Origin of the sequence: Ruminococcus sp. RTP21484sp1_RTP21281st1_A8_RTP21281_210402 (assembly GCF_040914025.1) — a bacterium.
Classification (GTDB): domain Bacteria; phylum Bacillota; class Clostridia; order Lachnospirales; family Lachnospiraceae; genus Blautia_A; species Blautia_A faecis.
This window is the reverse complement of the sequence record NZ_JBCPGE010000013.1, coordinates 1-57671: the sequence shown is the minus strand read 5'-3', so window position 1 is coordinate 57671 and position 57671 is coordinate 1. Positions and strand designations below refer to the sequence as shown.

Genomic DNA, 57671 nt, shown 5'->3' with positions numbered 1-57671 from the left:
ATGCTGGAAACGCTGTCTATTATAGCCTATAAGCAGCCTGTGACAAAAGCTGAGATTGAAAAGATCCGGGGAGTAAAAAGCGATCATGCAGTAAATAAGCTGGTTGAGTATAATCTGGTAAAGGAGCTTGGACGTCTTGATGCACCTGGACGGCCGATCCTTTTCGGCACTACAGAAGAATTTCTTCGCACATTTGGTGTGCAGGGTCTGGAAGAGCTGCCGGCTGTGGATCCGGTAAAAATGGCGGATTTTAAGGCTGAGGCAGAAGAGGAAGTACAGCTGAAGCTGGATATATAAGACAGGACAAGTAAGCTACGGATAAACTGCAGACGATATGACAGGACAAGTAAGCTGCGGATAAACTGCAGACAATGAAACAGGACAAGTAAGCCGCAGATAAACTGCAGGCGATAAGACAGGAGAGAAAAAATGCCCACAACATATGCACATGATTTGTTTGGTCAGAAAGTATACAGGCAATTGCCCGATCAAGTGAAAGAAATTATTCGGAAAAACGGTGAACTGTATCGGATCGGTCTTCACGGACCGGATATTTTCTTCTATTATTTTATTTTTAAGAATCACGTAAGCAGTGTAGGATACCGTATGCACAAAGAAAAAGCCCGGGCATTTTTCGCCCAGGGAATGGCGCAGGTCAGAGAGACTGGTGATGAGGCGCTTCTTGCCTATCTTCTTGGCTTTGGCTGTCATTATCTTCTGGACTCTTCCTGTCATCCTTTTGTCAATGAAATGAATGATAAGGGCAGAATTTCCCACAGCCTTCTGGAAATTGAATTTGACCGCTTCCTTATGGGAGAAAATGGGAAAAATCCATATGCCTTTTATCCTTCTGATTGTATCAAAGCAAAACGCAAAAATGCGGAGGAAATCCACAAGGTTTTTCCTCTTGTAAAAACAGGAGATATTCTTCTGAGCCTTAAACTGATGAAATTTATGACAAATCTGCTGGTATGTGACGATGGCGGGACGAGACGGGCGCGTCTGGCGAAGCTTTCCAGCCTTGGAGGAAGAAGAGCACAGTCTGCTTTGATCGATCACTATATGATGGCTCAGCCGGCAGGTGGCAGCAGGGAACCTGTGGAACAGCTGAATACATTGTTTGAAAAAGAGGTGAAAGAGGCACCGGCAGAATTGCTGGAGCTGTATCAGCTTTCCCAGGAGGACATGCTGTTGTCTGAGCGATGGAATCTGACTTACAATGGTTAGCTGTGATATACAAACTGAAAATTGAACCAATTTCAGGAACAGGTATTTCTGTAAGATACCTGTTCTTTTTATCAGGCAAAACTTGTAGAGTGAGCTTTGCATAGTTTGGGACAGGTCCGCGTAAAATACTATAAACGGAATGTGGGGTGGACTATGAAAAGCAGATACAGATTCTTTTGTTTTACACTGACTTTTGTACTTGTTTTATGCACTGCTGCCCAGGTGTCAGGAAGCACTGGCACAGATGAAAAAAAGGCTGTCAGCTCCATTGTGCAGATGATACCGGCAGCTGTTGATATGAAAGAAACAGACGGACCTGGAAATCTCTATGCCTTATCCGCCGTTCTTATGGATGGGGATTCTGGCCGGGTACTGTACGAAAAAGAGGGCTATACAGCTCGCCCAAATGCCAGTACCACAAAGGTAATGACCTGTATCCTTGCACTGGAAAAGGGCTCCGGTGATGATTATGTAATGGTGTCAGAAAATGCGGCCTCTCAACCAGAAGTAAAGCTGAATTTAAAGGAAGGGGAGCAGTATTACCTGGAAGATCTTCTTTATTCTTTAATGTTGAAAAGCCATAATGATACGGCTGTGGCAATTGCTGAACACATTGGCGGTTCTGTGGAAGGGTTTGCAAAAATGATGAATGCAAAAGCAAAGGAGATTGGCTGCACGAACACTCATTTTGTTACGCCGAACGGTCTTGACAGTGCAGATGCAGGAGGCATTCATCAGACTACCGCAAGAGATCTGGCTTTGATCATGAGCTATGCTGTGAAAAATAAAGCATTTCTTCATATCACACAGACCAGGGATTATTCTTTTTCTGATATTACAGGAAAACGTCAGTTTTCCGTCCATAATGCAAATGCATTTCTTGATATGACTCCGGATGCCATTTCAGGAAAAACCGGTTTTACAGGAAATGCGGGTTATTGTTATGTGGCAGCCTGTGAAAATGAGGAAAGAAAATTTATTATTTCCCTTCTTGGCTGCGGCTGGCCGAATAATAAGACATATAAATGGAAAGATGCCATGAAACTGCTGGAATATGGCAAAGCAAATTTTCACAAGGAAACCTATTGGCAGGAGCCGGAGATTCCGGCTATACCAGTAAAGGATGGGACTGACGAAAGCAGCGGGAAAGAATCTGGTAAGGAAAATCAGGAAAATTCCGGGAGAATTTTCACAGAAACTGGGACAGGTTTCGCAGATGTATATATAAATGGCCGGATTCAGGCATCTGATTCTGACAAAAAGAAACAGATCCTTCTGAAAGAAGGGGAAAAGATTACCTGCCATCTGCGTATTGAGAAAAATTTGACAGCACCTGTGAAAAAGGGGCAGAAAATTGGTCAGGTCACTTTTTGTCTTGGAGAACTTGTCCTGGATAACTATTTTGTGACAGCAGATCGCAATATTGTCAAAATCACCTATTTATGGTGCGCAAACAAGGTGTTTCATGACTTTTTTCACTAAAAAGCCTGACGGAATATGTATGATATATAAAAAAATCCCCCGAAAATCGAGGGATTTTTTTGCATAAAAACACGGAAAACTATTGAAAAATTGTGTGAAAAAATGTACAATTAGAATCGGCAGAATTTTTGGTTATACTTTTAAATTATTATAAAATGGAGGGCAAGAAAGAATGAGTAACGCAACACAAAGTTTAGCGGGCACAAGAATCACTTCTTTGCTTGACGCGAACAGTTTTGTTGAGATCGGCCAAAGTGTAACAGCCAGAAATACAGATTTCAACATGACTGAGAAAAAAGCACCTTCAGACGGTGTTATTACCGGATATGGTGTAATCGATGGAAATCTGGTGTATGTGTACAGCCAGGATGTTTCCGTACTGAACGGAACCGTTGGTGAAATGCATGCCAAGAAGATTACCAGACTTTATGATATGGCTATGAAGACCGGTGCTCCGGTGATCGGCCTGATCGATTGTGCAGGTCTCCGTCTTCAGGAGGCAACTGACGCATTGGAAGCATTCGGTGAAATTTATATGAAACAGACTCTGGCATCCGGACTGATCCCACAGATCACAGGTATCTTCGGTACCTGCGGTGGTGGTATGGCACTTGTACCGGCACTGACAGACTTCACATTTGTTGAAGAGAAGAAAGGCAAACTGTTTGTAAACACCCCGAACGCCCTTGAAGGCAATCACGTTTCCAAATGTGACACATCCTCTGCCAGATTCCAGAGCGAAGAGACAGGTCTTGTAGACGGAATCGGCACTGAGGACGAGATCCTTGGAAAAATCCGTGAACTCGTAACATATCTGCCATCTAACTGCGAAGACACTGATTCTTACATGGAGTGCACAGACGACCTGAACCGTGTATGCGAGGATATTGAGAACTGCACAGGCGACACAGCCATTGCACTTTCCAGAATCGCTGATAACGGCCAGTTCTTCGAGGTAAAAGCTGACTACGGCAAGAGTGTTGCTGTTGGATTTATCAGACTGAACGGCGCTACCGTTGGTGCTGTTGCAAACAGAAGCGAGAGCTATGATGCAGAAGGCAAAAAGGTATGGGAGTCTGATGGTACCCTTAGTGCACGCGGTGCAAGAAAAGCAGCAGAGTTCGTAAAATTCTGTGACGCTTTCGAGATCCCGGTACTTACTCTTACAAATGTAAACGGCTTTAAGGCTACTGTATGTGGCGAGAAGATGATGGCGAAATCTGTCGGAGCACTGGTTCATGCATTTGCAGACGCTACTGTTCCGAAGGTTAACGTTGTGATCGGCAAAGCATTTGGAACCGCTTACACAGCTATGAACAGCAAAGCAATCGGTGCAGACATGGTATACGCATGGGAGAACGCAGAGATCGGTATGATGGATGCTGACCTTGCAGCCAAGATCATGTATGCAGGCGATGACGCAGCAGCTCTTACTGAGAAAGCAGCTGAGTACAGAGAACTTCAGAACTCTGTTTCCTCTGCAGCAGCAAGAGGATATGTTGACACCATTATCAGCCCGGCTGATACAAGAAAATATGTGATCGGTGCATTTGAAATGCTGTTCACAAAAAGGGAAGAACGTCCGTCCAAGAAACACGGCACGGTCTAAGCGAGGTGGAGCATATGAAACAGATTTTTAAGAAAGTATCCTCCCTTTGCACAGTACTTCTCATGATGGCAGTTCTCACTCTTACCGGAGCTTCCTCCGTATGGGCAGCTGATGAGGTAGATGACTCGGTAAAGCAGACTTTGGTCACTACTGCTGAGGGACTTACCGATACCATCATTGCTCTCAGTGATGAAGATATTGAGAATTATACCAAGTCATCTGATGAGTTTACTGTTGGTGCAATGACTGCATGGGCAGGCTCCAAGGATGAAGTTGGGGCTTTAAAGGAGAGAACCGGAGAGACAGAGGTGAAGGCTTCTGACGACGGATATACTGTTACTGTACCGGTCTCCTTTGAGAAAGCAGATGCAAATTTCGTTTATATTTTCGATGCTTCTACAGGAGCACCTACATCCCTTACTGTTGATGTACAGTACTCCATGGCTGAGACCTTAAGAAGAGCTGTTATGAATACTATCATGGGTATTGCAATCGTATTCATCGTTCTTATTTTCCTGAGCTTCCTGATCTATCTGTTCAGATTCATCCCGAATCCGGAAGCAAAGAAAAAAGCTCAGGCTGCAGCAGCCCCTGCCCCTGCACCGGTGGCAGCACCAGTGGAAGCAGCAGAAGCAGACGATACAGAACTGATCGCGGTTATCGCAGCAGCAATTGCAGCAGCTGAGGGAACCACTACAGATGGATTCGTTGTTCGTTCCATCCGCAAAATCAATCGTAAAAAGAGATAAATACAGGAGGATCCTAAAATGAAAAGTTATACAATTACCGTTAACGGAACAGCATATGAAGTAACTGTTGAAGAGACAGGAAGCGTTTCCGCACCAGCAGCTGCAGCTCCTGCAGCAGCTCCGAAAGCAGCACCGGCACCGAAGGCAGCTCCTAAAGCAGCAGCCGGAGCAGGCGCAGTTAAGGTTGCAGCTTCCGTACCTGGAAAGGTTCTGAAAATCGCAGCAAGCGTTGGACAGGCTGTAAAAGCCGGTGACAACATTGTAATCCTGGAATCCATGAAGATGGAGATCCCGGTTGTAGCTCCTCAGGACGGAACCGTTGCAAGCATTGACGTTGCAGAAGGTGCCTCTGTAGAAAATGGAGATACCCTGGCAACAATGAACTAAGTCGGGAGGTAATAGGATGTCTTACGTAGCAGACACTTTGTCCAACCTGATCCATCAGACCGCATTTTTTAATCTGACATGGGGTAACTACCTGATGATCGTGGTTGCTTGTGTATTCTTATATCTTGCCATTGCAAAGGGATTTGAGCCTCTGCTGCTTGTTCCCATTGCATTTGGTATGCTCCTTGTTAATATTTATCCGGACATTATGGCAAATCCGGAAGACATGTCCAACGGTGTTGGTGGTCTTCTTCATTACTTCTACATCCTTGATGAGTGGAGTATTCTTCCTTCCCTTATCTTTATGGGTGTAGGTGCCATGACAGACTTTGGTCCGCTGATCGCGAATCCGAAAAGCTTCCTGATGGGTGCTGCAGCGCAGCTCGGTATCTATATAGCTTACTTCCTTGCAATCTTCCTTGGATTCAATGGAAAAGCAGCAGCAGCAATCTCCATCATCGGTGGTGCAGATGGTCCGACCTCCATTTTCCTTGCTGGTAAGCTTGGTCAGACTGCTCTTATGGGACCGATCGCCGTGGCGGCATATTCCTATATGTCACTGGTTCCGATCATCCAGCCTCCGATCATGAAACTGTTTACTACTGAGAAAGAGCGTAAAATCAAGATGGAGCAGCTTCGTCCTGTATCCAAGCTTGAGAAGATCCTCTTCCCAATCGTAATCACAATCGTTGTCTGCATGATTCTTCCGACAACAGCTCCTCTGGTTGGTATGCTTATGCTTGGTAACCTGTTCAGAGAGTGCGGCGTTGTAAAACAGCTTACAGAGACAGCTTCCAATGCACTTATGTACATCGTAGTTATCCTTCTTGGTACATCTGTTGGTGCTTCCACAAGTGCAGAGGCATTCCTGAATGTGGATACTTTGAAGATCGTTGTATTAGGTCTTGTGGCATTTGCATGTGGTACTTTCGGCGGTGTTATGCTCGGAAAGATTATGTGCAAGCTTACAGGCGGCAAGATCAATCCGCTTATTGGTTCCGCCGGTGTATCTGCGGTACCTATGGCAGCCCGTGTTTCCCAGAAGGTTGGTGCTGAGGCAGATCCTACCAACTTCCTTCTGATGCATGCAATGGGACCAAACGTTGCCGGTGTTATCGGTACAGCCGTTGCTGCCGGAGCATTTATGGCTATTTACGGAATCTAATAATGATACCAGAAATTCGGATTTTTCCCGGCTTTCTATAGTGAAACCGGGAAGTCCGGATGAACTAAATAAATAAGGAGAACAATTATGGCAGAAATTGAAAAAAAACCTGTTAAAATTGTGGAAACCATTCTGCGTGATGCACATCAGTCCCTGATTGCAACCCGTATGACAACAGAGCAGATGCTTCCAATCGTTGATAAACTTGATAAAGTAGGCTACCATGCAGTTGAGTGCTGGGGTGGTGCTACTTTCGATGCAAGCCTTCGTTTCCTTCATGAGGATCCGTGGGAAAGACTTCGTAAATTACGTGCAGGATTCAAGAACACAAAGCTGCAGATGCTTTTCCGTGGCCAGAACATTCTTGGATACCGTCCATACGCTGATGATGTTGTAGAGTATTTTGTTCAGAAATCTCTGGCAAATGGTATCGATATCATCCGTATTTTCGACTGTATGAACGACCTTCGCAACCTTCAGACTGCTGTACATGCTGCAAACAAAGAGCATGGCCATGCACAGGTTGCTCTTTCCTATACACTTGGTGATGCGTATACTCTTGAGTACTGGACAAGCATTGCGAAACGTATCGAGGAAATGGGTGCAGACTCTATCTGTATCAAAGATATGGCCGGTCTTCTTCTTCCATATAAGGCAACTGAGCTTGTTACAGCCCTGAAAGAGACTGTTAAGATCCCGATCGATCTTCATACACATTACACCTCTGGTGTAGCTTCCATGACTTACTTAAAAGCTGTTGAAGCTGGTGTTGATATCATCGATACTGCAATGTCTCCATTTGCACTGGGTACTTCCCAGCCTGCAACTGAGGTTATGGTTGAGACCTTCAAAGGCACTCCATATGATACCGGATTTGATCAGCAGCTTCTTGCTGAGATCGCAGACTACTTCCGTCCAATGCGTGACGAGGCTCTTGAGAGCGGCCTTCTGAATCCGAAGAACCTTGGCGTAAACATCAAGACTCTTCTGTATCAGGTACCGGGTGGTATGTTATCCAATCTTACTTCCCAGCTGAAAGAGCAGCATGCAGAAGACAAGTTCTATGATGTTCTTGAGGAAGTTCCGCGTGTGCGTAAAGACCTTGGTGAGCCGCCGCTTGTTACTCCGTCTTCCCAGATCGTTGGTACACAGGCTGTATTTAACGTTCTCATGGGCGAGAGATACAAGATGGTTACCAAAGAGACAAAAGATGTTCTCAGCGGAAAATATGGTGCTACAGCAAAACCATTCAATCCAGAAGTTCAGAAGAAATGTATCGGTGACACACAGCCGATCACATGCCGTCCGGCAGATCTTCTTGAGAATGAGCTGGGCAAACTTGAAGGCGAGATGGCACAGTATAAAGAGCAGGATGAGGACGTTCTGTCCTATGCACTGTTCCCACAGGTTGCTACTGACTTCTTCAAGTATCGTCAGGCTCAGGAGAAAAAGGTGGATGAGACTGTTGCTGATACCAAAAACGGAGCATATCCGGTTTAATCAGTGAGGAATAAGGATTTCTATGGGACAGGTTATATGCTGATCCTATAGAAATTACGACGAAAGACACGTGCAGAGAAGGTTTTTGCACGTGTCTTTTTAAAAAATATACACAAAACTGTTTGAATCCGGTATGAAAAAAATATTCTACAGTGGGCAAATATCGCCAGGGGCGGCTGGTCACAACCTGGGAATTCCGCAGAAAAAGGTTTTCGAACAGATTTATGAAAGGTATCTAAATGAGTAAAATATTGATCGTAGGCGGCGGAGCTGCTGGAATGATGGCCGGTGTTTATCTGGCAAGGGCAGGACATGAGGTCCACATTCTGGAGAAAAATGAGAAACTTGGAAAGAAAGTGTATATTACAGGAAAAGGCAGATGCAATGTTACAAATAACTGTGACACGGAAGAACTGTTCCGGGCAGTTATGTCTAACCCGAAATTCCTGTACAGTGCTTTCTATTCTTTCACGCCCCAGGATGTAATGGAATTCTTTGAAGAAGCGGGAGTTCCACTGAAGACAGAGAGAGGCAACCGGGTTTTCCCTGTGTCTGACCATTCTTCAGATATTATCCGCGGTCTGGAACGGGAACTTAAGAAAGCTGGTGCCCATATCCATCTTCGCACAGAGGTGAAAACGGTGAAGGTCAGTCCCTATGAGGAACCGGACGTGGATGAGAAAAAGGCACATCACAGCCGGGTAACAGGTGTAGAACTGGCAGATGGAAGTTTTATGGAGGGCGATCATGTTCTGGTTGCCACTGGAGGGCTTTCCTATCAGTCAACAGGCTCTACAGGTGATGGCTATCGCTTTGCAGAGGAAACCGGCCATAAAGTAAAGGAGCTTTCTCCGTCACTGGTTCCTCTTAAGACAAAAGAGGATTATATCCCAAGACTTCAGGGACTTTCCTTAAAAAACACCGAACTTACGATTAAGTCAGGCAAAAAGGTGCTCTTCCGGGATTTTGGTGAGATGATGTTCACCCACTTTGGCGTGACAGGCCCCATGATTTTATCTGCAAGCGCACATATTGGCAAACAACTGCAGAAATCCGGAGAACTGAATGCTTATCTGGATCTGAAGCCTGCCCTTACCATGGAACAGCTGGATGCCAGGATTCTGCGGGAATTTGAGGCAGGACAGAATAAACAGTTTAAGAATGTGATCGGCGTACTTTTTCCATCATCCCTTACACCTGTCATGCTGGAACTGGGTGGTATTTCTCCGGAAAAAAAGATACACGATATTTCCAGGGAAGAAAGAATTCACTTTGAAGAACTGGTGAAAGCTTTCCCATTTACCATCAATGGAATGGGAGAATATAAAGAAGCAGTTATTACAAGAGGCGGTGTTTCTGTGAAGGACATTCAGCCGGGAACTATGGAATCCCGAAAGGTAAAAAATCTCTATTTTATTGGAGAAGTGCTTGACCTGGATGCGGTAACCGGTGGCTATAATCTTCAGATTGCCTGGTCAACTGCGTATCTGGCAGCCATGGCATTGAAAAATGGATGAAAATCTGTTATAAATGTAAGAAGTGAAAAAACTGCGATTTAAGAGGAGGTAACAGAGAAAATGGGATGTAACATTGCCATTGACGGGCCGGCAGGAGCAGGCAAAAGCACAATTGCAAAGAGAGTGGCAAAGGAGCTGTCTTTTATCTATGTAGATACAGGCGCTATGTACCGCGCCGTAGCACTTTATCTGCTGAGAAATGAAATTGACGGAACAGATGCGGAAGCAGTTGCAGATAACTGTCAGAGCGCTGAGGTTTCCATTCGATATGAAAATGGAGAGCAGGTTGTAATTCTTAACGGTGAGAATGTAAATCAATATATCCGTACGGAAGAGGTTGGAAACATGGCATCCAAAACATCTGCAAACCCGGCGGTAAGGGCACATCTTCTCAATCTTCAGAGAAATCTGGCAGCAAAGAACGATGTTGTAATGGATGGCAGGGATATTGGAACTGTAGTTCTTCCGGACGCACAGGTGAAGATTTATCTTACTGCCAGCGTGGAGACCAGAGCTAAGAGGCGTTATGATGAATATCTTGCCAAGGGCGAGAGTGCTGATCTTGAAGAAATCAAGAAAGACATTGAAAACCGGGATCATCAGGATATGACAAGAGAAATTTCTCCTCTTCGCCAGGCTGAGGATGCAGTGCTTGTGGATTCTTCTCTTATGAACATTGATGAAGTGGTAGCTGCGATCCTTGGAATTTACAAAGATAAGGTGGAATAAACCATGGAAGTAAAAGTTGCAAAAACAGCAGGCTTTTGCTTTGGCGTGCAGCGTGCAGTAGATAAGGTATATGAACTGATCGACAGCTGTCCGGACAGGCTTTTTACCCTGGGCCCCATCATCCACAATGAAGAAGTGGTAAATGATCTGGAAAAGAAAGGTGTCCGTGTTGCTTCAGAAGAAGAACTGAAAACTCTTCCAGAGGGCAGCACCGTAGTGATCCGCTCACACGGTGTTGGAAAAAAAGTCTACGATCAGCTGGAAGAGTGCGGCCTTTCCTATGTGGACGTGACCTGTCCTTTTGTCCTGAAGATCCACCGGATTGTGGAAAAGGAGAGCAAAGCCGGTTCCCATATTGTGATCATTGGAGATCCGGATCATCCTGAGGTTGTGGGAATCTGCGGCTGGTGTATAGGACCATATACTGTGATCCGCACCAAACAGGACGCACTGGATTTCGTGCCTCCGGAAGGCAAAAATGTGTGCATTGTGTCGCAGACCACATTTAATTATAATAAATTTAAAGATTTAGTTGAAATTCTCCGCAAAAAGAGGTATGATAATACTGTTTTAAATATTCTTAATATTTTAAACACTATTTGTAATGCTACCGAAGAACGGCAGAGAGAAGCAAAGAGCATAGCCGGAGAGGTAGACACTATGTTAGTCGTAGGAGGCCGACATAGTTCCAATACTCAAAAGCTGTTTGAAATATGTAAAAAGGAATGTGAAAATACTTACTATATACAAACACCTGTAGACTTGGATTCAGATATGTTCCAATGCAGTAGTTATGTAGGTATTACAGCAGGGGCTTCAACCCCAAAGAAAATTATTGAGGAGGTTCAAGAACATGTCAGAATTAAGTTTTGAACAGATGCTGGAAGATTCCGTAAAAACAATCAGAAATGGAGAAATCGTACAGGGAAAGGTCATCGATGTGAAAGAAGATGAAATTATCCTGAATATTGGCTATAAAGCTGATGGTATTATCACCAAGAGTGAATATAGCAATGATCCTTCCGTAGTACTCACAGACGCTGTACATGTAGGTGACTCCATGGAAGCCAAAGTGCTTAAGGTAAACGATGGCGAAGGCCAGGTTATCTTAACCTACAAGAGACTTGCTGCAGAGAAAGGCAATAAACGCCTTGAGGAAGCATTCGAGAACCAGGAAGTATTAAAGGCTCCTGTAACTCAGGTACTTGACGGTGGATTATGTGTTAACGTTGAGGAGACACGTGTATTCATTCCTGCAAGCCTTGTTTCCGACACATATGAGAAAGATCTCAGCAAATATGCTGATCAGGAGATTGAGTTCGTTATCACAGAGTTCAATCCAAGAAGACGCCGCATCATTGGTAACCGCAAACAGCTTCTTGTTGCTGAGAAAGCTAAGAAACAGCAGGAGCTTATGGAGCGTATCCATGTTGGCGATACAGTAGAGGGTGTTGTTAAGAACGTCACAGATTTTGGTGCATTCATCGATCTGGGCGGCGCTGACGGACTGCTTCACATCTCTGAGATGTCCTGGGGCAGAGTAGAGAACCCGAAGAAAGTCTTCACAGTTGGTGAGACTGTAAAGGTTATGATCAAAGATATCAAGGGCGAGAAGATTGCTCTTACAATGAAATTCCCAGAGGAGAATCCATGGCTTACAGCTGCTGAGGATTTCGCTGTTGGAAACGTAGTAACTGGTAAAGTTGCACGTATGACAGACTTCGGTGCATTTGTTGAGCTTGCACCTGGCGTAGATGCACTTCTTCATGTATCTCAGATTTCCAGAGAGCACGTTGCAAAACCATCTGATGTGCTTACAATCGGACAGGAAATCCAGGCTAAAGTTGTTGATTTCAATGGCGAAGACAAGAAGATCAGCCTTAGCATGAAAGCTCTTGAGGCTCCGGCTGAGGAAGAGTCTGTAGAGGAATAATTTAACCAAGAGGGAAGTGTTGTGCATTTCTCTTATCCCATGTAACTAACCGCCATTCACAGGATTTGTGAATGGCGGTTAGTTTTGATATCATGAATATGATGTTGATAAAAAGACATTGTCTGTTAGAGCGTGTCTGGAAAAGGCTTTCTGCAAGATGTGCGTCACAATTTGCGGGAGATTTTGTCCGGATGAAGGCGCCGTAGCGAGCTACGACAACCGAATTCGGGTGAATCTCCCGCAAGTGGGGTGTTCAGATTGCGGGAATGATTTTTCAGATACGCTCTGGGGATGATGTCTTTTTTACGTGAGATTTTATATGCTTTGGAAGTTAGAGTATGTTTGAAAAAGGTTTTGGGAATTTTGAAATATAGGTTGAAAGTTTATTTTAATTTCCAAAATAAATATTCCAGGGTATGTATTAAATATTGCTTTTGCTTTTCTTCATTTTCCAGAAATTCCTCTGTGCATGGAAACCAGGTATAACAGGTCTCTCTTGTAGCAGATTTTTTCAGTCCTTTTTCCATAAATTTGCTAATAGATTTAGGGACTGCCATGTCCTCTCCGGGCAGATAATCATAACTTTTGTAATCACTGTAATATTGGCGGATACGGCCATTTAAAGGCTTTACAAGGAGGCTTACCAGGTTGTCCTGACCTGTAATATAGAATTCTTCTGTGCCGTTAGAAAAGGAAGCGGGCAGGCTGTAATGGGGGTTTATCTGCAAAATCAGATTGTCCCCGTCAAAATCAGTTCCGCGAACAGTAAATGCACCATCCCTGAGCGCAAGATACCCCATCATCTTAAACACATCTCCAAGTCCGAGAAGATCTTCCATATTGTGTCCCATAACCGTATCCAGGTCTGTCTGCTCCTGGTGTGCCATATATTTTTTATAGATTTTAATGCATTCCCCGCCATTACAGTAAATGCGCTTCTGTTCTCCTAGAAAGGCTTCCATCTGTTCCTGCTTTAACCCTGGGAGCTTTAAAAATCCCTTCAGAGGGCGAAGCACTTTATACAGGTCAAAAGAAGAAATCCCCTCAAAAGGATCTGGTAGCTCATAGAATTTATAACGAGCCTGAAGGTAAGGCTGATCAAAAGAATCTCCATTGTATTGGATGGTACAGCTGAAATTTTTTATAAATTCTGAAAAAAACTCCAATAATGCTTTTTCTTCCCGGAAATCGGGTGCAAGCCACTGATATAGCTGCCAGGAACCAGATTCATAGCAAACTGCACCAATTAAATATAAAAAAGATGAATTTCGTCCCAATCCAGTGGTTTCAATATCATAAAATAATGGTGAAAAATTGACATCCTCAGCAGCATTTCCAGATAAATTTTTAACAGTCTCAAAGTCCGGAAAACCTTGTAAAATCGGCATTTTTTTAACAATCAGCATGTTTATACTCCTTTCATGGATTGTATTTAATTATACACAATTTTTTTATTTTTAGGTAGTGAATTTTTTCATAAAATGCGGTATAGTAGAATGTATAGAATAGTCAGAATATATAAAGAAAAGGAGAAACCTATGTGGGATTTAGCAATTAATGGAGTGGATTTCTATCACATTGCCAATTGGTTTTACATATACAGTTTTCTTGGCTGGCTTTGGGAAACCTGCTACGTGTCTGTGCGAAAGGGCAAATTGATAAACAGAGGATTTATAAATGGTCCCCTGTGTACCATATATGGCTGTGGAGCTCTTGCTGTATACTTGATTCTTCTTCCCATCAGTGATAATCTGCTTCTTTTATTTGTGGGTGGAGTTGTAGTCGCCACTGTACTGGAATATGTGACAGCAGTGTTGATGGAGAATATTTTCCACACATCCTGGTGGGATTACAGTGATAACAAGTTTAATTTCCAGGGACGTATCTGTCTGGGCTGTTCCCTTGGATGGGGGGTGTTTACCGTTGGGCTTTTCAGAGTGCTTCATCCGGTAGTTCAGGAATTTACAGAATTGTATACCAGAAGAACTGGAGAGGTGGCTGTCTGTGTAATTACAGTCGTTTACATTGTGGATTTTGCTTTTTCTGCAGCTGCCGCTTTCCATTTGCACGAGCGTATTCCTGCATGGGAGCAGGCACTGGATCAGATGCGTGCAGAACTGCTTGTACAGGCGCGTGAGAAGATGGAGAATCTGGAGGAGAGCAGCGGACTTTCCAGAGATAGAATCAAGAAACAGCTGGAGAATAAGCTGGGACGCCTTGATGATGTTGCACTGATCAAGGAACTGGAAGAGAAGAGAACTGCTATGATGTCAGATATCTCTGAAGAGCTTCAGAAGCGTAAAGAGGCTATGGCTGGAAAGGTCAGCCACAACATGCAGCGTTTTGTAAAGGCATATCCAAATCTGAACCGTGGATATAAGCTCCATAAGAAATATGGATTTGGCAGGAAAAATAAAGACGCTGAATAAATACTCAGACAAAAGTGATATTAATAATATAAATCAAACAGACAATAAATCAGGTTGCTGCAGACAAAAGAGTCAGTGATCAATAATATAAAGGCGGTGAATATTAGTGCGATTAACTTTTAAAGGAGGCGTACACCCCTTCGAGGGGAAAGAAATGTCAAAGGACTGCCCGGTGGAGAAATATCTCCCTAAGGCAGATCTGGCGTATCCATTGTCCCAGCACATTGGTGCTCCGGCGAAGCCTGTGGTTGCAAAGGGGGACCACGTGCTTGCAGGCCAGATGATCGCAGAAGCAGGCGGATTTGTATCTGCCCCTGTTCATGCTTCTGTATCCGGTACGGTGAAAGGCATCGAGAAACGTCTGACAGCTACCGGAAGTATGGTAGATTCCATTATAGTGGAGAATGACGGACTGTATGAAGAGGTGGAATTCCACCCGGCAGATCCGGCTTCGCTTACCCGTGAGGAGATTATCGGAAGGATTCGCGATGGCGGTGTAGTAGGTCTTGGTGGTGCAGGCTTCCCCACACATGTGAAGCTTTCCCCCAAGGAGCCTGACAAGATTGAATACATATTGGTGAATGGTGCAGAATGTGAGCCCTATCTTACAAGTGATTACAGGCGCATGATGGATCAGCCGGAGAAGGTTGTGGAAGGACTGAAAATCGTAGTCGGACTTTTTCCAAATGCAAAGGGTTGTATCTGCATTGAGGACAATAAGCCGGATTGTATTGCCAGAATGAAAGAACTGGCTGCCGGAGTCCCGAATATCGAAGTAAAAGAACTGATGACCAAATATCCCCAGGGTGGTGAGCGTACCCTGATCTATGCAGTGACAGGAAGAGAAATCAACTCATCCATGCTTCCAGCAGATGCCGGATGTATTGTAGATAATGTTGAAACAATATGCAGTATTTATGACGCAGTGGCACTTGGAAGACCGATCATGAAGCGGATTTTCACAGTAACTGGTAAGGGCATCAACCGTCCGGCACATTTTGAAGTCTGTACAGGAACGGATATGGCCGAACTGATCGACGTAGCCGGTGGCCTGAAGGAGCATGCCGGTAAGGTGATTTCCGGCGGTCCTATGATGGGATTTGCTATGTATGATCTTCATGTACCATGTGTGAAGACCTCTTCTTCCCTTCTGTGTATGCAGAGTGACCCGGTATCAGATGCGAAAGAGGAAGAGACAGCCTGCATTAACTGCGGACGCTGTGTAAGTGTCTGTCCCGGACATGTGATTCCGGCAAGACTTGCGACCTTTGCACAGCGCGGCGATATGGAGAGCTTCCAGAAGTTTGATGGAATGGAATGCTGTGAATGCGGCTGCTGCAGTTACATCTGTCCGGCCAAACGTCCGCTGACCCAGAGCATTAAGTCCATGCGTAAAATGGTTCTGGCAAGCAGGAAGAAGAAATAATAAGGGGGAAGAAACGAATGGAACAAATGTTTAATGTATCATCTAATCCCCATGTCCGGGCAAGGATGACCACTGCAAAAATCATGCAGCTGGTTGTCATAGCGCTTTTGCCTGCTGCCCTTATGGGAATTTATAATCATGGATTAAAGGCTCTTGCCGTTCTGGTGGTATCCACCGGTTCAGCAGCGCTTGCAGAGTGGTTATATGATCATTTTATGCACAAAAAGAACACTGTGAAGGATTTCAGTGCAGTGGTAACCGGACTTCTTATCGGCCTGAATATGCCGGCAGGAATTCCGCTCTGGATCCCGGTGCTCGGCAGTATTTTTGCAATTATTGTGGTAAAACAGCTTTTTGGCGGTCTTGGACAGAACTTTATAAATCCGGCCCTGGCAGCCCGCTGTTTCCTTATGATTTCCTTTGCCGGCAAGATGACAGATTTTTCTGTATCAGACAGCTTTAAAGGTGCAGTTGACGGTGTGACAGGCGCCACTCCTCTGGCCGCTCTTCGTGACCATGGCTTTGTGGCAGGCTCCTCCGTTCCGGTTAAGAATCTGATTTTTGGTAATATCCAGGGAACCATCGGAGAGACTTCTGTAATTGCCATCCTGATCGGTGCAGCAATCCTGCTTTGCTACAAAGTGATCAGCGCCAGAATTCCGCTGACCTATATCGGCAGCTTTGCAGTATTTGTGATCATCTACATGCTCGCTTCCGGCAAAGGCTTTGATGTAAATTATCTGCTCACCCATCTCTGTGGTGGTGGTCTTATGCTTGGTGCATGGTTTATGGCGACGGACTACGTTACAAGCCCCATTACACCAAAGGGGCAGTATGTATATGGCGTCTGTCTTGGTGTTCTTACCGGAATTTTCCGTATTTTCGGAGCTTCCGCAGAGGGCGTTTCCTATGCGATTATTTTCTGCAACCTGCTGGTACCTCAGATTGAGCGTTTCACCCGTCCGGTTGCTTTTGGAAAAGGAGGCGCGAAGAAATGAAAAATAAGATCGTAAAAGATACTCTTGCGCTGACCGTGATCACACTGGTTTCCGGGCTGCTTCTTGGTCTTGTAAACGATATTACAGCAGGTCCGATTGCAAGCCAGCAGGCGAAAGAGAAAGAAGAGGCATATAAGGCAGTATTTGCTGATGCAGCCAGCTTCGAGACAGTTACAAGCGGTGAGGATACGGATCTGGAAAGCTATCTGGATGAAAACGGTTTCAAAGCTCAGAATATTGATGAAGTCATGCTGGCAAAGGATGACCAGGGAAATGAACTTGGCTATGCCTTTACCGTAACAACCTCAGAAGGCTATGGCGGGGACATTCAGTTTGCCATGGGCGTTCAGGATGATGGAACTCTGAACGGAATTTCCATTTTATCCATCAGTGAGACCGCTGGTCTTGGTATGCGTGCAACTACAGATGATTTTAAAAATCAGTTCAAGGATAAGAACGTAGAGAAATTTACCTATACAAAAACTGGTGCCACCTCTGATGATGAGATCGATGCTTTAAGTGGTGCGACAATTACCACAAATGCCATGACAAATGGCGTCAATGCAGGACTTGCCGCATTCCGTTATGAGAAAGGGGGCAGCCAGAAATGAAAAAGAATACACCATCTGAACGACTGATAAATGGTATTATCAAAGAAAATCCTACTTTTGTGCTGATGCTTGGTATGTGTCCAACACTGGCCATCACCACATCTGCAATCAATGGTATCGGAATGGGACTTACCACAACGGTGATTCTGGCAGCATCCAACCTGATGATCTCCCTGCTCCGTAATTTTATTCCGGACAGTGTGCGTATGCCTGCTTACATTGTTGTTGTAGCATCCTTTGTAACAATTGTGCAGATGCTTCTCCAGGGCTTTATCCCGTTTTTGTATTCTTCCCTTGGAATTTACATTCCGCTGATCGTTGTAAACTGTATCATCCTGGGAAGAGCAGAGGCTTATGCATCCAAGAACAAACCAATTCCCTCACTTTTTGATGGTATTGGAATGGGACTTGGATTTACTTTAAGCATCACCTGCATCGGAGCAGTACGTGAGCTGATCGGTGCCGGCAGTATTTTCGGCAAACAGATCCTTCCTCTTGCAGACGCTGCAGCAGGAAAAATGGGCTATGAGCCGGTAACCATCTTTATTCTTGCACCTGGCGCATTTTTTGTCCTTGCATTTTTATCTGCGCTTCAGAACAAATTCAAGATTGGTGCTGCAAAACGGGGCATCGATCCAAGCAATCCGGATTGCAAGGGTGGCTGTGCTTCCTGCGGAAATTCCATGTGTTCGGGAAAAAGGGGGTAAGAGAAGATGAAAGAATTATTACTGATCATTGTAAGCTCTGCGCTGGTAAATAACGTAGTCCTGAGCCAGTTCATGGGACTTTGCCCTTTCCTTGGAGTCTCCAAGACTACAGATACGGCAGCTGGTATGGGCGGTGCGGTTATTTTTGTAATCACCTTGTCCTCCTTTGTAACAAGTGTGATCTACAAGCTGATCCTTCAGCCGCTTGATCTGACTTACCTTCAGACTATCGTGTTCATTCTGATCATTGCAGCACTGGTGCAGTTCGTAGAAATGTTCCTGAAGAAAAGTATGCCTTCTCTTTACAAAGCACTTGGCGTGTATCTGCCTCTGATCACCACAAACTGCGCAGTTCTTGGTGTGGCTCTTACAAACGTGCAGAAGGATTACAATATTCTGGAAGGCACTGTAAACGGTTTCGCAACAGCATTTGGTTTCTCCATTTCTATTGTGCTGATGGCAGGAATCCGTGAGAAAATTGCCTACAACGATATTCCGGAAGCTTTCCAGGGATTTCCAACCGTTCTTCTGACAGCTGGACTGATGGCGATTGCGTTCTTCGGATTTTCAGGATTAATTTAAGGAGGCGTCGGGATGAATATTAGTGCGATTATAGCAGCAACAATTCTGGTTGCAGCAGTAGGCCTCTTCATCGGTGTTTTTCTTGGAGCAGCCGGAAAAAAATTTGCTGTTGAAATTGATGAGAAGGAAGTTGCCATAAGAGAAGCTCTTCCTGGAAATAACTGTGGTGGCTGCGGATATCCGGGCTGTGATGGTCTGGCAGCAGCAATTGCCAAAGGTGAAGCGCCTGTAAACCGTTGCCCGGTAGGCGGCGAGCCTGTTGGGAAAATAATTGCCGGTATTATGGGACAGGCGGCAGTTGAGACTGCCCGTCAGGTAGCTCATGTAAAATGCTCCGGAACCTGTGAAAAAGCGAAAGAAGAGTATATTTACACTGGAGTGGAAGACTGCGAGATGCTTCCTTTCGTGCCAAACGGCGGAGCAAAGACCTGTACATATGGCTGCTGTGGCTTTGGTAGCTGCGTAAAGGTCTGTCCATTTGATGCCATTCATATTGTAGATGGCATTGCAGTAGTAGATAAAGAAGCATGTAAAGCCTGTGGCAAATGTGTTGCCAAATGTCCGAGACATCTGATCGAGCTGATTCCGTACGACCAGAAAGTGGCTGTGGACTGCAGCTCCCATGATAAGGGCAAACAGGTGATGGATGCCTGTGAGATTGGATGTATCGGCTGTAAGAAGTGCGAAAAAACATGTCCAAACGGTGCAATTACCGTGGAAGATTTCTGTGCACATATTGATTATGAGAAGTGTACAGGATGCGGAGCATGTAAGGAGGCCTGTCCGAGAGGGGTTATCCGGGAGGCATAAAATAAAAATGAAAAGCCTGTATTTTCAGACTGTTGGCATAGAATGTAAATTATATGAGAACCAGCAGCTGGAATACAGGCTTTATTCTTGGGGTTAGAGCGTGTTTGAAAAATTATTCCCACAATCTGCACGCCCCACCCCGCGGTATATTTTGCCCGAATTCAGTTGTCGTAGCCCGTTACGGCGCCTTTATTGTGACATACATCTTGCAGAAAACCTTTTTCAAACACGCTCTATTGTGCTATGATATTCTAATCGGGTTTTCCCGGAACGTTTTTATATTTCAATAAACAAAAGAGGAGACATGCATATGATCTGGAAATTAATTTGGCTGTTTCTCATCTATTCCTTTGCAGGATGGGTGCTTGAGACAGTTCTTGCATCCCTGAAACAGAAGAAATTCGCAAACAGAGGTATTATCAACGGTCCGTTCTGTCTGATCTATGGATTTGGAGGATTCTTCATTACTGCATTTACAAGAGAACTGACTGGCATCTGGCTGTTTCTTGGCTGTGCCATTGTAGCCTCCCTGCTTGAGTGGATCGCCGGTCATTTAATTGAAATGTGGTACCACGAAAGATGGTGGGATTACCGGAATATCAAGTGGAATCTGGATGGATATGTCAGCGTACCGACCTCCTGTGTCTGGGGTCTTCTTGGTGTATTTGTGATCAAAATTGGAAACGGGCTTTGCATGTCTTTGTACAGTCTTCTTCCGGGACTTATAAGCAGAATTCTCATACTGGTTCTGATGGGATTTCTGGCAGTGGATGCTATTGCCACACTGACCATCCTTTTTGGGCACAGCAAGAATCCTGAAAGATGGATCGCTGCTGACCGGGATATTGATTCCGCAACAAAGAAGCTTGGGGCAAAAATTGATGATGTTGTAAATCGTCGAATTACCAAAGCATATCCTCAGAAGCAGCACACGGAGAGCGAAGAGGCACATCCGGAGATTTTTGCCTACGGCTGCAGCTTTTATAAAATCGTACTGCTGTTTTTTATCGGCGCATTTCTTGGAGATATTACAGAGACTATTTTCTGCCGGATTACAGCCGGATACTGGATGAGCCGCAGCAGTGTGGTGTGGGGAGATTTCAGTATTGTGTGGGGCCTTGCCATTGCAGCAGTTACAGCTCTTCTCTACAAATACAGAAACCGCTCCCAGCAGTTCCTTTTCTGGATGGGTACATTTCTTGGTGGTGCCTATGAATATATCTGCAGTGTTTTCACAGAAATTGTATTTGGAACTGTATTCTGGGATTACAGTGATATCCCGTTTAACCTTGGCGGCAGGATTAATCTTCTGTACTGCTTCTTCTGGGGATTTGCAGCAGTGGCATGGTTTAAAATATTCTATCCGCCTGTTTCCAGGCTGATCGAGAAGATTCCGGTGAAAATTGGAAAAATCATTACCTGGATCCTTATTATATTTATGCTTGCTGACGGAATCGTATCCAGCGCTGCACTGGCGCGTTATAATGCCAGAAGCAATGGCATAGAAGCGGAAAACAGCTTTGAAAGCTGGGTGGACAAACATTTTGACGATGAGCGGATGGCGCAGGTATATCCCAAGGCAAAGAAGGTTGGTTAAGGACTTGTTTTAACCGAATAATTGCTTGATATAAATTCTAGAAGTTATAATAATGCTGTCAGTGTGAAAGGATTTTTTACACCGACAGCTTATTTTTTGCCGGAATTTAACAGGGGGAAAACAGCGGATTTTACAAATAATGTATAAAATCATACGTGTTCGAATTAATCGCTTTATGAAAAAGAAGGAGAAAATGTACATGAAAGCAAAAAAGATCAGCGCATTATTATTAGCAGCAGCAATGACCGCTTGTGCGGTTCCTGCACAGGGTGCAGCAGCAGATGAACCAAAAGTTCCGAAATATATTTTCTTGTTTATTGGTGATGGAATGAGTTATCCTCAGGTTCAGACAACAAACTATTATCTGAATGCAATTGAAGATGATGGAGATGATATTCTTACAAGTGAAAGCAAGCTGAATATGATGAAATTTCCGGTAGCAGGCTCTGCGCAGACCTATGACAGCACTTCATTCTGTCCTGATTCCGCTTCTACAGCTACTTCCATTTCCACAGGTCATAAGACTTATAGTGGAACCATCAATATGGATGAGAAGATGGAAACTTCTTATGAGACAATTGCTGAAAAATTAAAAAAACAGCTTGGCTATAAGGTTGGAATTCTTTCTTCCGTAAACTTAAATCATGCAACACCGGCTGCATTTTATGCTCATCAGGCTTCCAGAAATAACTATTATGAAATTGGTCAGGAACTGATTGCAAGTAATTTTGATTATTTTGCAGGTGGTGGTCTTAAGAAAACAACTGGTTCAGAGGGAGACCAGACAGATTTATATGAGCTTGCTCAGGAAGCTGGATATAAAGTGATTAAGACAAAAGCAGAGGCAGAAAATCTTACTGCAGAAGATGGAAAAGCAATTGTAATTGATGAGACACTTGCTGATGACGATGCGATGAGCTATGATATGGATCTGGAAGATGGCGAATGGGGTCTTTCTGACTATGTGAAAAAAGGTATTGAAGTTCTGGATAATGATACTGGATTTTTCATGATGGTTGAGGGAGGAAAAATTGACTGGGCCTGTCATGCAAATGATGCAGCTGCAACTATTACAGATACTGTTGCAATGGATGAGGCAGTGGGAAAAGCTGTTGATTTTTATAACGAGCATCCAGACGAAACTTTGATTTTGGTAACAGGTGATCACGAGACAGGTGGTCTTACCATAGGATTTGCAGGCACCGACTATGATACATTTCTTGCAAATATCAGTAATCAGAAAATCTCTTACGCAAAATTTGATTCTGATTATGTAGTGGCATATAAAGAAAACAAAACTGATTTTGATACAGTAATGGCTGATATCACAGAACTCTTTGGTCTGCAGGCACCTACTGGTACAACAGAGTCCTCAAATCAGGCTGACAGCAAGGATGTGCACCCAGAAGGCGAAGAAGATAAGGGAAGTCTTGTAATGACAGATTATGAGTATCAGAAGCTTCAGAATGCTTATGAGGAAACAATGAGCAGAACAGGAGAAGAGGAAGAGTTTGGTCAGGAAGAATATCTGATGTATGGAAGCTATGAACCACTTACTGTAACAATTACTCATATTCTGAACAACAAGTCTGGCATTAATTTTGCATCTTATGCACATACAGGACTTCCGGTGGAAGTATTTGCCATGGGAGCCGGACAGGAGCAGTTTGAAGGCTATTATGACAATACCGATATTTTCAATAAAGTGGCTGCAATTACAGGAGTAAAATAAATGGTAAGAGACAGACTTAAAAAAAGTTCTGTTTCTATAATAGCAATATTGTTAATCCTCATCCTCATAGTTCTTCCAACGGGCTATGAGGATGCTGCTATTTATAAGGGAACAGACAGAGTAAGAGCAAAGGTGATTTCCACAGATGAAAGCTCTGTGATTAATAATGGCTTGATTCAGTCAGGCGAGCAGTATTGTAAGGTGAAAATACTTGATGGAAAGTTTAAAAATGAGACTGCAGATGCAGTAAATATGCTGAGTGGCTCTTTGGAAGCGGACAAAATATTTCAGAAAGGAGATGTTGCCCATGTAGTAATCAGTTATAGCAAAGATAAGATTCTTTCAATTATGATGAGTGACCATTATCGTCTGGATAAAGAAGCTATTCTGGCTGGATTATTTGTTTTGCTTTTAATCGGGTTTGCAGGAAAAACAGGTTTAAGAGCAGTATATTCGTTTCTCATTACAATTCTGGCAATCTGGAAAATTTTGACACCAGCTTATTTAAAAGGTGCGAATCCAATATGGTGGGGAATTGCGTTAACTGCCTTTCTTACTCTTCTTATTATATTTTTGGTGTACGGATTTGACAGAAAAACACTGGCTGCATCTTCAGGTGCTTTGCTGGGGGTGTTTGTGACTTGTGTTATGGGGTGTATTTTTACAGACGCTTTTAAAATTCACGGAGCAGTTATGGCATATTCGGAAAGTCTTTTGTACGCTGGTTATCAGAATCTGAATCTTTCTCAGATTTATATGAGCGGTATTTTTATCGGAGCATCAGGTGCTATGATGGATCTGTCCGTTGATATTACTTCGGCAGTAAATGAAGTAATTTGTAAAAAGCCGAATATTGGATGGAAAGAAGCAGCCAGATCAGGAATGAATGTTGGCAGAGCAGCAATGGGAACTATGACTACCACATTGCTTCTTGCTTATTCTGGCGGTTATATTGCTCTTTTGATGACGTTTATGGCACAGGGAACACCAATTGATAATATTATGAATTACAAGTATGTTGCAGCTGAATTACTGGATACTGTAGTTGGAAGCTTCGGGCTTGTGACAGTTGCCCCTTTTACAGCCCTGACAAGTGCCTGGCTTCTTACAAAGAAAAAATAATACTACACTTTTACTATTATTTTCTGAAAATTAAAGTGCTATACTCCTTTCGGACAAGGAAATAAGGGCCCGCAAGTTTCCTTCCTGCAACTGAAAGGAGTATTTTATTATTATGAAAAGAAAATATATCGCTTGCCGGCGCGTCCTTTTTGAAAAAATCGAATGAATGTTTGCTTTTTTCGGTGGAATATGGTATGATGACAAAGAATTTCGAATATAACTCTTTACAATAGATAAAACAGGAGGTCCTCCCCATGATCTCATTCATCCGAGGAACAGTAGCAGACCTTACCGAGAATTCTGCAATCATAGAATCAAATTGCATCGGATTTGAAATAAATATGACCGGAAACGCTCTGGCACAGCTGCACATTGGACAGGAAGTGAAGCTTCATACTTATTTTCAGGTAAGAGAAGATGCAATGGTTCTCTATGGATTTTTCAATAAAGATGATTTACAGGTGTTTAAACTTCTTCTTGGTGTAAACGGAGTTGGACCGAAAGCTGCTCTGGGAGTTCTGGCAGGAATCACTGCAGATGAGCTTCGCTTTGCTGTTCTTTCCGATGATGTGAAAACTTTGTCAAAAGCCCCTGGAATCGGTAAAAAAACAGCCCAGAAGCTGATCCTGGAGCTGAAGGATAAGCTCAGTCTGGAAGAAGCCTTTGAGCAGAAGCTTGCCAATGAACAGGCTCAGGCTACTACAGCTGCAGCTGGAGCAGGAATGACAGATGCCAGACAGGAAGCAGTAGAAGCACTGGTGGCACTTGGCTACAGCAGTACAGATGCCCTCCGCGCAGTGCGCAAGGTGACAGATGTGGAGCCGACGGATGTAGAAGGAATCCTGAAAGCTGCATTGAAGAATTTTTAGATTCCATAAATTTTTTCGCAAAGGGTGCTATCGTGAATGAAATGCATCCCGGTATATAAATGCAAACACTAATTTCAAGAGGTAAAAAATGGACAATCGTATCATAACCACTGATGTTATGGAAGAGGATTTTTCTCTGGAAGGGAATCTTCGCCCACAGACCCTGGACGAGTATATTGGCCAGGAAAAAACCAAAAATACCTTAAAAGTATATATTGAAGCTGCCAAACAGCGTCACGATTCCCTGGACCATGTCCTTTTCTATGGCCCTCCGGGACTTGGAAAAACTACCCTTTCCGGTATTATTGCCAATGAAATGGGTGTGCATATGAAAGTGACTTCCGGCCCTGCAATTGAGAAGCCTGGAGAAATGGCGGCGATTCTGAATAATCTTCAGGAAGGGGATATTCTTTTTGTAGACGAGATCCATCGCCTGAACAGACAGGTGGAAGAGGTGCTTTATCCTGCCATGGAGGATTTCGCCATCGATATTATGATCGGGAAGGGCGCTTCCGCCAGGTCGATCCGACTGGATTTGCCGAAATTTACCCTTGTAGGTGCTACCACCAGAGCCGGGCTTCTTTCTGCGCCGCTCCGTGACCGTTTTGGTGTGATTCATCATCTGGAATTTTACAGTAAGAAGGAACTAACCACAATCATCATGCGCTCTGCCCAGGTACTTGGAGTAGAAATTGACGTGAAAGGTGCCGGAGAGATCGCCATGCGCTCCCGGGGAACGCCCCGTCTTGCAAACCGTCTGTTAAAGCGTGTCCGTGATTTTGCCCAGGTGAAATATGACGGAAGGATCACTTACGATGTAGCATGCTTTGCTTTGAACCTTCTGGAGGTAGATCAATATGGTCTGGACAAACTGGACCGCCAGATCCTGACTACTCTTATTGTAAATTTCAAAGGCGGCCCTGTTGGACTTGACACTTTGGCAGCAGCCATCGGTGAAGATTCCGGTACTTTAGAAGATGTGTATGAGCCGTACCTTCTGAAAAATGGCTTTCTGAACCGCACCCCGAGAGGGCGGATGGCCTCCGCACTTGCTTACGAACACCTTGGTTTTCCTGTTCCGGAAATATAAAAGATAAACTTTTGTAAAAAATCCTATACTTTTCAACATTTTTCGATTATAATAGGAGTGCTTACATAAATTGTAATACGAAAAGATAATAAACAGACTGGTTTTTCCGGGCATATTGTGTTGCTGGTCACAGAGTGAACAGTAACAATATGAAGTTGCTGTTTTCTGCTAATATTCCGCGATACGGTTACTGTCTATAGAAGAAAAGCAGCGGATTATTTGGGGGGTAACAGTGTAAGGAGAAGCTGGTAGTATAAAGATACAGGAGGCTTGAACGAATGGCGGTCAAGAATACAGCACAGGTGATCATCGGGGGTAAGATCATTACCCTTGGAGGATATGAATCAGAGGAATATTTCCAGCAGGTTGCATCATATATGAATAAGAAGATAGGAGAGCTGGAGACTGTGCCAGGATACGGCAGACAGCCTATGGAGACCAAGCATATGCTTCTCAGCCTGAACATTACCGACGATTACTTCAAGGCGAAGAAGCAGGTGGAGACTTATGAACTTGATCTGCAGCAGAAGGATCAGGAGATGTATGATCTGAAGCATGAGCTTATTTCTCTTCGTATGCAGATTGAAGAGGCACAGAAGAATGAACAGGAAGCCCTTGACGAGAAGAATCTCCTGGAGGGTAAAGTAAAAGAACTGGAAAAAGAACTGGATGAAATGCTGAAATAATAGCAGGAGGGATTGCTTAGGTGATTCCTCTTTTCCTTTATCAAAGTGTGTAAAAAACGTTTTCGCAATTTGCAGATTTAGGCCTGCTATACATAAAGGAAAAAGCTGTGAATTGTGGAGGCTGTTTTCATTGAAGAAACCTTAAATTCTCATAAAAATTGGAGGACAAACTTTGAATCCTAATAACATAGAATTGCTGGCTCCTGCCGGTTCCTACGAAGGCTTTGAAGCTGCACTTGGAGCAGGTGCGGACGCTGTGTACGTAGGCGGTGCAATGTTCGGAGCCAGAGCATATGCCCAGAATTTTAACGAAGAAGAGCTTCTTCGCGCCATTGATGTGGCGCATATTCATGGTAAGAAGCTGTATCTTACGGTCAATACCCTGTTAAAAAATAGAGAATTAAAAGAAGAACTGGTTTCCTATCTGGAACCATACTACAATGCAGGCCTGGATGCAGTGATCGTCCAGGATATGGGAGTATTTTCCCTTTTGAAAAAAGAATTTCCGAAACTTCACCTTCATGCCAGCACGCAGATGACTGTAACTGGTCCGGAAGGAATGAAATTCCTGGCAGATCAGGGGGCGACCCGGGTGGTAGCTGCAAGAGAACTTTCCCTTCAGGAACTTTCCCGTATGCATGAAGCCTGCCCAATTGAGATAGAGGCTTTTGTCCATGGAGCACTTTGCTACAGCTATTCAGGACAATGTCTGATGAGCAGTCTTTTGGGAGGCAGAAGCGGAAACAGAGGTCGTTGTGCCCAGCCTTGCCGTCTGCCATACCAGGTGAAGAATTTCAGGGCAAAAGAGTATGGAAAAGGAGAATTCTGCCCGTTAAGCCTGAAAGATATCTGTACCATTGAAATTTTACCTGAAATTATAGAAGCGGGAGTTACCTCTCTGAAAATAGAGGGCAGAATGAAGCAGCCGGCTTACACTGCTGGCGTTACCGGTATGTATCGGAAATATCTGGATTTTCTTTTTGAAAAAGGACCTGCGAATTATCACGTGACAGAAAAAGATAAAAAATATCTTCTGGATCTGTTTAATAGAGGCGGTTCCTGTACAGGCTACTATCAGATGGGAAATGGTCCTCAGATGATGGCATTTACAAATGAGAAAAAAACGGGGGAAGTTTTTCTGGAAACGAAGCAGCTGAAAGAGAAAATTACAGGCGAACTTCACCTTGTCCCCGGTTCTCCGGTTCTTCTTCATGTTTCCTGTCAGGGGGAAGATGCATATGAATGTGTTGGAGAAGTACAATACGCAAAGAGCCAGCCGGTAACGGAAGAGCGGGTGCGTCAGCAGATGGACAAGCTGGGAAACACCTCATTTATATGGGAAAAACTGGAAATTTATATGGAAAATTCCGTTTTTGTTCCCATGAAGATTTTAAATGAAGCGCGGCATCAGGCATTAGAGGATCTGAAGGAGAAGCTTTTACAAAAATACAGGCGAAACGTGGGAGACGAGCGGGTTAAGAGAATTGCGGAGGAGACGCCGGCAAAAATCAGTGCGATTGCGGCCTGTGATCATGTTCCCCGCAAAAAAGAGGAATACATTCCGGTTTACGTGTCCTGTGAAAGCGAGGAGGCTTCTGAAGTCCTCTGCCAAAAAGACGGAATCCAGGGTATTTATCTTCCTTACGCATTAATAGAGAAACATTTGCAGACAGGTCTTGACAATGGAAAAGAAATGTATCTTTCTCTTCCTCACATTACAAGAGAAAATCCACCGGAAGGCTATATGAAGCAGGTGAAAAAGTGGCTGGAAGCAGGGCTGAGCGGATTTCTTGTGCGGAATCTGGAGTCCTACAGTGCACTGGCACAGATGGGACTGGCAGACAAGTGTGTGCTGGATCACTCCCTGTATACCTGGAATGATGAAGCCATCCGTTTCTGGAAAGATCAGGGAATCCTTCGAAATACAGTTCCCCTGGAGCTGAATGAGAAGGAACTTCGCCACAGAGAAAATGCAGGCAGCGAGATGATTGTCTACGGCCGTCTGCCTCTTATGCACAGCGCCCAGTGTGTACGAAAGAATACTTTCGGCTGCAATGGACAGGAGGAGAGGCTTGTTCTGAAAGACCGTTATGACAAGGAATTTCCTGTAGTCTGTTATTGTCGTCCATGGAAAATGGGAAATACAAAGGCGGCAGAGTCGTGTTATAATATCATCTATAACAGTCTGCCATACGGTCTTTTGAAGGAAGCTGACAGGGTGAAAGAGCTTGGTGTTTCATCTGTAAGACTGGCTTTTACCATAGAAAGCAGGGAAGAAACAGAACAGATCGTGGAAGACTTTGTGGCTGCATATCATGGCAGCCAGGTATCTCACGAATATGAGTTTACAAAAGGTCATTTTAAAAGAGGAGCCGAGTAAAGGCGTATGATTAATATTGTTGTTGAATTATCCAAATATGTGATCCTGACACTGATGATCGTGTACACAGTTTTGTGCTACTACCTTGTTGTGGGGAAACACGCTTCAGACAGGAAAGGACTTTTAAGAAGTCAGATCACTTTAACCTTTTTTCTGGATTTTACCGCATTTGTTGTGATTTTTCTGAAAACCTTTGATTTTAAGGTTGTCATCTTTTATGCAGAAATGATGATATATTTTGCTGCGATCCTTATTTTATACCGCAGAATTTATAAAAATGCGTCTATGCTGCTTTTAAATAATATGTGCATGCTTTTAAGCGTTGGATTTATAATGCTGTGCAGGCTGGATATTGCCTCTGCCAATAAGCAGCTTTTGATCGTTGCGTGCGGAAGTGCAGTGGCGCTGGTGATCCCGGTTATGATCCGCAAGATGAAATTTCTCAAGGATCTTACCTGGGTGTATGCAGGGCTTGGGATTGTTCTTCTTGGAGCAGTTCTTGTTCTGGCACAGACAAGCTACGGCGCCAAGCTTTCTCTGATGGGAATCCAGCCTTCCGAGGTGATCAAGCTCACCTTTGTGTTCTTTATGGCATCCCTTCTGGCAAGAGAGGTAACTTTTAAGAAAGTTGTGCTGGCTACTGTTGTGGCAGGTCTCCATGTGGGAATCCTGGTGCTTTCAAGAGATCTTGGAAGCGCTGTAATCTTTTTTGCAGCTTATCTGGTGCTGATCTATGTATCAACCAGGAAGCCGGCATACCTTTGCATTGGAATTGCAGGCGGTACAGCAGGCGCTGTAGTGGCATATCACCTGTTTGGTCATGTAAGGCAGCGTGTCAGTGCGTGGAAAGATCCTATGGCAGTTTATCAGAATGAAGGATACCAGATTGTACAGTCCCTGTTTGCCATTGGTACAGGCGGATGGTTTGGAATGGGACTTTGCCAGGGCTCTCCGGAGAAAATTCCGGTTGTAAAAAACGACTTTATTTTCAGTGCGATCTGCGAGGAGCTTGGCGGGATTTTTGCCATCTGCCTGATCTTTGTGTGTATGAGCTTTTTCCTTACTATCGTGGAGATTGCCCTGCAGATCAAGAATCCATTTTATAAACTGATCGCTATTGGTCTTGGTGCGGAATATGCGTTTCAGGTGTTCCTTACCATTGGAGGTGCTACCAAATTCATACCTATGACAGGTGTGACTCTTCCTCTGGTCAGCTATGGAGGAAGTTCCATTATGTGTATGATTTTGATGATCGCTATTATCCAGGGCTTGTATATTTATAGAGAGGACGAGGACGAAGAAATTGAGAGACATCGACGAGAGGCAGCAAAGAGAGCGAGACAGAGAGCTGTTGAGGCAGCGGAAGAAAGAGATTACTAAAAAGCGCAAAGCCAGAAATAAAGAATATACCTTTGTTTCCATCTTCTTTGGGATTATTTTTATCAGTATGATCGGGTATCTGATTTATTTCGATGGCTTTAAAAGCGATGATTTTATTAACAGCCCTTACAATACCAGACAGGATTCCTTTTCCGACCGTGTAGTACGAGGTAAGATCCTGTCTTCTGACGGACAGATTTTGGCGCAGACCAATGTAAGTGAGGATGGAACTGAGACACGTAATTATCCATATTCCAATATGTTCTCCCATGTTGTGGGTTATGATACCAATGGAAAAAGCGGTCTGGAATCAGAGGCGAACTTTACCCTTCTGACTTCCCATTCCTTTTTTCTGACTCAGATGAAGAATCAGTTCCTTAATGAGAAGAATACCGGAGATACGGTTGTATCTACCCTGAATGCCAATCTTCAGAGCATTGCATACAATGCATTGGGTGACAGAAGAGGGGCTGTTGTGGTAATGGAACCATCTACCGGAAAAAGGCTTGTAGAAGTGAGCAAGCCTGATTTTGATCCCAATACCATTGGGGATAATTGGGACTATCTGGTAAACGACGAGAATGACAGCAGTCTTCTGAACAGAGCCACAAATGGTGCATATCCGCCAGGTTCCACCTTCAAGGTTGTGACTGCACTTGACTATTTCCGCAAAAAGGGAACTTTTGAGGGATACAATTATCTCTGTGAGGGAAGTATCACCTTGCAGGATCACACGATCCACTGTTATCACAATACGGTTCACGGGCAGGAGAATTTCTATTCTGCATTTGCAAATTCCTGTAACTGTGCATTTGCAGATATTGGAGTTGGTCTTGGGGGTGCGTCTCTTCGCGAGACTGCGGAGGATCTTCTGTTTAACAAGAGTCTGCCTCTGAACTCCTACAGAACCAGCAGCTTTTCCCTTGATGCAGATTCCGTAACGCCTCTGATCATGCAGACTGCCATTGGACAAGGCAATACTCTTGTGTCTCCTATGCATATGGCATTGATCACCTGTGCCATTGCAAATGACGGTGTTCTGATGAAACCTTATCTTATTGACGAGGTGGTAAATGACAATGGCGATTCAGTAAAAAAGACAGAACCGGTAGCTTATAAACGGCTGATGAGTTCCAATGAGGCCAATCTTCTTGGCAAATTAATGAAACAGGTGGTTGATTCCGGTACAGCTTCCGCACTTTCCGGCAGAAGCTATACAGTAGCAGGTAAGACTGGTTCCGCAGAGTTTGACGAGGAAGGACACAGCCATTCCTGGTTTATCGGCTATTCCAATGTGGATGATCCGGATCTGGTGGTTGCCGTGATCGTGGAGAATGGCGGTTCCGGCAGTGAGGCAGCAGTTCCGATTGCGGGACAGATTTTTGATGCTTATCACGCCAGCTAACAGCAATCTATATGATATTCCCTGTTGCCAGTTTTCTGAAAAAGAGGTATACTATATACAGTTTAGAAAACACACGCATTACAGGAGGATTGCAGCATGATAGAAGCAACGAGCTGTGGCGGTGTGGTAATTCATCGAGGTAAGATTCTTGCACTATATAAATCTTACAAAAACCGTTACGAAGGCTGGGTTTTACCGAAAGGAACCGTAGAGCCAGGAGAGACTCATGAGCAGACCGCATTGCGGGAAGTGAAGGAGGAAGCTGATGTCAGAGCTTCCATTGTGAAGTATGTAGGCAAGAGCCAGTACAATTTCACAGTGCCGGAAGACATGGTCAATAAAGAGGTACACTGGTATCTTATGACGGCGGATAATTATCATAGCAAGCCTCAAAGAGAGGAATTTTTCGTGGACTCCGGGTATTACAAGTTTCACGAGATTTACCATCTGCTTCGTTTTGCAAACGAGAAGCAGATCGTTGAGAAGGCGTACCAGGAATATCTGGAACTGCGAAGTGCCGGATTATGGGACAGGCAGCAGAAATATTTCTGATTCATGGGGAGAATAAAGGCTGCGTAGCTGATTTACGCAGCCTTTATTATATGATAATGTTGCTAGAGCCTGTTTGAAAAAGCATTCCCGCAATCTGCACGCCCCACTTTGCGGTATATTTTGCCCGAATTCGGTTGCCGTAGCTCGCTACGGCGCCCTCCTCCGGACAAAATCTCCCACAAATTGTGACGCACATCTTGCAGAAAGCCTTTTTCAAACACGCTTTAGGGAATGATTTTTCAAACACGCTCTAGCATCTGACAGGTTCGTTCTGTGAACGAGGTTCACAAGAAATGCTTTGCGGAATAGTTGCAAAATGTTTAAAATTTCCAGAGAAGGGAATCATTAATATAACAAAAGGTGTATGTCAAGCAGTAATAACAAAGGAGAGTTGTGCCGAATATGCTGAAATGGCGAGAAGACTATTATGTGGGAGAAGGAATCAAAGACGCGGCAAAAGCACGGAGGAGGATTGACGCAGGCAGGGTGGCTTTTGGTGTTTATCTGGTCACATTGTCTGAGAATCCGGGAAATCTTCTTGAAATTGTACCGTCCTACATGCTGATCCAGAAGAGCTATTATGCCAGATGTCCTGAGATTGTTGGTATGGCGAAGGGAAAAGACGAAGCCATTGATCTGGCAGTAGATATTGTGAAGAATATTTACGGGGAGACAGGTGCATTTCAGGTAAAAGAATATTTTAAGAACAGGTGAGCGCATGTTACATATACTGTGGATCCTCATAAAGTTTATATTGATCATACTGGGAATCCTGCTGGGACTTGCGCTTCTGGCAGTGCTTCTTCTGTTGTTCTGCCCGGTACGCTACCAGGCGAGGGCTGTGAAGGAGACCGGCAGCTTCAAGGAGACAGAACTGGAAGCCAGAATTACCTGGCTGTTCCACGTCATAGGCGTCAGGTTTTGCTTTCATAATGGAGAAGGAAAGCTGGTGGTCCTGTTTTTTGGAGTTTCATTAGAAACTATAAAAGGCTGGCTTAAGAAGCTAAAAGGCGGCAGAAGAAAGAACTCCGTCAGCCAAACCTCCAGGAGTAAGGCAAAGAAGAGGAAAAAGAAATCTGCGCAAACGAAGGGAATATCTCAGGAGAACAGAACAAAAAAGCCAGATGTAAAAGAAGCTTCTGGTGAAGAGTCGAATGTGAGTAATGCTGTTGCTGAAGAGAAAACTAAGCAGATGGCAGAGTCTCGCATAGAAACTGAGAAGAAAGCATCTCAGCCTGAAGCACATGCAGCAGAGAATTTTCAAGATCATGCGCCAAAAACTGAGGCGGTGCTGTTGGAAAATAATACAGCAGAACCGCAGACAGGGAAGCCATCAGCAGAGAAGCAGGAAGAAAATATCAAATCTGCTTCAAAGTCCGGCTTAATTACGCGTATTTGGGAAATACTAAGCAAAATAATCCGATTCCCGGGTAATCTGTGGAATAAGGTTATTTCAATAATTAAAGGTATAATTGAGAAAATTAAAAATATAAAGAAAACAATTTCAGGAATCACAGATAAGCTTGGCTGGTGGAAAGAATTTCTTACCAATGAACGGACCAAGGCTGCAATTTCTCTTATATGGAAAGATGCAAAAGGTCTGCTCCATCATGTACTTCCAACGAAATTGGAAGGTGATGTTACTTTTGGATGCGATGATCCGGCCATTACCGGGACAGTTCTGGCAGTGCTTGGTATGACCTTTCCATTTCACAAGAACAGGATTCATGTGAATCCGCTTTTTGATGGAGAGAACCAGCTGACTGGAAATGTATTTCTGAAAGGTCGTATTTATGGCATTGTGCTTATCAAGGCAGCAATAGAGATTTACTTCAATAAAAATATAAAATACGTTATCAACCGATGGAAGCATAAGGAGGACTAGAAATGGAAAACGAAAACAACTTTAAAGAAACCGTAAGCTCCCTGTTTAAGGGAATGGATGGATTTGTATCTGCGAAGACAGTGGTAGGAGATGCGATCCATGTAGGAGACACCATTATACTTCCACTGGTGGATGTATCCTTTGGTGTAGGCGCTGGTGCATTTGCAGGTGATAAAAAGAACAATGGCGGCGGAGGTCTCGCCGGAAAGATGAGCCCATGCGCAGTTCTGGTAATCCAGAATGGCACCACCAAGCTTGTAAACGTAAAGAACCAGGATGGTCTTACTAAAGTTCTGGATATGGTTCCTGACTTTGTAAACCGCTTCGCACCTGGCGGAGATAACAGCGCGGATGAAACTGTAGATCCTGCTTCAGACACGCTCTAAGAAAACAGTCATATCTGTCAGCTGTCTGATCAGGTAACTGATTATAAAAGATACAGGCGGTTATTTTAGAAGTTAATGTGTTCAGATGTGGCATTTCAGCATAAAATATACTAAACCAAAGAGGCAAGGCTGTATGAATTATGGGAAAAGCTCTTGGTTTTATGTTGTTTTTCATCGGACTTGGAATGGTGATCGGCTTGCTTGTCTCTGAGACCACCGCACTTCTGATTGCAGCAGCTTTGTGTATGCTGTGTGGCTATCATTTATTTTGTAAATAAAATGGGTATGAAAAGATTATCAGCGAATCCTTTCATACCCATTTACATTTTATGTAATGATCTATTTTATGAAATGAGTGTCAAAAGGTCTTTTGACACTCATTTGATACCCGGATTGCTACGCAGCTACGCTGCTCCCGCAATCCTCCAAATATTCGAAATCCGCTGATTTACTGCGTAAATTGCTACTTTCTCATATTTGGCGTGTCCCAAGCTCAAAAGCCTTATCGTGCAAGCACGAACAGCTTTTTGACCTTTTGACACTGGTATCATTTTATTAAAATAATTTCTGTCTGGGAGAAACTGCTCTGGAGCTTGTTGAAAAAGGCTTTCTGCAAAATGTGTGCCATATTTTGCGGGAATGATTTTTCAAACACACTTAGAAAATGCTTATCCGGGAAACAAAAAAAATAGCCCCCACAAAACTGTGAGGGCAGGTGTTTCTTAGGCTCTTTCAACGTTTCCGGATCTTAAGCAGGAAGTACATACGTACATTTTCTTAGCTCCGCCTTCAGTTTTAACCTTAACGGATTTCACGTTTGATTTCCACATCTTATTGGATCTTCTATGGGAATGACTCACATTATTTCCGAAATGAGCACCTTTTTCACAAATTGCGCATTTAGCCATGATAGCACCTCCTTGACGCTTTTTTTCAACAGTTCATATTCTAACAGATGGAAAAACATTTTGCAAGCAAAAAAAGGAAAATTTTAAAACAATTTAAAATAAATTTGCTATTTGCGTGGATGCGTGCTAAAATTGGACATTGTGTTATGAATGAAAAAAGGGTATAATATGGTATATACATTTTGAAAATCAAATTAATGGAGGTAAACCATATGAAGGGACGTATAGATTCCGGCCTTGGCCAGATCATTATTGATACGGATGTAATCGCGACTTATGCAGGAAGCGTTGCAGTAGAATGTTTTGGTATTATCGGTATGGCCGCTGTCAGCATGAAGGACGGCCTTGTAAAGCTGCTCAGGAGAGATTCCTTACAGCATGGTATAAATGTTAAGATCACAGAAGATAATAAGATTCGCCTTGATTTTCATGTAATCGTGGCGTACGGTGTGAATATCAGCACTATTGCAGATAATCTTGTAAACAATGTAAAATATAAAGTCGAGGCTTTTACAGGAATGGAGATTGAGAAAATCAACATTTACGTAGAAGGTGTTCGTGCAATAGATTAGGATTAGAGGAGGAAACTTGTGGTGGATAGACAGACCATAGATGCCAAGATACTTTCCAGAATGTTTCTGGCAGGAGCCAAGAACCTGGAAGCGAAGAAAGAATGGATCAACGAGCTGAATGTATTCCCGGTTCCGGATGGAGATACCGGTACGAATATGACAATGACTATTATGTCAGCTGCATCAGAGGTAAGCAGTCTTACAGATCCTGATATGGAGACACTCGCCAAGGCTATTTCGTCCGGTTCCCTGCGTGGAGCCAGAGGTAACTCAGGCGTTATTCTTTCCCAGCTTCTCAGAGGCTTTACCAAGGGAACCAAGGGACATAAAGAAATGGATGCAGTTGTGATCGCAGCTGCTATGGAGAAGGCTGTAGAGACTGCATACAAAGCGGTTATGAAGCCGAAGGAAGGTACCATTCTTACAGTAGCACGTGAGGCTGCAGTAAAGGCTGCTGAGATTGCAGAGGAATCTGCGAATCTGGAGCTTTTCTTCCGTGCCATTTTCGAGCATGCTGAGAAGACACTTGCCCGCACACCGGAAATGCTTCCTGTCCTGAAAGAAGCAGGTGTAGTAGACTCAGGCGGACAGGGACTTCTGGAAGTTTTCCGTGGTGCATTTGATGGTTATCTTGGAAAAGAAATCGACTATTCTGCATTTGAGAAAGTATCTTCCGGTCCGGCAGTGACCAGGATTTCCCAGCAGGCAGAAGCAGATATCAAATTTGGATATTGCACGGAGTTCATCATTCTTTTGAACAAGCCTCTTCCGGACGAGGAGCTTCACAGCTTCAAGGAGTTCCTTACATCAATTGGTGATTCCATTGTACTGGTAGCAGATGATGAAATCGTGAAGGTACATGTACACACCAATCATCCTGGCCAGGCATTCGAGAAAGCGCTTACCTACGGTGCACTTTCCCGCATGAAGATTGATAACATGCGTGAGGAACACCAGGAGAAGCTGATCAAGGATGCCGAGAAGCTTGCACGGGAGCAGGAAGAACAGGAGAAGAAGGAAGCTGCTGTGAAAGCCGCCAAAGAGCATAAGAAATACGGATTTATCAGTGTTTCCGTCGGAGAAGGACTCTCCACCCTGTTTAAAGAGCTGAATGTAGATTATATCATCGAGGGCGGTCAGACCATGAACCCAAGTACAGAGGACATGCTCAATGCCATCGCTGAAGTAAATGCAGATACTATTTATATTTTCCCGAATAATAAGAATATTGTACTTGCTGCAAACCAGGCGAGAGACCTTACCGAGGACAAAGAGATCGTGGTAGTTCCTACCAAGACGATTCCGCAGGGAATCACAGCTCTGATCAGCTTCCAGCCGGAAATGAACGGAGAAGAGAATCTGGAAGCCATGATGGAGGCTGTATCCATGGTGAAGACCGGACAGGTAACATACGCAGTCCGCGACACCAGACTGGATGAGAAAGAAATCCACGAGGGCGATATTATGGGAATCGGTGATCACGGAATTCTTGCAGTAGGCAAGGGACGTGAGAATGTTGCCAAAGAGATGGTGGCAGCTATGGTAGACGAGGATTCTGAGGTGATCAGCATTTACTACGGTGCTGAGACCACAGAAGAGGATGCCGAGAGCCTTGCTGCAGAGCTGGAGGAAGCATATCCGGACTGCGAAGTAGAGGTAAATATGGGTGGACAGCCGATTTATTATTACATTATTTCTGTTGAGTAATGAATGTTACTGTTCACTGATAACGTTCCGCGAGGTGTTTTTTGTGAACAAAGTTCACAGAAAACCCGAGAATTAAGTTTGCGTAGCAAACGCTACTTCTTGTGCTTGTCACAAGAAGGTTCGTTTTTCTGTGCATCGCGAAGCGCGTTACTGGTCACGGAGTGAACAGTAACTAATGAATAGCTGCAGGGCGGCGAGTGATAAAGAGATGGAAGACAGGGTGGAAGATTTCCGCCCTGTCTTCTTTAACAATAAACATAGGCTCATTGGTAATATTAAGTTTTTTGCGCACCGTGAAGCTGTTATTGAGTTCGAAGTGGTTAGCATGTGCAAAGTGAAATAAGTATGGAAAATTGGCAGTCTTTGTTGTAAAATAATGAGAACGCTTTTCGGGCAAATGAAGAAAGACCCGGAAACAGAGATGAATGGTCAGAAAGAGGGGAAAAACAGTGGCAAAGCTTCTTCGGGAACTAAAAGGAGTAGGAGAAAAGACGGAAAAACTATTTCAGAAGATCGGTATCACCACAACAGATGACCTGCTCCATTACTATCCAAGAAATTACGACTCATATGAGGCACCGGAGGAAATTGGTTCTTTGAAGGAGAACTCCGTGGTGTCTGTTCGTGGAACTGTCACTGCCGGAGTCTATGTAAACAGGATTCGTAATCTCCAGGTGATCTCCGTCACTGTGGCAGATACCACCGGAAGACTTCCTGTGGTATGGTTTAATGCCCCCTACTTAAAAAATACCCTGAAAAAAGGCAGCTGCTTCATTTTCCGCGGCAAAATCTCCAGAAAAAAAGGTCACCTGGAGATGGAGCATCCGGAGATTTTTACTCCGGCGGCTTATGAGGAAATCCTTCACAGCATGCAGCCCATATACGGACTTACTGCAGGGCTTACAAACAAACTGATAATCAAGCTGATGCACCAGATCCTGGATGAACAGAGCCTGCAGACAGAATTTCTCCCAGATGAGATTAAGGAATTTTATCACCTGGCAGATGATAATTATGCCATCTCTACTGTCCATTTTCCAGGCAATATGCAGGAACTTCTGGCGGCGCGAAAACGCCTTGTGTTTGACGAATTTCTTTTGTTTATTCTGGCAGTACAGATCTTGAAGGGAAAAACAGAAGAAGCTCCCAATGCTTTTCCCATGAAGCCGGTATGGACCACAGAACAGGTTATGGAAGGTCTTCCTTATCATCTGACAAAGGCACAGCTAAACGCCTGGCATGAGATCGAAAGAGACCTTTGCGGGCATACCCTTATGTCCCGGCTGGTTCAGGGCGACGTTGGAAGCGGAAAAACGATTCTGGCTTTTCTGGCAATGATCCTTACTGTGGAAAATGGCTATCAGGCAGCATTGATGGTGCCCACAGAGGTACTTGCAAATCAGCATTTTGAAGCATTTACGAAATTGATGGAGGAACAGGAGATTTCATCCTGCCATCCGGTTCTTCTTACTGGCTCAACCACCCAGAAAGAGAAAAGAAGAATCTATGGAGAAATTGCATCCGGGGAGGCAAATGTGATCATTGGAACTCACGCCCTGATCCAGGAAAAAGTGGTGTACGAGAATCTTGGTCTTGTGATCACTGATGAGCAGCATCGCTTTGGCGTGAAGCAAAGAGAGGCGCTGACCACCAGGGGAAATGCACCGCATGTGCTGGTTATGAGTGCCACTCCCATCCCCAGAACTCTTGCAATCATTGTATACGGGGATCTGGATATTTCCATTATAGATGAGCTTCCTGCCATGCGTCTCCCGATTAAGAACTGTGTAGTTGGCACATCTTATCGCCCGAAAGCCTACTCCTTTATAGAAAGGCAGGTGCGGGAAGGGCGCCAGGCATATGTGATTTGCCCTATGGTAGAAGAAAGTGAGGGGGCAGACGGGGAAAACGTGACGGACTATACAGCACGGCTGAGGGAGATTTTCCCATCAGACATCACCATTGGAATGCTCCATGGAAAAATGAAGCCCAAGGAAAAGAACGGGATCATGGAACAGTTTGCAAGGGGAGAAATCCAGGTGCTGGTGTCTACTACAGTAGTGGAAGTAGGTGTAAATGTGCCAAATGCTACGGTGATGATGGTAGAAAATGCAGAGCGGTTCGGACTTGCACAGCTCCATCAGCTGAGAGGGCGTGTTGGACGTGGAGCGTATCAGTCTTACTGTATTTTTATGCAGGGAAATGAAGAGGAAGAGACCTCCAGAAGACTGGAGATTTTGAATAAATCGAATGATGGATTTTTTATAGCAGGGGAGGATCTGAAGCTTCGGGGACCGGGAGATCTGTTTGGAATCCGTCAGAGCGGACAGCTGGAGTTCCGGATCGGAGATATTTATCAGGATTCAGATGTACTGAAAGCTGCCAGTGACGCCGCAGGAGGAATTCTGGAGCTTGACAGGGAGCTGGAGCTGCCCCAGCACGAAAAATTGAAAGAAAGATTGAATGCTTATATGAAATATGACCTTGAGAACCTTGGATTGTAAGGTTTTACAGGGAAATAGATGACGAAAAAAATAAGAAAATCCATCCTTTTTTTGGTAATAACTGTGCAAGAAAACAAAAATTATCAGGATTTTAAGATTTGTACCCGAGGATTTCCTGAAATTAACAGGTTTTGTTTGTATACTTTTACCTATGAATTCAGAGAAATGGTTTGTCAAGGGGGATTTTATCAGAACTTGCAAAAAAAATTGATTCGTAGTATTCTATCATAGAAGCGAAAACGAAGATTATATTCACCGTCAAGGAGGCTATTATAATGGCTACGAAGAGAACTACAAAAAAGGCAGAAACAATGGCGGCCAAGAAGGCTGCTAAGACTGTGGCTGAGGTTAAAGCTACAGCTGCAGCAGAGGTAAAGGCTGAGCCAAGTAAGGCAGAGGCTGTTAAGACAGCTGTTGTTGAGACTGTGAAAGCAGCTACAGAGACTGTTAAGGCTGCTACTGAGAGCGTTAAAGAGACTGCGAAAGAGGCTGTTAAGGAGACTGCAAAGGCTCCGGCTAAGACAGCTGGGAAGGCAGAGGCTAAGAAGCCTGCTGTTAGAAGAACTGCTAAGAAGGCGGCTGTTGCAGCAGAGGAGATTTTTATTCAGTATGCAGGCAAGGAATTCACTACTAAGGATGTAGTAGCAAATGTGAAAAAGGCCTGGACAGAGATGACCGGAAAGAAAGAAGAAGATATCCAGGATATTAAAGTTTACGTTAAGACTGAAGAGAATAAGGCATATTATGTAGTAAACGGTGAAGCAGAGGGACATTACGTAGAGCTGTAATTTCCCCTATATGAATGGCTTCAGGGAGTGTGTGAGTGCGTTCCCTGAAGCCTTTTTTGATTTCGAGGGACGTGAGAGGAAGTGAGTGCCGTCTGGGGGCGGTGCCGAAATGGGGTGTCTGGCTCCGCCGCCTAGTGATCTATAAAATTGCAAACTCGCCCTTGCAGGGCTCAGACAGTGCAATTTTATAGATCGCTATGCTCGCCAGACGCCCCATTTCGGCAATGCCCCCAGACGGCACCCACTTCCTCTCACTGGTTACTGGGAAGGGACGGCGGCTGCAGGCAGCGCCTGGGGATAGGATAATTGTATAGGTGGGAAGGTGCAAGATGGGATCGGGGGATGGAGAGCTTGCGTGCGGGCAGCGCCTGGGGGAGGATAATTGTGTAAGTGGGAAGGTGCAAGATGGGATCGGGAAATGGAGAGCTTGTGTGCAGGGCAGTGCTTAGTGTGGGGAAATAAATTGCTGGACAAAAGGGGGTAAATAGGATAAAATATTTAGATATAGACAGGAGTAGCCCCTTGATTTGACAAGGGGTCTTTTTATGAAAGGAATAAAGTATGTTTAATGAAATTGATTTCAGTAAGATAGATACGAGTATTACACCGCCTCAGGATGATACAGAGCGTCAGTATTATTATATGGCGAAGCTGGCTGAGATGGTGGCTTTGAGGGAGCGGGAGCTGGGACGGCGGATTACTTATTGTCTGCAGACGTTTGGGTGTCAGATGAATGAGAAGCAATCTGAGGTTGTCGCAGGGATTATGGATGAGATTGGTTTTAAGAGACAGGAAACAGAGGATGCGGATGTTGTGATTTATAATACCTGTACGGTTCGTGAGAATGCCAATCTTAAGGTGTATGGTCGCCTTGGTAAGTTGCATAGTCTGAAGAAGTCTAATCCGGATATGAAGATTGCTTTGTTTGGGTGTATGATGCAGGAGAAGCAGGTTGTGGATAAGATCCAGAAGGATTATCCATTTGTCAATCTGGTGTTTGGAACCCATAATATTTTTAAGTTTGCAGAGCTGTTTTATGAGATGGAGAATCGTGACAGCCAGCTGATCGATATCTGGGAGGGTACGGATAAGATCGTGGAGGAGCTGCCTACAGAGCGTAATTATTCTTTTAAGTCCGGTGTGAATATTATGTTTGGATGTAATAATTTCTGCAGTTATTGCATTGTGCCTTATGTAAGAGGGCGTGAAAGAAGCCGTGAGCCGGAGGCGATTGTGAAAGAGATAGAGGCTCTGGTGGCGGATGGCGTTACAGAGGTTATGCTTCTGGGACAGAATGTAAACTCTTATGGAAAGACTTTGAAGGATCCGGTGACTTTTGCACAGCTTCTTGAGAAGGTGGAGCAGATCGAGGGGCTGAAGAGAATCCGGTTTATGACTTCTCATCCGAAGGATCTATCTGATGAGCTGATCGAATATATGAGTAAGAGCAGGAAGGTGTGCCATCATCTGCATCTGCCTATGCAGTCTGGCAGCAGCCGTATCCTGAAGATCATGAACCGGCATTATGATAAGGAGAAGTATCTGGGACTGGTGGAGAAAATCCGTACAGCGGTGCCGGATATTTCCCTGACTACAGATATTATTGTAGGTTTCCCGGGTGAAACTGAGGAGGATTTTCAGGAAACTCTGGATGTAGTGGAGAAATCTGATTTTGATACTGCATTTACCTTTATCTATTCCAAGAGAAGCGGCACTCCTGCGGCGAAGATGGAGGATCAGGTTCCAGAGGATGTGGTGAAGGATCGTTTTGACCGCCTTCTAAAGCTGGTTCAGGAGAAAGGAAGAGAAGTCTCTTCCAGATTCCAGGGCGAGGTTCAGGAAGTTCTTGTTGAGACGGAGAGCAAGGAAAAGGGTATTTTCACAGGAAGAACCCAGTATAATCTGCTGGTTCATTTTCCAGGAACCCCGGATCTTCTTGGCAAGTATGTGAATGTGCGTCTGGATACCTGTAAAGGCTTCTATTACATGGGAACAAGAGTGGAGGATTAAAGCACCTGCCGAATCGTTACAAAAGATTTATATATCAGATTTTTTTATTCTGTAATCCTGACTATGAATAAAAAGCAATATTTGGCAAAAAGGCTACTGTCACTTCGTGACCAGTAACACGCTTTGCGATGCGCAGAAATCATGCATTCGCATGATTTCGTGCTGAGATTCCCGGACTTCCTGTGAACTTTGTTCGCAAAAAACACCTTGCGGAACGTTACCATTGAACCGTAAAGTAAAAAGCGCAAATAATATAAATAATTACAAAAAAGGTTGCATTTTTGTGATAAATAGTGCAATATTATTATATTGAACACTCGTGGGAAAGGCGGCACCTGTAATGGTTAAAGGGCTGTGCAGGAAATTTAATGCATTGTTGAGGAAAGAAGCAGTTCATGAGAATGAGCCTCAGCGTATATTGTTCCTTCTCAGAATTATATTGTTGATTCTGGGACTTTATTTTCTGATCATTCCGTTAGTATTCTGCATTGTGGGACCGAAGACAGAGGTCTGGACAGGATATATTTTCGCAGCAATGTCGGTTGCTGCTTTTTATGCAACATACCGGTTGAAGGTACACACCAGTGTGCTTGTCTGCAGTAGTCTGCAGCTGGCATGGGTGATTGTGTTTGTTATTCTCTATGGATGGGACTGCGGTATTCAGCATCTGATGTTTGAGATGCTGGTACTGGTATATTTTGCTGTCTACAATTCTCTTGTGTATAAGGTCAGCTATACAGTAGTTCTGTTCGCAGTACGATTCAGCCTGTTTTTGTACTGCAGGGTAAATATTTCTGTTTTTGCCCTGACAGAAACGGCTACAGTTGTATTACAGATCATAAATACCATTGTGACGTTTGTGCTTATGGCTGTAGCGTGCAGTATGTTCAGCTCCAATGTGGAATCTGCGGAGAAGAAGCTGGTGCTGTATAATGAGCAGTTGAAGAAACAGGCAGGGACCGATCCGCTGACAGGTTTGTGGAACCGCCGTCAGATGATACAGTACATTACGGAGAAGCGCAGGAAAGAGCCTGTTATGGCGTTTACCATTGGTATGGGCGATATTGATTTCTTTAAGAGAATTAATGACCACTGGGGACATGACTGCGGAGATGCGGTACTGGTATGGATCACACAGCACATGAGCCGGGAATTGGGTGAGCATGCCAAATTGTGCCGCTGGGGAGGCGAAGAATTCATCTTCTTTTTCCCGGATATGAACGGAGACGAAGTATGCCTTATGCTCAACACTCTTCGCATGAAGCTGGGCAACGATCTGTTTGACTGGAGGGGAGAATGGATTCCGGTTACTATGACGTTTGGCGTGGAGGAGAATGATTTCAAGTCCAATATAGACACCTTGCTGAAAAATGTGGATGCGAAACTTTATATGGGCAAAGAACAGGGAAGAGACCGGGTGATCTATTAAACTCACCGGGTCTTTTGTCGAATTAACAACAGTAATAAGCAGGAGAATAAAACTTGTATGTATACAGTTGAAGAAATAAAAAATAAAGTAAAAACAGGAACCTGGACAAAAGAGGATGTGGCACGCTGTGTGGAGGAGCTGAAGCAGATATCGGATTTTACTGTTTATACAGAAGAAATCTATTATATAAGTTATGGGATTTTTGCCTATAATTTTCGGGAATATGCCTATCCTCTGATCGAAATCTGCCGGGAGGCCGGAGTTCACATGGAGCGTTCCAAGGAGAAATCCAGACTTTATCTTGCCCTGGTAAGACTTTATTTCTGCCTTGGTTTTCCCCCGAAGATTGTGGAATATGGCCTGAAATATGCCAATTCCGGATTTACCTTAAGATCCCCTCTGAAATCTGTTTATAACACTATCGTAGCCGCTTTTTCAGACTGTGGACTGTTTTTTGAGGCGGATTTTTATCTGGAGAAAATGATGGATATTTCCAGACTGGATCCCTGTGACAGCAGTGTGGATTTCTGGAATTCGGATACTTTAAATGAGCTGGTCTATTATGACAGCAAGGTTTACGTGAAGCTGGGCATGGGAGATGTTGCAGGCGCGGAGCAGGCGGCAGTGGATATGCAGGCGATTCTTACAGAACGGGAGATTCCTGAAGATGGCAGAGCCTTTTTCCTGCTTCAGAAGGAATTTACGGACTTGTATCTTCGCCTTTACCAGCAAAAAGACAAGGCGGTCATTGCGGAAGAATTTAACAGCTATATGAAGAAAATGGAAGCCGGGGAGGGTGCCAGGGATACCTTAAGCTTCTGCGTCTGCTATTTCGGAGAGTTCCTTCAGGTAATGGCGGAGGAAGAACGCTGGGACGATATTATACGTATTGGCAGCTACATTAAGAATGCCCGGAATTTCAGCGGAAGCTTCTGTCCGGTTTATAAGCTTATGCGCACGGCTGCATACGGAAGTGACCGGGAAGAGCTTCGGAGACAGATACCGGAATTCGAGAGAATGTATCTGGAGTCTCTGGAGCAGGAGAAGGAGAATTACGACCAGATGGTACGTCTCCTTACCCGTGAGGAGCTTCGGATTGAACGCCTGAAGGTGTCCATGGAGAAGGATGCCCTTACCGGCTGTCTGAACCGTGCGGCTTTTGACCACAACAGCAAGCGCTTTATGAAGAATCATAAGAAGGGCAGCCTTGTATTTATTGACCTGGATTATCTGAAGCTGATCAATGACTGCTATGGCCATGAAAACGGAGACCGTTACCTGGTGTGTTTTGCAGAGAATATGAAGTGTGCTATGGACAGGCAGGATCTTCTGTACCGGTATGCAGGAGATGAGTTCCTTATTTTGTCTGCACTGGAGCCGGAGCAGATACAGGAACGGCTAAACGAAATTCTGGAAAAGAGCCCGATCCATTTTGATATTAACGGAGAAATCCGCAACATCAGCTTTTCCTATGGCATTGTGGCATTTGAGGAAAAAAAGGGAAAAATCGCAGATTTGGTGAAGGAAGCGGATCAAAGAATGTATCAGTGCAAGAGCCGGAATCATGAGCGTATTTCCAAAAGAGGTGCGGCGGAATGATCACGCGGGAAAATATTATTCATTTTTACACCAAATACAAAGAAAATCTGAAGACGGAAGATCAGATTCAGGAGAATCTGCTGAAGGCAGAAGACCAGGAGGCGTGGATCGAAAATCTGAAGAACAAATCCAGAATGATGCGCAGGCTTTACATTGAGAATGAGGCACTTCTGAATCTGTATATCCGCCCCTTCCTTGACGGGGAGGCGAGCCTGAACGAGGAACTGGCGAGAGAATTTCTGCATCAGATCCGCATGGCCGATGAGGAGGGCTATGAGGATAACCTTGCCATGCTGGAAATTCTGGAGCTTCTGGATGGATATTTTCAGAAAAGTGATGATCTGGACTCTTATATCTGGACCCTGAATCTTCTGGGAAATTTTTATAACCGTCCCTTCAGTGATGAAGATGGAAAGAAAGGAGCCATGTATTTTGACAGACTGCGGGCACTTTCTTCCAGATATTTTGAGATTGAGGATTTTGACGTAAGGAAGCGAATCCTTTTTTCCTATTATAATTTTCCGATCGTGTTGATGAACTTTAACCTGGACACGTCCAAGGAGCTTTTGCAGTACATTGATGAGGCACTGGAATTTTATAATGATGAGAAAGTCCGGGAATTAGACGGAGAGAGGTTTGATTTTGATGAACTGATCGAAGAACTGAATTATGATCTTCTTGGAAATTCAGTCCTGAGATTTACCGTGAGGGAGATTGATCCGAAGCTTCTTTCCAGAGCATCCCGGGTTCTGGAAGAATATTATCAGCGTGAGCTTGAGAAGAATCCGGAGCCCTACGAAATGTTGGATGAAATATACTGTAATTATAAGTCCTGTCTGTTCTATCAGGGGAAGATAACCTGCACAGAGCTTCTGGAGGATTATCGGAAATTCTGTGAACACAGTATGGAGCATGACGATCTGGACAGCCAGGAGGGAGTGTCTTTTTCTGACAGCCGCTATTTTCAGGTTGCGATCAACCATCTGCCGACGATTTTGGAATTGTTGGAGAAATATGCGGATGAATATCACGGAGCACCAGATCTCCGTGATTTTTGTGTATCCAATTATGTGCATGCTATTCGCAGGCTGTCCAGGACAGAAAACGATACCTTTGTGAATGATGTAGTATGGCGTTCTCTCAGGGATGTGTTGAAATATATTACCGGAGATGAAATAAACACCCTGGTTCTTATGCAGATCATGGTAAGCCGGGATGAAGGCACTGCCATGCACAGTGCAATGGTGGAGCAGATTGCCAGGCGAATTCTGAATGTAGTGATGAAAAAGCGGCCGGAGCTTCTGATTGGAACCTTTGGTTATGAGAATGTGGTGGAAGTGCTGGAAAATCAGGAGACGATTCTGGACTATGTTTCCCAGTCTGCACAGCTTCTGGATATTGGAATGATCAGACTTGCATCTATTGTGAACAAGCAGTCACGGCAGCTGACACAAAGGGAAAAGAATGGTATTTTCAGCCATCCCTGTGAAGGGGCTAAATTCGTCGAGGAGATTCCGGCTCTTCGCAAATATCGGGATGCTGTTCTGGGACATCACAAATCCTGGGATGGAAAAATAGGATATCCGGCAGATTTTGACAATACCAGGTCAAATGAGCGTATTCTTATTGAAATACTGCATATCAGCGATTGTCTGGATGCAGCCACTGACTTTGTGGGACGAAGCTATAAGAATGCCAAGAAGCTGGAACAGGTAGCGGAGGAGTTTTCCTGGGGAAAGGGTTCTGTTTATTGTCCGGAGCTGGTGGAGTTTCTGGAAGAGGACAAAGAACTGCAGGCAGATCTCAGATATCTGCTGGGAGCGGGACGCATCCGTACCTGTTATTCGGTATATGGCAAGGCAGTAGATCAAACTGAAATAGAAGAGAGCAGGTTGTTCACAGATATTGAAAACTGGGAAGCCAGCAGCCGGAAGCAAAGTGATGAAGAGGGAGATACGATTCTCGATTTCCTTCACAAAAGCGGAAACGAGAGCCGTCAGCTTCTTGGAGCACTGGCAAGGAATTCTCTGATCATTTTGTATGTGGATATGATGTCTGGCGAATACAAGGTATACTACCGCGGAAACCAGAGACTTCTGGATAAAAAGATTCCGGACGGTTATTATGGAGACTTCCTGAAAGAATATCTGGCGCCAAACTGCGAACCGGGTGATTGGGAAAAAGTACGGCTGAAAATCAGACTGTCAGAGCTTTCCCATATATTTCTGGAGCAGGAGGGCAGCTATGAGTGTGAAGCCCGGATCAGGGCAAAAGATGCTTACCGCTGGGTGCGGTTCCAGTTTATCTGTCTGGACGAGGAAAATGTTATGCCTGGCATGATGACTGTGATCGCGACAGATGTTCAGGAAAGCCACAGCAGAAATGAACAGCTGATGAACAGTCTGAAGGAGGCATATCAGTCTGCAGAAGAGGCAAACAAGGCAAAAAGCATTTTCCTCAGCAGTATGTCCCATGACATCCGCACTCCTATGAATGGAATACTTGGTATGACCCAGATCGCCATGAATCATCTGAACGATCCTGCGCGTATTCTGGATTGTCTTCAGAAGATCGACGATTCTTCCAGACACCTTCTGGAGCTGATCAATGAGGTTCTGGATATGTCGAAAATTGAGAGTGGGGATACGACGCTTCATGAGGAACCACTGTACCTGAGCAAAACCATGAAAATTGTGGATGGAGTATGCCGTCAGGCAGCTGTTGATAAACAACAGATTTTCGATATGGATATAGAAGAAATCCGGGACGATCATGTGCTGGCAGATCCGGTAAGACTCAGGCAGGTTTTGATCAATCTGATTTCAAATGGAGTGAAGTACACGCCTGAGCATGGATGTGTGCAGGTAAAGGTAACCCAGGGCAATAGCTTTGCAGAGGGCAAAGCAAGATATTCTTTTGTGGTGAAGGATAATGGAATCGGAATGTCGGAAGAATTTCAGAAGAAGCTGTTTGAGCCTTTTTCCCGTGAAGATAACAGCATGACAAATGCTACCCAGGGAACAGGACTGGGACTTTCTATTGCCAAGTCTATTATTGCGCAGATGGGTGGAAGTATTGAGGTAAAGAGCATTCAGGGAAAAGGTACGACGTTTCTTGTGCGGCTGGATCTGAAGCTTGTGGGAGAAGAGAAGGAGGCTGACCAGGCCTTACTGGCAGCAGAGGCTGGTGAAGAGAAGGAAAAGGATCCGGGCTTTTTGAAGGGTCGCAGGATCATGCTGGTGGAGGACAATGAGCTGAACCGGGAGATTGCTTACGAGCTTTTGTCCGAATCCGGTCTGATCGTGGATGTGGCAGAGAATGGACAGGAGGCGATCAAGCTTCTTGGAACCCGGCCGGAGAATTATTATGAACTGATCTTCATGGATATTCAGATGCCGGTGATGAATGGTTATGAGGCCACGGCAAATATCCGTGCAGGAAAGAGCGATTACTGGAAAAATATTCCGGTGATCGCCATGACCGCAAATGTGTTCCAGGAGGATGAGAGCCGGGCTGCAGAGTGTGGGATGAGTGATTATGTGACTAAGCCAATTGACATGAATGTGATTTATTCTGTCCTTGAAAAATGGCTTCGAGGACAGAAAGGATGATGTGAGCCAGTACCTGCCAGAGCTTTTTATATACTCTGGCGGCAGACCGGAAGGGACTTCCGGTGGTGCTGGCATATGGATGAGGGAGCGATAGAGTTGAGTAAGAATAAGTACGAAATTGATATGTGTAACGGAACCATTATGGACAAGCTGGTTTCTTTTGCCATTCCGCTGATGGTTTCCGGAATTCTGCAGCTGATGTTCAATGCTGTGGATATTATTGTGGTGGGACGGTTTTCCGGCAGTCAGGCCCTGGCAGCAGTTGGTTCTACTACCGCTTTGATCAATGTATTTACCAATCTTTTTATTGGTGTTTCACTGGGAGCTAATGTACTGGCTGCCAGGTTCTATGCGGCAGGTAAGGCGAAGGAGATGTCGGAAACGGTACATACGTCTGTTACACTGGCTTTGGTCAGTGGTGTGGCGATGGCTGCTGTAGGACTTGTTTTTTCAAGATGGGCACTGGAGGTTATGGGAACGCCTGCGGATGTGATTGACCAGTCCACTTTGTATATGAGGATTTATTTCCTGGGAATGCCGTTTTTTATGCTTTATAACTATGGCGCAGCTATTCTGCGTGCGGTAGGGGATACCAGGCGTCCGCTGATGTTCCTGGTCGTGGCTGGTGTGACCAACGCGGTGCTGAATATGATTCTGGTGATCGTGTTTCATCTGGGTGTTGCAGGTGTTGCCATTGCGACCATTATTTCCCAGCTGATTTCCTGTATTCTGGTTCTTAGATGTCTGTATATGACGGACAGCAGTTATCAGCTTCGTTTTTCCAGATTGTGCATGAAGAAATTTTATCTGGTACAGATTTTCCAGGTGGGAATACCGGCAGGAGTGCAGAGTACGGTTATTAACATTTCCAATGCGCTTTTGCAGTCTTCTGTAAATTCCTTTGGTTCCACTGCTATGGCTGGTTATACGGCGGCGAATAATATTCTGGGATTTTTGTATGCGTCTGTAAATGCGGTCACGCAGGCCTGTATGAGCTTTACCAGCCAGAATTATGGCGTTGGGAAATATAAACGTATGGACAGAGTGCTGCTGGACTGCGGAATCCTGTCCTTTGTGATCGCCCTTGTGCTGGGATGCGGCTCTTACATGTGTGGCGGTGAGATCCTGAAGGTTTACACAGAGGATCCGGAGGTTATCCGATGCGGTGTGGAAATTCTTTCCATCACCACAGTGCCCTATTTCTTATGTGGAATCATGGATCTTTTTCCTGGCGCTCTCCGGGGAATGGGACATTCCGGTGTGCCTATGATCCTTTCTATTATCGGTACGGTTGGTACTAGAATTGTGTGGATCTTCTGGATATTCCCACAGCACAGAAGCCTGTACACCTTGTTTATTTCCTATCCGGCATCCTGGTTCATTACCATTGTGTTGCAGGTGATCTGCTTTGTGTTTGTGAGACGGACGGTGCATGGACAGCTGAAGGGTACCGGGAAAGCGGCGTGATGGAAAGAAAGAAGAGAAATGTTATAATATGTTTCTGAAACGGGTAAGAGCCAGGGAAAGCGAAACGCTTCCCTGGCTCATTTTTAGCTTCCGTTCCCTCTGAGCTTCACGAAAGATAATAATGGAAAATGACATAATTGGGTAAGTGTGAATGATTTAATAATTCGGCTGGGCTAACTTCCTCCCATTAAAGTTAGTGCAGGCGATTATTTGTGTGGGCATTTGGCGTAGGTGCGTGTGCCAACATAATCCATGATGACAAGGTGATTGCACTTTTGACAGATTTTTGCAGTGTAAGTTTTAACGACACAGCCACCGTTGCTTTGAGGATAATGTAAATCTGAATAACCTGATTTAAAATCGTGAGTGCATATAAGGGCACGTGGTTCTAAATCTGATTCATTAACTGAGATATTTTCATGGCTTTCTGTTTCGAAATAAATATTTGAATATTCGAATATGTTATCTTGAGATTCAGTATCAATAAATGAAGCATCTACAGGAATAATGACAGAATCAGCAACTTCCGTCGTCTGCATCGGCGCATATCCAAACACCGTAGTCCCACTCAAAAACACAGATGCCAATATTGCCGCAGCAGTACCAATTTTACTGGCTTTCCTATTCTTCATCATAATAAATTCCACTCTCCTTTTCATCGTATGTTTGGCCCCCAACAAGTTGTTTTTCCAGACTACAGGAACCTGTCTGTTTCTTGCGGAAAGATTCACGAGAGCGACTGCGTAGGCTTTTCTCTCCTCCGTGGTGAAACCTTCAGTGGCGGCTTGATCTGCAATATTTTCGGAAAAGCTGGTGTAAAGCAGAAGCGTAAGCAATGTTAACGGATTATAAAAATGAAGGCAAATGGCTAACAGGCAGAGCAGCTTTACAGCTGAGTCATGGCGGCGCAGGTGCGAGTATTCATGCCGCATAATCATTTCTGACAATCTGGAATCCTCAAGGCTCTCCGGCGCGACAATGAAAGGTTTCAGGAAACCTATAGTATAAGGAGAACCAATAAGGGGAGAAATACGGTATTCTACATCCCCGATTCCAGGTAAGAAACAAGTTCTTTTCTCAGTAATCTTTTTCAGCTTTCGCGTGAGCCGGTGATACTTTATGATTTCGTAGATACTGAAGCCTGATATAAAAAATAGCCAGCATAATCCAATCATAAGAATCCAGTCGGACATCCATAATGAGATTCCGTGATAAGAAATTGATCCTTTGTCATCAAAATTGATGTAATAAGAGATGTTTGCAAGAGCATCTGTTCTTCTCAAAACATCTGTTGGCATCAGATATTTAACCACCTGAAACGGTATCAAATACCCCGCCAGACTCAGAAACACCAGGTTCCAGCCAAGCCGGTATGAAAATTTTTTCCTTTGGAGAAGCAATAGCAGGAGACAGATGATCAGTGGCACTGTTCCTGCTATGCTCATACAGATTAAAAGCATGCAAGTCCCTCACTTAAAATTTGTCAATAAAATCCAGCAAGTCCTTCTGATCTTCTTCGCTGAGATCGGAATCTTCGGCAAAGGCACAGAACAGACAGGTAAGTGAATTTTTAAAGCTCTGGAAATCAGAATCTCCAGAATCCCTGCAGCTGGTCTGGCGATTTTTTATCAGCTCCTTCATCGCATTCCGGAACAACAGGTTCTTCTTATCAAGCTTTCGTCTAAGCTGCAAACAGTGTACGAAGAGACCTAAGGTTACCAGAGGAAGGCTAAAGGATAACAGAATTGCTTTCGCCAGGTAAAAGGCAGCAGCCGGCTGATCCAAATTCGGAATTCCGTTCATCATGCAGATCAGCAGCGAGCATCCGGTGACGATCACAAAGAGAACGCCGGATAAGGTTAAAATTATTTTTTTCATTGAGTACCTCCTCATTCTACGTAGAGCGGGAATTCAGAAATAATTTTGTTTTCTGCTCCCTTCACTATATATACGAAAACCAGAGAAAGAAATAACACGAAATCTGAAAAAATTTTTGGAAATTTTTCAGATAAGATAAATTTATGGTATACTTACAGAGAAATTGAGAGAAATCACAGGTCTGATATCATATCAGATATTGGAAAGACATTTCCTGACAGTGTGTAAAAATCAACACTTTGTTAGGAAATGGTCAAATAATCATAGAAGGAGAACAATCATGCCAAAATTTCTGATCATCGACGGCTCCTCCATGCTGTCCACATCCTATTACGGAAATCTTCCCAAATCTATCCTTTTCGCAAAGACAGACGAGGAAAAAGAGAGACACTATCCGGAAATCCTGCACACCTCCGATGGAAAATACACAAATGCCATGTTCACCATGCTTCGCACCCTTCTGGCTGTCTATAAGAAGGTAAAGCCGGAATACGTGGCATTTACCTTTGACATGACAAGAGATACTTTCCGCCGCACCCAGCTTGGCGCCGATTTTTACAAAGCCAATCGCAAGGAGACTGCCCAGCCATTAAAAGAACAGTTTATTCAGATGGAAGAGCTTCTGAAAGCAATCGGTTGTCCGGTATTTATGAGCCAGGACTATGAGGCTGACGATTATGCGGCATCTCTTGTGGAGAAATTCCAGGGCCCGGATCTGCAGACTTATGTGCTTACCAAGGATCACGATTATTTTCAGCTGGTAAGCGAATATACCCGCATGTGGCGTGTTGTTACGAAGGATAAGCTGGAGAACTTAAAGGATGCATATGGCCTGTTTGGAAAAGAGGCTTACGAGGAACTCCCTTCTAATGTATTTGAATATACACCGGAAATTGTCTGTTCTGAGGAAGGGGTATATCCGGAACAGATTCCTGTGCTTCTGGCGATCACTGGAGATCCAGGCGATGGAATTCCAGGCTGTAAGGGCGTTTCCTCAGCAGCAGCGCCGCTTGTAGCAGAATATAAAACCCTGGACGCGATCTATGAAGCAATTGAGGACTGCGAAGACGTGGCAAAGAAAGAAAAGGAACTGAATACTTTCTGGAAAGAAAACCTTGGAATAGGCAGAAGCCCTCTGAAAGCACTGAAAACAAATAAAGAGATGGTATACTTAAGCGAACAGCTGGCAACTATGAAACATGACATTGAGATAAAAGAAAGCCTGGAAGATATGCGGCTTCATATTAATGCAGAAGAACTGATCAGACAGTTAAAGCGCTACGAAATGAACAGTATTTTGACGGAATATGAAAAAACACTAAAATAGTCAAAATGTAAAGAAAACACTTAATTGTCAGAAAAAAGAGAAAATATCAGAAAAATACAAATGGGTGTGGGTAATGTGTGCTTATTTGCACAAAATACATAAATTATTCACAAAACACTTGCCTAAAACGGAGTAATACGCTATAATTTCCCCATACTACTTATTGATCAATTTCAATAAATTTAATTCATGGAGGGAAATGTATGAAGAAAGATTTGAAAACACTCAATAAGTCTGTTGCCATTGCAATTGCAGCGGCAATGACCGCAACTTCCGCACCGACACCACTTCTGGCGTCAGATTTTACAGATGGAGGAGATTTCGTATCTGAGTCTCCGGCAGCGGAAGCGGACACCACAGAGGAAGCTACTGTAGAGGCAGATGGCTTCGGAGATGAAGCCGCAGTGGCAGCTGTTACCGAGGAGGGCTTCGGTGACAGTGAGGCAGTTGCAGACGCAGAAGAGAGCGGAAGCACCGACGAGGTTGCTGCTTTTGATGCAGAGGCACCTGGCAAGATCGGACATGTTGCATTTGATGAGGAGGATAAGAATGTTCTTACCTGGTATGCAGACCAGAAGGCAGATGAATACCAGATCCGTGTAACAGACGGAGAGTACACTTACCGCTACTATTATAATGCAAGCGAGCCAGAGACCGGTTATCCGTCCACAGTCAACTTAAGCTATAGTCTTACAAATCTTACCATGCAGCCGTTCAAGGTTGACGCAGAAGGAAACCTTGTATACAAACCAGATGGTAAAGACGGATATATTGCAGGTCTTGAGAATGGCAAGACATACAAGGTTTCCGTTCGCGCCGTAAACCGTAACAGCGCAGATGGAACTGTTGCATATGGTGAATGGTCTGACGCTGTAGATTATACCTACGCAAAGAAGGTCGCTGAGCCGAAGAGTGTGACAATTTATGCAGCTGAAAGAAAGAATCAGATTCAGGTATCCGGCGAGAACCAGAACCTCGAGGTTTCCATTAAGGATGAAGCTGGAAATGAATATTATTCTTATGCATATGGAGCAAAGGAACCCTCCTATGTAACTACTTCAGGTAACTGGCTCAATTTCTATGAGAATTACGGTTATCTGCTTAAAAAGAACGACACCACAGGTCTTTATGAAGTCGCTTCTGATGCAGACGGAAAATATATCGGTGCTTTCCAGAAAGGCAAGAAATATACCGTTAAAGTCCGTGCATATACGGGCTCCGGCGACGAGAAGAAGGTAGGCGACTGGTCCAATGAGCTGGTTGTAGAAGCAGACGACAGCGGCAGTCTTGTACCAGAGAAGACCGGTAATTTCAAATACAACGATGAATATGAATATGTAAGCTGGAACCGTATCCAGAATACATATGTATCCCAGTACGAAGTTGAAGTAGATGGAAAAGTTGCCTTTACAACAGATTCCAATTATTCCTATCCAAACTTCTATTTAGGAAGAACCTACGGAGAGTTCAAATTTGAAAGAGGTAAAACCTATACCATCCGTGTCCGCGGAATTAATTACAGATATGAGAATGGTGCAAACAAGAAGCAGGAAGGTGAATGGTCTGACGCTTATACAGTAACTTATAAAGCTGTAGATACAAGCCTGAAGAAAGTCTCCGGTGTAACAGCTTCTTCTTATGTTCTCAGCTGGAATCCGGATAAGAATGCAGACAGCTATGAGATTAAGATTACAGACGAAGCTGGACGTGAGTACTTTGAGTCACTGGCATCCGATCGGAAGAGTGGCAGGTATACCAGAGTAAGCGGCACCAGATATTCCTTTGATGAGTCTGATTATAGAACTTATACAAGTGTAGACGGAGTTCTGGAACCTGTTATTTATCCGGCTACCGGTCAGCCTGTTTATGCATTTGAAGACGGAAAGACCTATAATCTTTCTGTTCGTGCCGTTAAGATCGGAGAGGATGGTAAGGAAGTATACGGAGACTGGTCCAATGCATTTGCATACAAAGTAACCGCTTCAGATGCAGGTACCAGTGAGAAGCCTGCAGCTGTTTCCGGTGTAAATGTAAACACAGAGGCTAGTGAGCCAACCTTGCGTTGGAACGCACTTGACAATGTAAACCGCTATGAAATCCTTGTAAAAGATTCTGCCGGCCGTGAATACGTGAGCTCAGCTTCTCTGAAGGATGACGGAACTGTTGATAAGACCTACTACAGCGTCGGACGCGGTAATTTCCCAAGTGTTTCCCTGTCAGAGCTTAAAGATGAAGATTTGTATACATATACAACAGATCCTAAGGTTTCATTTGACCGTGTAAGAGATGAGAAGGGCGATCCGATCAAAGCAATGGCTCCTGGAGAATCCTATGCCTTCCAGGTACGTGCAGTACGCACTTATACCGTTGATACAGACGGAAAGAAAGTCACAAAGACCGTAGAAGGCGACTGGTCAGCACCGTCCGCTGCATTTACAGTAGATGCTCTTCAGCCGATCACAGATCTTCAGTATGTAAAAGCTGACGATGAGTACTATTATTTCACATACAGTGCAAAGGTTGATTTAGACAGCGTATGGTATCAGATCGCAACAGGCGCAGAATTTACTACTGCAACTATGGTAAGTGACTGGAGCAGCTTCTATTATGATGGCTCAGCTGGTTCTGCGAAACTGAAGATCAGCAAAAACAACAGTAATCTGGAAGCAGGAAAAACCTATTATGTTCGTGCAGTGAGCAGTGCAGACAGACCGGAAGAGGAAGAGGTTGCAAAACTGAAACCTGCAGCTGTCTCCTTCTCTACAGATGCAGAAAAGGCACCTAAGAATGTAACTGGCTTAGAGATGTATAAAGAATCTGCAAACAGCTTCAAATTCCGTTTTGACGCTGTTCTGGAAGAGGGCGACTCTTATGAGCTCCAGTACACAGATAAGGCACAGCCTTCCGAAGAGGACTGGGTAACAGC

52 protein-coding genes and 2 pseudogenes (1 of these 54 running past the window's edge) are annotated in these 57671 nt (G+C 44.2%); 47 read left to right on the top strand and 7 right to left on the bottom strand.

The features are described from left to right. From scpB to rpsA, 12 genes are all read left to right on the top strand, one after another. Positions 1–297: the 3' portion of an SMC-Scp complex subunit ScpB gene (scpB, locus tag AB5170_RS08245; protein ID WP_173772335.1), read on the top strand. 273 nt of this gene lie to the left of the window's left edge; the window shows 297 of its 570 coding nt (coding positions 274–570); its start codon lies off the left edge, out of view; its stop codon occupies positions 295–297. A 132-nt stretch (positions 298–429) separates the two neighbouring features. After that, entirely contained in the window at positions 430–1227 is a 798-nt protein-coding gene (locus AB5170_RS08240; RefSeq protein WP_173772333.1) for a zinc dependent phospholipase C family protein, read from the top strand. 153 nt (positions 1228–1380) lie between these two features. Then, the gene (locus tag AB5170_RS08235) at positions 1381–2709 is read left to right on the top strand and encodes a D-alanyl-D-alanine carboxypeptidase family protein (RefSeq protein WP_233456020.1); all 1329 of its coding nucleotides are present in this window, start codon (positions 1381–1383) and stop codon (positions 2707–2709) included. 172 nt (positions 2710–2881) lie between these two features. Next, positions 2882–4318: an acyl-CoA carboxylase subunit beta gene (locus AB5170_RS08230; protein WP_148461985.1), complete on the top strand. Its 1437-nt coding sequence runs from the start codon at positions 2882–2884 to the stop codon at positions 4316–4318. Positions 4319–4332: 14 nt separating this feature from the next. Further along, positions 4333–5067, top strand: a complete 735-nt coding sequence (locus tag AB5170_RS08225) for an OadG family transporter subunit (RefSeq protein ID WP_173772331.1) — start codon at positions 4333–4335, stop codon at positions 5065–5067. An 18-nt stretch (positions 5068–5085) separates the two neighbouring features. Continuing rightward, positions 5086–5454, top strand: coding sequence for a biotin/lipoyl-binding carrier protein (locus AB5170_RS08220; protein ID WP_118578036.1), 369 nt, complete (start codon positions 5086–5088; stop codon positions 5452–5454). Positions 5455–5470: 16 nt separating this feature from the next. Continuing rightward, entirely contained in the window at positions 5471–6619 is a 1149-nt protein-coding gene (locus AB5170_RS08215) for a sodium ion-translocating decarboxylase subunit beta (RefSeq protein ID WP_173772330.1), read from the top strand. 87 nt (positions 6620–6706) lie between these two features. Further along, entirely contained in the window at positions 6707–8119 is a 1413-nt protein-coding gene (locus AB5170_RS08210) for an oxaloacetate decarboxylase subunit alpha (protein WP_173715969.1), read from the top strand. 239 nt (positions 8120–8358) lie between these two features. After that, positions 8359–9636, top strand: a complete 1278-nt coding sequence (locus AB5170_RS08205; protein WP_368361828.1) for an NAD(P)/FAD-dependent oxidoreductase — start codon at positions 8359–8361, stop codon at positions 9634–9636. A 60-nt stretch (positions 9637–9696) separates the two neighbouring features. Further along, positions 9697–10365 carry a (d)CMP kinase gene (cmk, locus tag AB5170_RS08200; protein ID WP_368361827.1) on the top strand — a complete coding sequence of 223 codons (669 nt, stop codon included), beginning with the start codon at positions 9697–9699 and terminating at the stop codon, positions 10363–10365. A gap of 3 nt (positions 10366–10368) precedes the next feature. Continuing rightward, complete coding sequence (ispH, locus tag AB5170_RS08195; protein ID WP_148461991.1) at positions 10369–11238, top strand: 4-hydroxy-3-methylbut-2-enyl diphosphate reductase; 870 nt, start codon at positions 10369–10371, stop codon at positions 11236–11238. Next, positions 11219–12298 (top strand): 30S ribosomal protein S1, encoded by a 1080-nt coding sequence (gene rpsA / locus AB5170_RS08190; RefSeq protein ID WP_118578042.1) that lies wholly within the window; start codon positions 11219–11221, stop codon positions 12296–12298. Before ispH ends, rpsA begins: the two co-directional genes overlap by 20 nt. Before the next feature lies 1 nt (position 12299). On the opposite strand, the pseudogene AB5170_RS08185 reads toward rpsA, so the two are convergent. Then, positions 12300–12476 (bottom strand): annotated as a pseudogene (locus AB5170_RS08185) (DUF6783 domain-containing protein); the annotation flags it as partial. A gap of 55 nt (positions 12477–12531) precedes the next feature. Between AB5170_RS08185 and AB5170_RS08180 the strand changes: the two are divergent. Continuing rightward, entirely contained in the window at positions 12532–12609 is a 78-nt protein-coding gene (locus AB5170_RS08180) for a DUF6783 domain-containing protein (RefSeq protein ID WP_334285302.1), read from the top strand. A 72-nt stretch (positions 12610–12681) separates the two neighbouring features. On the opposite strand, the gene AB5170_RS08175 is transcribed toward AB5170_RS08180, so the two are convergent. After that, positions 12682–13704, bottom strand: a complete 1023-nt coding sequence (locus tag AB5170_RS08175; protein ID WP_227200514.1) for a ribonuclease H-like domain-containing protein — start codon at positions 13702–13704, stop codon at positions 12682–12684. 132 nt (positions 13705–13836) lie between these two features. Between AB5170_RS08175 and AB5170_RS08170 the strand changes: the two genes are divergently transcribed. From AB5170_RS08170 to AB5170_RS08140, 7 genes are all read left to right on the top strand, one after another. Next, positions 13837–14727: a hypothetical protein gene (locus AB5170_RS08170; protein ID WP_195589829.1), complete on the top strand. Its 891-nt coding sequence runs from the start codon at positions 13837–13839 to the stop codon at positions 14725–14727. 100 nt (positions 14728–14827) lie between these two features. Continuing rightward, the gene (gene rsxC, locus AB5170_RS08165; protein ID WP_368361830.1) at positions 14828–16153 is read left to right on the top strand and encodes an electron transport complex subunit RsxC; all 1326 of its coding nucleotides are present in this window, start codon (positions 14828–14830) and stop codon (positions 16151–16153) included. A gap of 17 nt (positions 16154–16170) precedes the next feature. Further along, positions 16171–17151 carry an RnfABCDGE type electron transport complex subunit D gene (locus AB5170_RS08160; RefSeq protein WP_195699212.1) on the top strand — a complete coding sequence of 327 codons (981 nt, stop codon included), beginning with the start codon at positions 16171–16173 and terminating at the stop codon, positions 17149–17151. Beyond that, entirely contained in the window at positions 17148–17762 is a 615-nt protein-coding gene (locus tag AB5170_RS08155; RefSeq protein ID WP_118578046.1) for an RnfABCDGE type electron transport complex subunit G, read from the top strand. Before AB5170_RS08160 ends, AB5170_RS08155 begins: the two co-directional genes overlap by 4 nt. Further along, positions 17759–18469, top strand: a complete 711-nt coding sequence (rsxE, locus tag AB5170_RS08150) for an electron transport complex subunit RsxE (protein WP_118578047.1) — start codon at positions 17759–17761, stop codon at positions 18467–18469. Before AB5170_RS08155 ends, rsxE begins: the two co-directional genes overlap by 4 nt. 6 nt (positions 18470–18475) lie before the next feature. Beyond that, on the top strand, positions 18476–19051 hold the full coding sequence (rsxA, locus tag AB5170_RS08145) for an electron transport complex subunit RsxA (protein ID WP_021925525.1): 576 nt from the start codon (positions 18476–18478) through the stop codon (positions 19049–19051). A 12-nt stretch (positions 19052–19063) separates the two neighbouring features. Continuing rightward, a complete protein-coding gene (locus tag AB5170_RS08140) occupies positions 19064–19861 on the top strand; it encodes an RnfABCDGE type electron transport complex subunit B (RefSeq protein ID WP_173772320.1) in 798 nt (265 codons plus the stop codon). Here the strand turns inward: AB5170_RS08140 and AB5170_RS08135 are convergent. After that, a complete protein-coding gene (locus tag AB5170_RS08135; protein WP_368361826.1) occupies positions 19792–19992 on the bottom strand; it encodes a hypothetical protein in 201 nt (66 codons plus the stop codon). The two genes, AB5170_RS08140 and AB5170_RS08135, sit on opposite strands and share 70 nt — an antisense overlap. On the opposite strand from AB5170_RS08135, the gene AB5170_RS08130 reads away from it, so the two are divergent. The 11 genes from AB5170_RS08130 to AB5170_RS08080 all read left to right on the top strand — a co-directional run bounded on the left by AB5170_RS08130 (position 19915) and on the right by AB5170_RS08080 (position 32674). Continuing rightward, positions 19915–20151, top strand: coding sequence for a DUF6783 domain-containing protein (locus AB5170_RS08130; RefSeq protein WP_306467702.1), 237 nt, complete (start codon positions 19915–19917; stop codon positions 20149–20151). The two genes, AB5170_RS08135 and AB5170_RS08130, sit on opposite strands and share 78 nt — an antisense overlap. A gap of 20 nt (positions 20152–20171) precedes the next feature. Beyond that, positions 20172–21458 carry a hypothetical protein gene (locus tag AB5170_RS08125; protein ID WP_368361825.1) on the top strand — a complete coding sequence of 429 codons (1287 nt, stop codon included), beginning with the start codon at positions 20172–20174 and terminating at the stop codon, positions 21456–21458. A 193-nt stretch (positions 21459–21651) separates the two neighbouring features. Next, on the top strand, positions 21652–23190 hold the full coding sequence (locus AB5170_RS08120) for an alkaline phosphatase (protein WP_368361824.1): 1539 nt from the start codon (positions 21652–21654) through the stop codon (positions 23188–23190). Continuing rightward, complete coding sequence (locus AB5170_RS08115; RefSeq protein WP_173773321.1) at positions 23191–24312, top strand: YibE/F family protein; 1122 nt, start codon at positions 23191–23193, stop codon at positions 24310–24312. Between the two features lie 254 nt (positions 24313–24566). After that, on the top strand, positions 24567–25181 hold the full coding sequence (gene ruvA / locus AB5170_RS08110) for a Holliday junction branch migration protein RuvA (protein ID WP_118578051.1): 615 nt from the start codon (positions 24567–24569) through the stop codon (positions 25179–25181). A gap of 88 nt (positions 25182–25269) precedes the next feature. Beyond that, entirely contained in the window at positions 25270–26271 is a 1002-nt protein-coding gene (gene ruvB / locus AB5170_RS08105) for a Holliday junction branch migration DNA helicase RuvB (RefSeq protein ID WP_173715981.1), read from the top strand. A 278-nt stretch (positions 26272–26549) separates the two neighbouring features. Next, positions 26550–26957, top strand: coding sequence for a cell division protein ZapA (gene zapA, locus AB5170_RS08100; RefSeq protein WP_021925518.1), 408 nt, complete (start codon positions 26550–26552; stop codon positions 26955–26957). Positions 26958–27129: 172 nt separating this feature from the next. Next, complete coding sequence (locus tag AB5170_RS08095) at positions 27130–29337, top strand: DUF3656 domain-containing protein (RefSeq protein WP_368361823.1); 2208 nt, start codon at positions 27130–27132, stop codon at positions 29335–29337. Between the two features lie 6 nt (positions 29338–29343). Further along, positions 29344–30717: an FtsW/RodA/SpoVE family cell cycle protein gene (locus AB5170_RS08090; RefSeq protein ID WP_118578052.1), complete on the top strand. Its 1374-nt coding sequence runs from the start codon at positions 29344–29346 to the stop codon at positions 30715–30717. Then, entirely contained in the window at positions 30641–32122 is a 1482-nt protein-coding gene (locus AB5170_RS08085; protein WP_173772315.1) for a penicillin-binding protein 2, read from the top strand. The genes AB5170_RS08090 and AB5170_RS08085 overlap by 77 nt, the downstream gene beginning before the upstream one ends. 96 nt (positions 32123–32218) lie before the next feature. After that, a complete protein-coding gene (locus AB5170_RS08080; protein WP_021925514.1) occupies positions 32219–32674 on the top strand; it encodes an NUDIX hydrolase in 456 nt (151 codons plus the stop codon). Between the two features lie 46 nt (positions 32675–32720). On the opposite strand, the pseudogene AB5170_RS08075 reads toward AB5170_RS08080, so the two are convergent. Then, a pseudogene (locus AB5170_RS08075) lies at positions 32721–32831 on the bottom strand (DUF6783 domain-containing protein); the annotation flags it as partial. Here AB5170_RS08075 and AB5170_RS08070 point away from each other — a divergent pair. From AB5170_RS08070 to AB5170_RS08050, 5 genes are all read left to right on the top strand, one after another. Continuing rightward, positions 32790–32909, top strand: coding sequence for a DUF6783 domain-containing protein (locus tag AB5170_RS08070; RefSeq protein WP_334292296.1), 120 nt, complete (start codon positions 32790–32792; stop codon positions 32907–32909). The pseudogene AB5170_RS08075 and the gene AB5170_RS08070 sit on opposite strands and share 42 nt — an antisense overlap. 167 nt (positions 32910–33076) lie before the next feature. Then, on the top strand, positions 33077–33388 hold the full coding sequence (locus tag AB5170_RS08065) for a hypothetical protein (RefSeq protein WP_148462001.1): 312 nt from the start codon (positions 33077–33079) through the stop codon (positions 33386–33388). A gap of 4 nt (positions 33389–33392) precedes the next feature. Beyond that, complete coding sequence (locus tag AB5170_RS08060) at positions 33393–34559, top strand: DUF2953 domain-containing protein (RefSeq protein WP_148462002.1); 1167 nt, start codon at positions 33393–33395, stop codon at positions 34557–34559. Positions 34560–34561: 2 nt separating this feature from the next. After that, the gene (locus AB5170_RS08055) at positions 34562–34945 is read left to right on the top strand and encodes a GerW family sporulation protein (RefSeq protein WP_148462003.1); all 384 of its coding nucleotides are present in this window, start codon (positions 34562–34564) and stop codon (positions 34943–34945) included. Between the two features lie 140 nt (positions 34946–35085). Beyond that, positions 35086–35223 carry a hypothetical protein gene (locus AB5170_RS08050; protein ID WP_173715983.1) on the top strand — a complete coding sequence of 46 codons (138 nt, stop codon included), beginning with the start codon at positions 35086–35088 and terminating at the stop codon, positions 35221–35223. 444 nt (positions 35224–35667) lie between these two features. Here the strand turns inward: AB5170_RS08050 and rpmB are convergent, their stop codons facing one another. Further along, entirely contained in the window at positions 35668–35853 is a 186-nt protein-coding gene (gene rpmB / locus AB5170_RS08045; RefSeq protein ID WP_118578056.1) for a 50S ribosomal protein L28, read from the bottom strand. Between the two features lie 212 nt (positions 35854–36065). Here rpmB and AB5170_RS08040 point away from each other — a divergent pair, with 212 nt between their 5' ends. From AB5170_RS08040 to AB5170_RS08000, 9 genes are all read left to right on the top strand, one after another. Further along, positions 36066–36425 carry an Asp23/Gls24 family envelope stress response protein gene (locus AB5170_RS08040; protein WP_117851829.1) on the top strand — a complete coding sequence of 120 codons (360 nt, stop codon included), beginning with the start codon at positions 36066–36068 and terminating at the stop codon, positions 36423–36425. Between the two features lie 21 nt (positions 36426–36446). Continuing rightward, complete coding sequence (locus tag AB5170_RS08035) at positions 36447–38132, top strand: DAK2 domain-containing protein (RefSeq protein WP_148462004.1); 1686 nt, start codon at positions 36447–36449, stop codon at positions 38130–38132. A gap of 425 nt (positions 38133–38557) precedes the next feature. Then, positions 38558–40636 (top strand): ATP-dependent DNA helicase RecG, encoded by a 2079-nt coding sequence (recG, locus tag AB5170_RS08030; RefSeq protein ID WP_173715984.1) that lies wholly within the window; start codon positions 38558–38560, stop codon positions 40634–40636. Between the two features lie 275 nt (positions 40637–40911). Beyond that, on the top strand, positions 40912–41424 hold the full coding sequence (locus AB5170_RS08025; RefSeq protein ID WP_118578057.1) for a DUF6465 family protein: 513 nt from the start codon (positions 40912–40914) through the stop codon (positions 41422–41424). A gap of 561 nt (positions 41425–41985) precedes the next feature. Further along, on the top strand, positions 41986–43434 hold the full coding sequence (gene miaB / locus AB5170_RS08020) for a tRNA (N6-isopentenyl adenosine(37)-C2)-methylthiotransferase MiaB (protein WP_118578058.1): 1449 nt from the start codon (positions 41986–41988) through the stop codon (positions 43432–43434). A 340-nt stretch (positions 43435–43774) separates the two neighbouring features. Beyond that, positions 43775–44863: a GGDEF domain-containing protein gene (locus AB5170_RS08015; protein ID WP_173717765.1), complete on the top strand. Its 1089-nt coding sequence runs from the start codon at positions 43775–43777 to the stop codon at positions 44861–44863. 57 nt (positions 44864–44920) lie between these two features. Further along, entirely contained in the window at positions 44921–46462 is a 1542-nt protein-coding gene (locus AB5170_RS08010; protein ID WP_173769058.1) for a diguanylate cyclase, read from the top strand. Continuing rightward, complete coding sequence (locus AB5170_RS08005) at positions 46459–50073, top strand: ATP-binding protein (RefSeq protein WP_368361786.1); 3615 nt, start codon at positions 46459–46461, stop codon at positions 50071–50073. The genes AB5170_RS08010 and AB5170_RS08005 overlap by 4 nt, the downstream gene beginning before the upstream one ends. A 96-nt stretch (positions 50074–50169) precedes the next feature. Next, positions 50170–51540, top strand: a complete 1371-nt coding sequence (locus tag AB5170_RS08000) for an MATE family efflux transporter (RefSeq protein WP_368361787.1) — start codon at positions 50170–50172, stop codon at positions 51538–51540. A gap of 206 nt (positions 51541–51746) precedes the next feature. Here the strand turns inward: AB5170_RS08000 and AB5170_RS07995 are convergent, their stop codons facing one another. Both AB5170_RS07995 and AB5170_RS07990 read right to left on the bottom strand, forming a co-directional pair. Next, complete coding sequence (locus AB5170_RS07995) at positions 51747–52985, bottom strand: M56 family metallopeptidase (protein WP_368365058.1); 1239 nt, start codon at positions 52983–52985, stop codon at positions 51747–51749. 28 nt (positions 52986–53013) lie between these two features. Then, complete coding sequence (locus tag AB5170_RS07990; protein WP_173715990.1) at positions 53014–53418, bottom strand: hypothetical protein; 405 nt, start codon at positions 53416–53418, stop codon at positions 53014–53016. A 280-nt stretch (positions 53419–53698) separates the two neighbouring features. On the opposite strand from AB5170_RS07990, the gene AB5170_RS07985 reads away from it, so the two are divergent. Together AB5170_RS07985 and AB5170_RS07980 are read left to right on the top strand one after the other, a co-directional pair. Beyond that, entirely contained in the window at positions 53699–54745 is a 1047-nt protein-coding gene (locus tag AB5170_RS07985; RefSeq protein WP_173735579.1) for a 5'-3' exonuclease H3TH domain-containing protein, read from the top strand. Positions 54746–54948: 203 nt separating this feature from the next. Further along, positions 54949–57671: hypothetical protein (locus AB5170_RS07980; RefSeq protein ID WP_368365057.1), on the top strand; the 2723-nt coding region annotated here is incomplete at its 3' end.

Bases quoted from the DNA above. Each gene is read 5' to 3' on its own strand.
- AB5170_RS08225 (WP_173772331.1), top strand. From the start codon at position 4,333: ATGAAACAGATTTTTAAGAAAGTATCCTCCCTTTGCACAGTACTTCTC.
- AB5170_RS08240 (WP_173772333.1), top strand. From the start codon at position 430: ATGCCCACAACATATGCACATGATTTGTTTGGTCAGAAAGTATACAGG.
- zapA (WP_021925518.1), top strand. From the start codon at position 26,550: ATGGCGGTCAAGAATACAGCACAGGTGATCATCGGGGGTAAGATCATT.
- rpsA (WP_118578042.1), top strand. From the start codon at position 11,219: ATGTCAGAATTAAGTTTTGAACAGATGCTGGAAGATTCCGTAAAAACA.
- cmk (WP_368361827.1), top strand. From the start codon at position 9,697: ATGGGATGTAACATTGCCATTGACGGGCCGGCAGGAGCAGGCAAAAGC.
- AB5170_RS07995 (WP_368365058.1), bottom strand. From the start codon at position 52,985: ATGAGCATAGCAGGAACAGTGCCACTGATCATCTGTCTCCTGCTATTG.
- AB5170_RS08055 (WP_148462003.1), top strand. From the start codon at position 34,562: ATGGAAAACGAAAACAACTTTAAAGAAACCGTAAGCTCCCTGTTTAAG.
- AB5170_RS08025 (WP_118578057.1), top strand. From the start codon at position 40,912: ATGGCTACGAAGAGAACTACAAAAAAGGCAGAAACAATGGCGGCCAAG.
- AB5170_RS08230 (WP_148461985.1), top strand. From the start codon at position 2,882: ATGAGTAACGCAACACAAAGTTTAGCGGGCACAAGAATCACTTCTTTG.
- AB5170_RS08155 (WP_118578046.1), top strand. From the start codon at position 17,148: ATGAAAAATAAGATCGTAAAAGATACTCTTGCGCTGACCGTGATCACA.
- AB5170_RS08160 (WP_195699212.1), top strand. From the start codon at position 16,171: ATGGAACAAATGTTTAATGTATCATCTAATCCCCATGTCCGGGCAAGG.
- ispH (WP_148461991.1), top strand. From the start codon at position 10,369: ATGGAAGTAAAAGTTGCAAAAACAGCAGGCTTTTGCTTTGGCGTGCAG.
- AB5170_RS08170 (WP_195589829.1), top strand. From the start codon at position 13,837: ATGTGGGATTTAGCAATTAATGGAGTGGATTTCTATCACATTGCCAAT.
- AB5170_RS08065 (WP_148462001.1), top strand. From the start codon at position 33,077: ATGCTGAAATGGCGAGAAGACTATTATGTGGGAGAAGGAATCAAAGAC.
- AB5170_RS08175 (WP_227200514.1), bottom strand. From the start codon at position 13,704: ATGCTGATTGTTAAAAAAATGCCGATTTTACAAGGTTTTCCGGACTTT.
- AB5170_RS08130 (WP_306467702.1), top strand. From the start codon at position 19,915: ATGAGAACCAGCAGCTGGAATACAGGCTTTATTCTTGGGGTTAGAGCG.
- AB5170_RS08125 (WP_368361825.1), top strand. From the start codon at position 20,172: ATGATCTGGAAATTAATTTGGCTGTTTCTCATCTATTCCTTTGCAGGA.
- AB5170_RS08010 (WP_173769058.1), top strand. From the start codon at position 44,921: ATGTATACAGTTGAAGAAATAAAAAATAAAGTAAAAACAGGAACCTGG.
- ruvA (WP_118578051.1), top strand. From the start codon at position 24,567: ATGATCTCATTCATCCGAGGAACAGTAGCAGACCTTACCGAGAATTCT.
- AB5170_RS08015 (WP_173717765.1), top strand. From the start codon at position 43,775: ATGGTTAAAGGGCTGTGCAGGAAATTTAATGCATTGTTGAGGAAAGAA.
- AB5170_RS07985 (WP_173735579.1), top strand. From the start codon at position 53,699: ATGCCAAAATTTCTGATCATCGACGGCTCCTCCATGCTGTCCACATCC.
- AB5170_RS08140 (WP_173772320.1), top strand. From the start codon at position 19,064: ATGAATATTAGTGCGATTATAGCAGCAACAATTCTGGTTGCAGCAGTA.
- recG (WP_173715984.1), top strand. From the start codon at position 38,558: ATGGTCAGAAAGAGGGGAAAAACAGTGGCAAAGCTTCTTCGGGAACTA.
- AB5170_RS08205 (WP_368361828.1), top strand. From the start codon at position 8,359: ATGAGTAAAATATTGATCGTAGGCGGCGGAGCTGCTGGAATGATGGCC.
- AB5170_RS08210 (WP_173715969.1), top strand. From the start codon at position 6,707: ATGGCAGAAATTGAAAAAAAACCTGTTAAAATTGTGGAAACCATTCTG.
- rsxE (WP_118578047.1), top strand. From the start codon at position 17,759: ATGAAAAAGAATACACCATCTGAACGACTGATAAATGGTATTATCAAA.
- AB5170_RS08220 (WP_118578036.1), top strand. From the start codon at position 5,086: ATGAAAAGTTATACAATTACCGTTAACGGAACAGCATATGAAGTAACT.
- AB5170_RS08115 (WP_173773321.1), top strand. From the start codon at position 23,191: ATGGTAAGAGACAGACTTAAAAAAAGTTCTGTTTCTATAATAGCAATA.
- AB5170_RS07990 (WP_173715990.1), bottom strand. From the start codon at position 53,418: ATGAAAAAAATAATTTTAACCTTATCCGGCGTTCTCTTTGTGATCGTC.
- AB5170_RS08005 (WP_368361786.1), top strand. From the start codon at position 46,459: ATGATCACGCGGGAAAATATTATTCATTTTTACACCAAATACAAAGAA.
- AB5170_RS08215 (WP_173772330.1), top strand. From the start codon at position 5,471: ATGTCTTACGTAGCAGACACTTTGTCCAACCTGATCCATCAGACCGCA.
- rpmB (WP_118578056.1), bottom strand. From the start codon at position 35,853: ATGGCTAAATGCGCAATTTGTGAAAAAGGTGCTCATTTCGGAAATAAT.
- rsxA (WP_021925525.1), top strand. From the start codon at position 18,476: ATGAAAGAATTATTACTGATCATTGTAAGCTCTGCGCTGGTAAATAAC.
- AB5170_RS08050 (WP_173715983.1), top strand. From the start codon at position 35,086: ATGGGAAAAGCTCTTGGTTTTATGTTGTTTTTCATCGGACTTGGAATG.
- AB5170_RS08080 (WP_021925514.1), top strand. From the start codon at position 32,219: ATGATAGAAGCAACGAGCTGTGGCGGTGTGGTAATTCATCGAGGTAAG.
- AB5170_RS08090 (WP_118578052.1), top strand. From the start codon at position 29,344: ATGATTAATATTGTTGTTGAATTATCCAAATATGTGATCCTGACACTG.
- AB5170_RS08040 (WP_117851829.1), top strand. From the start codon at position 36,066: ATGAAGGGACGTATAGATTCCGGCCTTGGCCAGATCATTATTGATACG.
- AB5170_RS08120 (WP_368361824.1), top strand. From the start codon at position 21,652: ATGTACATGAAAGCAAAAAAGATCAGCGCATTATTATTAGCAGCAGCA.
- AB5170_RS08235 (WP_233456020.1), top strand. From the start codon at position 1,381: ATGAAAAGCAGATACAGATTCTTTTGTTTTACACTGACTTTTGTACTT.
- miaB (WP_118578058.1), top strand. From the start codon at position 41,986: ATGTTTAATGAAATTGATTTCAGTAAGATAGATACGAGTATTACACCG.
- ruvB (WP_173715981.1), top strand. From the start codon at position 25,270: ATGGACAATCGTATCATAACCACTGATGTTATGGAAGAGGATTTTTCT.
- AB5170_RS08060 (WP_148462002.1), top strand. From the start codon at position 33,393: ATGTTACATATACTGTGGATCCTCATAAAGTTTATATTGATCATACTG.